Origin of the sequence: Mediterranea sp. An20 (assembly GCF_002160055.1) — a bacterium.
GTDB classification, from domain to species: domain Bacteria; phylum Bacteroidota; class Bacteroidia; order Bacteroidales; family Bacteroidaceae; genus Bacteroides; species Bacteroides avicola.
The window spans coordinates 1-56,510 of the sequence record NZ_NFJV01000022.1 but is presented as its reverse complement, the minus strand read 5'-3'; the positions used below and the strand labels follow the sequence as shown (position 1 = coordinate 56,510).

At 48.8% G+C, this 56,510-nt stretch carries 63 protein-coding genes and 5 pseudogenes (1 of these 68 running past the window's edge); 47 read left to right on the top strand and 21 right to left on the bottom strand.

Features of this window, described 5'->3' with window-relative positions; translation table 11 throughout:
• From B5F34_RS12455 to B5F34_RS12415, 9 genes are all read right to left on the bottom strand, one after another.
• Positions 1-1,207, bottom strand: the beginning of a protein-coding gene (locus tag B5F34_RS12455) for a type ISP restriction/modification enzyme (RefSeq protein ID WP_087339538.1). Its footprint begins 3,809 nt before the window's first position; the window shows 1,207 of its 5,016 coding nt (coding positions 1-1,207); its start codon is at positions 1,205-1,207; its stop codon lies beyond the left edge, outside the window.
• Between the two features lie 229 nt (positions 1,208-1,436).
• Positions 1,437-2,648 (bottom strand): site-specific integrase, encoded by a 1,212-nt coding sequence (locus B5F34_RS12450; RefSeq protein WP_087339501.1) that lies wholly within the window; start codon positions 2,646-2,648, stop codon positions 1,437-1,439.
• A gap of 10 nt (positions 2,649-2,658) precedes the next feature.
• Positions 2,659-3,441 (bottom strand): hypothetical protein, encoded by a 783-nt coding sequence (locus B5F34_RS12445; RefSeq protein ID WP_087339499.1) that lies wholly within the window; start codon positions 3,439-3,441, stop codon positions 2,659-2,661.
• A complete protein-coding gene (locus B5F34_RS12440; protein ID WP_087339496.1) occupies positions 3,438-4,514 on the bottom strand; it encodes a relaxase/mobilization nuclease domain-containing protein in 1,077 nt (358 codons plus the stop codon). The genes B5F34_RS12445 and B5F34_RS12440 overlap by 4 nt, the downstream gene beginning before the upstream one ends.
• On the bottom strand, positions 4,511-4,861 hold the full coding sequence (gene mobC, locus B5F34_RS12435) for a plasmid mobilization relaxosome protein MobC (RefSeq protein WP_087339494.1): 351 nt from the start codon (positions 4,859-4,861) through the stop codon (positions 4,511-4,513). Before mobC ends, B5F34_RS12440 begins: the two co-directional genes overlap by 4 nt.
• 176 nt (positions 4,862-5,037) lie before the next feature.
• Positions 5,038-5,685 (bottom strand): hypothetical protein, encoded by a 648-nt coding sequence (locus B5F34_RS12430; RefSeq protein WP_239448946.1) that lies wholly within the window; start codon positions 5,683-5,685, stop codon positions 5,038-5,040.
• A 34-nt stretch (positions 5,686-5,719) separates the two neighbouring features.
• Positions 5,720-6,031 (bottom strand): helix-turn-helix domain-containing protein, encoded by a 312-nt coding sequence (locus B5F34_RS12425; protein WP_087339492.1) that lies wholly within the window; start codon positions 6,029-6,031, stop codon positions 5,720-5,722.
• 173 nt (positions 6,032-6,204) lie between these two features.
• Positions 6,205-7,371, bottom strand: coding sequence for a hypothetical protein (locus B5F34_RS12420; protein WP_087339489.1), 1,167 nt, complete (start codon positions 7,369-7,371; stop codon positions 6,205-6,207).
• 12 nt (positions 7,372-7,383) lie between these two features.
• Positions 7,384-8,754: a site-specific integrase gene (locus B5F34_RS12415; protein ID WP_087339486.1), complete on the bottom strand. Its 1,371-nt coding sequence runs from the start codon at positions 8,752-8,754 to the stop codon at positions 7,384-7,386.
• 191 nt (positions 8,755-8,945) lie between these two features.
• Here B5F34_RS12415 and B5F34_RS12410 point away from each other — a divergent pair.
• The 12 genes and pseudogenes from B5F34_RS12410 to B5F34_RS12355 form a co-directional block, all read left to right on the top strand.
• Positions 8,946-9,404: pseudogene (locus B5F34_RS12410) on the top strand (hypothetical protein); the annotation flags it as partial.
• 50 nt (positions 9,405-9,454) lie between these two features.
• Positions 9,455-9,865, top strand: coding sequence for a hypothetical protein (locus B5F34_RS12405; protein WP_087339483.1), 411 nt, complete (start codon positions 9,455-9,457; stop codon positions 9,863-9,865).
• Positions 9,856-10,177: pseudogene (locus tag B5F34_RS12400) on the top strand (conjugative transposon protein TraK); the annotation flags it as partial. The gene B5F34_RS12405 and the pseudogene B5F34_RS12400, both read left to right, overlap by 10 nt.
• A gap of 137 nt (positions 10,178-10,314) precedes the next feature.
• The gene (locus tag B5F34_RS12395) at positions 10,315-11,427 is read left to right on the top strand and encodes a site-specific integrase (protein WP_087339477.1); all 1,113 of its coding nucleotides are present in this window, start codon (positions 10,315-10,317) and stop codon (positions 11,425-11,427) included.
• A 19-nt stretch (positions 11,428-11,446) separates the two neighbouring features.
• Entirely contained in the window at positions 11,447-12,598 is a 1,152-nt protein-coding gene (locus tag B5F34_RS12390; RefSeq protein ID WP_087339472.1) for a site-specific integrase, read from the top strand.
• Between the two features lie 15 nt (positions 12,599-12,613).
• On the top strand, positions 12,614-13,546 hold the full coding sequence (locus tag B5F34_RS12385) for a hypothetical protein (RefSeq protein WP_140393009.1): 933 nt from the start codon (positions 12,614-12,616) through the stop codon (positions 13,544-13,546).
• Between the two features lie 309 nt (positions 13,547-13,855).
• Positions 13,856-14,089, top strand: a complete 234-nt coding sequence (locus B5F34_RS12380) for an excisionase family DNA-binding protein (RefSeq protein ID WP_087339466.1) — start codon at positions 13,856-13,858, stop codon at positions 14,087-14,089.
• Positions 14,090-14,125: 36 nt separating this feature from the next.
• Positions 14,126-14,617, top strand: a complete 492-nt coding sequence (locus B5F34_RS12375) for a hypothetical protein (protein WP_087339463.1) — start codon at positions 14,126-14,128, stop codon at positions 14,615-14,617.
• A gap of 251 nt (positions 14,618-14,868) precedes the next feature.
• Positions 14,869-15,243 carry a hypothetical protein gene (locus tag B5F34_RS12370; RefSeq protein WP_239448945.1) on the top strand — a complete coding sequence of 125 codons (375 nt, stop codon included), beginning with the start codon at positions 14,869-14,871 and terminating at the stop codon, positions 15,241-15,243.
• A 353-nt stretch (positions 15,244-15,596) separates the two neighbouring features.
• Entirely contained in the window at positions 15,597-16,043 is a 447-nt protein-coding gene (locus tag B5F34_RS12365; RefSeq protein WP_204245605.1) for a hypothetical protein, read from the top strand.
• On the top strand, positions 16,040-17,299 hold the full coding sequence (locus B5F34_RS12360) for a relaxase (RefSeq protein WP_087339460.1): 1,260 nt from the start codon (positions 16,040-16,042) through the stop codon (positions 17,297-17,299). Before B5F34_RS12365 ends, B5F34_RS12360 begins: the two co-directional genes overlap by 4 nt.
• 24 nt (positions 17,300-17,323) lie before the next feature.
• A complete protein-coding gene (locus B5F34_RS12355) occupies positions 17,324-17,758 on the top strand; it encodes a hypothetical protein (protein WP_087339458.1) in 435 nt (144 codons plus the stop codon).
• On the opposite strand, the gene B5F34_RS12350 is transcribed toward B5F34_RS12355, so the two are convergent.
• From B5F34_RS12350 to B5F34_RS12310, 9 genes and pseudogenes are all read right to left on the bottom strand, one after another.
• Positions 17,739-18,431 carry a hypothetical protein gene (locus tag B5F34_RS12350; protein WP_087339455.1) on the bottom strand — a complete coding sequence of 231 codons (693 nt, stop codon included), beginning with the start codon at positions 18,429-18,431 and terminating at the stop codon, positions 17,739-17,741. The two genes, B5F34_RS12355 and B5F34_RS12350, sit on opposite strands and share 20 nt — an antisense overlap.
• 193 nt (positions 18,432-18,624) lie before the next feature.
• A complete protein-coding gene (locus B5F34_RS12345) occupies positions 18,625-20,259 on the bottom strand; it encodes a fimbrillin family protein (RefSeq protein WP_087339452.1) in 1,635 nt (544 codons plus the stop codon).
• Between the two features lie 22 nt (positions 20,260-20,281).
• Positions 20,282-21,862, bottom strand: coding sequence for a fimbrillin family protein (locus B5F34_RS12340; protein WP_087339535.1), 1,581 nt, complete (start codon positions 21,860-21,862; stop codon positions 20,282-20,284).
• Between the two features lie 36 nt (positions 21,863-21,898).
• Positions 21,899-22,792, bottom strand: a pseudogene (locus B5F34_RS12335) (fimbrillin family protein).
• A gap of 234 nt (positions 22,793-23,026) precedes the next feature.
• Positions 23,027-23,899 carry a FimB/Mfa2 family fimbrial subunit gene (locus B5F34_RS12330; protein WP_087339449.1) on the bottom strand — a complete coding sequence of 291 codons (873 nt, stop codon included), beginning with the start codon at positions 23,897-23,899 and terminating at the stop codon, positions 23,027-23,029.
• Between the two features lie 15 nt (positions 23,900-23,914).
• Positions 23,915-25,021 carry a DUF3575 domain-containing protein gene (locus tag B5F34_RS12325; RefSeq protein ID WP_087339446.1) on the bottom strand — a complete coding sequence of 369 codons (1,107 nt, stop codon included), beginning with the start codon at positions 25,019-25,021 and terminating at the stop codon, positions 23,915-23,917.
• A gap of 224 nt (positions 25,022-25,245) precedes the next feature.
• Positions 25,246-26,298 carry a helix-turn-helix domain-containing protein gene (locus B5F34_RS12320; protein WP_087339533.1) on the bottom strand — a complete coding sequence of 351 codons (1,053 nt, stop codon included), beginning with the start codon at positions 26,296-26,298 and terminating at the stop codon, positions 25,246-25,248.
• A 279-nt stretch (positions 26,299-26,577) separates the two neighbouring features.
• Entirely contained in the window at positions 26,578-27,516 is a 939-nt protein-coding gene (locus B5F34_RS12315) for an ORF6N domain-containing protein (RefSeq protein WP_087339530.1), read from the bottom strand.
• A 10-nt stretch (positions 27,517-27,526) separates the two neighbouring features.
• Entirely contained in the window at positions 27,527-27,820 is a 294-nt protein-coding gene (locus tag B5F34_RS12310; protein ID WP_087339443.1) for a helix-turn-helix transcriptional regulator, read from the bottom strand.
• Positions 27,821-28,099: 279 nt separating this feature from the next.
• Here B5F34_RS12310 and traK point away from each other — a divergent pair.
• The 10 genes and pseudogenes from traK to B5F34_RS12260 all read left to right on the top strand — a co-directional run.
• Positions 28,100-28,498, top strand: a pseudogene (traK, locus tag B5F34_RS12305) (conjugative transposon protein TraK); the annotation flags it as partial.
• 13 nt (positions 28,499-28,511) lie between these two features.
• On the top strand, positions 28,512-28,868 hold the full coding sequence (locus tag B5F34_RS12300) for a hypothetical protein (RefSeq protein WP_072545037.1): 357 nt from the start codon (positions 28,512-28,514) through the stop codon (positions 28,866-28,868).
• 2 nt (positions 28,869-28,870) lie between these two features.
• A complete protein-coding gene (gene traM / locus B5F34_RS12295; protein WP_087339440.1) occupies positions 28,871-30,016 on the top strand; it encodes a conjugative transposon protein TraM in 1,146 nt (381 codons plus the stop codon).
• Positions 30,017-30,027: 11 nt separating this feature from the next.
• Complete coding sequence (locus B5F34_RS12290; protein ID WP_072545033.1) at positions 30,028-30,816, top strand: site-specific DNA-methyltransferase; 789 nt, start codon at positions 30,028-30,030, stop codon at positions 30,814-30,816.
• A gap of 12 nt (positions 30,817-30,828) precedes the next feature.
• Positions 30,829-31,679 (top strand): annotated as a pseudogene (gene traN / locus B5F34_RS12285) (conjugative transposon protein TraN).
• A 43-nt stretch (positions 31,680-31,722) separates the two neighbouring features.
• A complete protein-coding gene (locus B5F34_RS12280; RefSeq protein WP_239448947.1) occupies positions 31,723-32,262 on the top strand; it encodes a hypothetical protein in 540 nt (179 codons plus the stop codon).
• Positions 32,263-32,296: 34 nt separating this feature from the next.
• A complete protein-coding gene (locus B5F34_RS12275; RefSeq protein WP_013616544.1) occupies positions 32,297-32,959 on the top strand; it encodes a DUF1566 domain-containing protein in 663 nt (220 codons plus the stop codon).
• A gap of 13 nt (positions 32,960-32,972) precedes the next feature.
• Entirely contained in the window at positions 32,973-33,704 is a 732-nt protein-coding gene (locus B5F34_RS12270) for a DNA-directed RNA polymerase subunit alpha C-terminal domain-containing protein (RefSeq protein ID WP_087339437.1), read from the top strand.
• Between the two features lie 15 nt (positions 33,705-33,719).
• Positions 33,720-35,906, top strand: coding sequence for a type IV secretory system conjugative DNA transfer family protein (locus B5F34_RS12265; RefSeq protein ID WP_013616542.1), 2,187 nt, complete (start codon positions 33,720-33,722; stop codon positions 35,904-35,906).
• Complete coding sequence (locus B5F34_RS12260; protein ID WP_087339434.1) at positions 35,903-36,439, top strand: glycoside hydrolase; 537 nt, start codon at positions 35,903-35,905, stop codon at positions 36,437-36,439. The genes B5F34_RS12265 and B5F34_RS12260 overlap by 4 nt, the downstream gene beginning before the upstream one ends.
• 59 nt (positions 36,440-36,498) lie before the next feature.
• Here the strand turns inward: B5F34_RS12260 and B5F34_RS12255 are convergent, their stop codons facing one another.
• Together B5F34_RS12255 and B5F34_RS17755 are read right to left on the bottom strand one after the other, a co-directional pair.
• Positions 36,499-37,098 (bottom strand): GNAT family N-acetyltransferase, encoded by a 600-nt coding sequence (locus tag B5F34_RS12255; protein WP_087339431.1) that lies wholly within the window; start codon positions 37,096-37,098, stop codon positions 36,499-36,501.
• Positions 37,099-37,100: 2 nt separating this feature from the next.
• Positions 37,101-37,268, bottom strand: coding sequence for a hypothetical protein (locus B5F34_RS17755; protein WP_013616539.1), 168 nt, complete (start codon positions 37,266-37,268; stop codon positions 37,101-37,103).
• A gap of 545 nt (positions 37,269-37,813) precedes the next feature.
• Between B5F34_RS17755 and B5F34_RS12250 the strand changes: the two genes are divergently transcribed.
• From B5F34_RS12250 to B5F34_RS17385, 18 genes are all read left to right on the top strand, one after another.
• Positions 37,814-38,425: a TetR/AcrR family transcriptional regulator gene (locus B5F34_RS12250; protein ID WP_013616538.1), complete on the top strand. Its 612-nt coding sequence runs from the start codon at positions 37,814-37,816 to the stop codon at positions 38,423-38,425.
• 131 nt (positions 38,426-38,556) lie between these two features.
• A complete protein-coding gene (locus tag B5F34_RS12245) occupies positions 38,557-39,663 on the top strand; it encodes a site-specific integrase (protein WP_162609333.1) in 1,107 nt (368 codons plus the stop codon).
• A gap of 118 nt (positions 39,664-39,781) precedes the next feature.
• Positions 39,782-40,420 carry an ankyrin repeat domain-containing protein gene (locus B5F34_RS12240; protein ID WP_004329683.1) on the top strand — a complete coding sequence of 213 codons (639 nt, stop codon included), beginning with the start codon at positions 39,782-39,784 and terminating at the stop codon, positions 40,418-40,420.
• A 489-nt stretch (positions 40,421-40,909) separates the two neighbouring features.
• Positions 40,910-41,431, top strand: a complete 522-nt coding sequence (locus B5F34_RS12230; RefSeq protein WP_013619062.1) for a hypothetical protein — start codon at positions 40,910-40,912, stop codon at positions 41,429-41,431.
• A gap of 284 nt (positions 41,432-41,715) precedes the next feature.
• A complete protein-coding gene (locus tag B5F34_RS12220) occupies positions 41,716-42,501 on the top strand; it encodes a DUF1963 domain-containing protein (protein ID WP_239448944.1) in 786 nt (261 codons plus the stop codon).
• Between the two features lie 79 nt (positions 42,502-42,580).
• Positions 42,581-43,171, top strand: a complete 591-nt coding sequence (locus tag B5F34_RS12215; protein ID WP_004309992.1) for a T6SS immunity protein Tdi1 domain-containing protein — start codon at positions 42,581-42,583, stop codon at positions 43,169-43,171.
• A 78-nt stretch (positions 43,172-43,249) separates the two neighbouring features.
• Complete coding sequence (locus B5F34_RS12210; protein ID WP_087339517.1) at positions 43,250-43,999, top strand: hypothetical protein; 750 nt, start codon at positions 43,250-43,252, stop codon at positions 43,997-43,999.
• A 65-nt stretch (positions 44,000-44,064) separates the two neighbouring features.
• Complete coding sequence (locus tag B5F34_RS12205; protein WP_087339426.1) at positions 44,065-44,742, top strand: hypothetical protein; 678 nt, start codon at positions 44,065-44,067, stop codon at positions 44,740-44,742.
• A 69-nt stretch (positions 44,743-44,811) separates the two neighbouring features.
• A complete protein-coding gene (locus tag B5F34_RS12200; RefSeq protein WP_041584185.1) occupies positions 44,812-45,204 on the top strand; it encodes a hypothetical protein in 393 nt (130 codons plus the stop codon).
• A gap of 134 nt (positions 45,205-45,338) precedes the next feature.
• Positions 45,339-45,833, top strand: coding sequence for a hypothetical protein (locus B5F34_RS12195; RefSeq protein WP_087339423.1), 495 nt, complete (start codon positions 45,339-45,341; stop codon positions 45,831-45,833).
• A gap of 143 nt (positions 45,834-45,976) precedes the next feature.
• Complete coding sequence (locus tag B5F34_RS12190) at positions 45,977-46,570, top strand: hypothetical protein (protein ID WP_087339420.1); 594 nt, start codon at positions 45,977-45,979, stop codon at positions 46,568-46,570.
• 30 nt (positions 46,571-46,600) lie between these two features.
• Positions 46,601-47,365: a hypothetical protein gene (locus B5F34_RS12185; protein WP_087339418.1), complete on the top strand. Its 765-nt coding sequence runs from the start codon at positions 46,601-46,603 to the stop codon at positions 47,363-47,365.
• 60 nt (positions 47,366-47,425) lie between these two features.
• A complete protein-coding gene (locus B5F34_RS12180) occupies positions 47,426-47,953 on the top strand; it encodes a hypothetical protein (protein ID WP_087339415.1) in 528 nt (175 codons plus the stop codon).
• A 94-nt stretch (positions 47,954-48,047) separates the two neighbouring features.
• Positions 48,048-48,467 carry a hypothetical protein gene (locus B5F34_RS12175; RefSeq protein ID WP_239448942.1) on the top strand — a complete coding sequence of 140 codons (420 nt, stop codon included), beginning with the start codon at positions 48,048-48,050 and terminating at the stop codon, positions 48,465-48,467.
• A 30-nt stretch (positions 48,468-48,497) separates the two neighbouring features.
• Positions 48,498-49,049: a hypothetical protein gene (locus B5F34_RS12170; protein WP_087339512.1), complete on the top strand. Its 552-nt coding sequence runs from the start codon at positions 48,498-48,500 to the stop codon at positions 49,047-49,049.
• Between the two features lie 97 nt (positions 49,050-49,146).
• A complete protein-coding gene (locus B5F34_RS12165; RefSeq protein ID WP_140393007.1) occupies positions 49,147-49,401 on the top strand; it encodes a hypothetical protein in 255 nt (84 codons plus the stop codon).
• 94 nt (positions 49,402-49,495) lie between these two features.
• Positions 49,496-49,969, top strand: a complete 474-nt coding sequence (locus tag B5F34_RS12160) for a hypothetical protein (protein WP_087339409.1) — start codon at positions 49,496-49,498, stop codon at positions 49,967-49,969.
• Between the two features lie 29 nt (positions 49,970-49,998).
• Positions 49,999-50,301: a hypothetical protein gene (locus B5F34_RS17385; protein ID WP_072544693.1), complete on the top strand. Its 303-nt coding sequence runs from the start codon at positions 49,999-50,001 to the stop codon at positions 50,299-50,301.
• A 219-nt stretch (positions 50,302-50,520) separates the two neighbouring features.
• Here B5F34_RS17385 and B5F34_RS17605 read toward each other — a convergent pair whose 3' ends face one another.
• Positions 50,521-50,700, bottom strand: a complete 180-nt coding sequence (locus B5F34_RS17605) for a hypothetical protein (RefSeq protein ID WP_162609332.1) — start codon at positions 50,698-50,700, stop codon at positions 50,521-50,523.
• A gap of 423 nt (positions 50,701-51,123) precedes the next feature.
• On the opposite strand from B5F34_RS17605, the gene B5F34_RS12150 reads away from it, so the two are divergent.
• From B5F34_RS12150 to B5F34_RS12120, 7 genes are all read left to right on the top strand, one after another.
• Complete coding sequence (locus B5F34_RS12150; protein ID WP_087339407.1) at positions 51,124-51,348, top strand: hypothetical protein; 225 nt, start codon at positions 51,124-51,126, stop codon at positions 51,346-51,348.
• Positions 51,349-51,445: 97 nt separating this feature from the next.
• Positions 51,446-51,868: a hypothetical protein gene (locus B5F34_RS12145; RefSeq protein WP_013616505.1), complete on the top strand. Its 423-nt coding sequence runs from the start codon at positions 51,446-51,448 to the stop codon at positions 51,866-51,868.
• A 64-nt stretch (positions 51,869-51,932) separates the two neighbouring features.
• A complete protein-coding gene (locus tag B5F34_RS12140; protein ID WP_013616504.1) occupies positions 51,933-52,400 on the top strand; it encodes a hypothetical protein in 468 nt (155 codons plus the stop codon).
• A 71-nt stretch (positions 52,401-52,471) separates the two neighbouring features.
• On the top strand, positions 52,472-52,960 hold the full coding sequence (locus B5F34_RS12135; RefSeq protein WP_013616503.1) for a hypothetical protein: 489 nt from the start codon (positions 52,472-52,474) through the stop codon (positions 52,958-52,960).
• Positions 52,947-54,521, top strand: coding sequence for an ankyrin repeat domain-containing protein (locus B5F34_RS12130; protein ID WP_083535624.1), 1,575 nt, complete (start codon positions 52,947-52,949; stop codon positions 54,519-54,521). Before B5F34_RS12135 ends, B5F34_RS12130 begins: the two co-directional genes overlap by 14 nt.
• Before the next feature lie 7 nt (positions 54,522-54,528).
• Complete coding sequence (locus tag B5F34_RS12125; protein WP_072544695.1) at positions 54,529-55,503, top strand: ankyrin repeat domain-containing protein; 975 nt, start codon at positions 54,529-54,531, stop codon at positions 55,501-55,503.
• Between the two features lie 29 nt (positions 55,504-55,532).
• Positions 55,533-56,510, top strand: a 978-nt coding sequence (locus B5F34_RS12120; protein WP_087339509.1) for a DUF1266 domain-containing protein, incomplete at its 3' end; no start/stop codon positions are given.

Below are 56,510 nucleotides of genomic sequence, written 5' to 3'. Positions count from 1 at the left end.
CCATCGAACAGAGGATGCAGTCCTTTTCCGATGCCTTTATCTTGGCCGATTCCCCGTACAGCCGTGGCGTAGCGGTCATGTAAAGCCGTTTACGGCCTTGCACATTGTCGTCGGAGTGTATCTTGGTAAAATTGCTCTCGTCCTCGTCCGACAGCTTCACGCCTGTAGTGCGGTGGGCTTCGTCGCAGATGATGAAATCGAACACGCCATACTCGCCGTCTGTTTCGGAAAGAATCTCCTGTTGTGCCGCTGAAACGGCATCAATGGACTGGTAGGTGGAGAACACGACTACCAACCCGTCATGGCTTCGGTATTTCTTCAGTTGCGATGCGATGGACTGCGGACTGGTGGACGCTGGCACGGCAAGGTCAACCACGCTGTCATCCATATCATCGTATTTATTCTGTATCTTCCGTGAGGCTTTGGAATCCGAACAGATGCAGACGGCCTTGATAGGCTTCTTCGCGTCCGCCGACCATGCGTTGAGCGACTGCCCCAACAAGGCGATGGACGGAACCATGAACAAAACCAGTCCTTTGTTGCCCAACAACTGTTCGGTGATGAGCAGCGAGGTGTAGGTCTTGCCCGTTCCGCAGGCCATGATGAGCTTACCCCGGTCGTTGCCGTCTGTAATGTAGTGCGTGTATGCCTTGGATATGGCATTCAACTGGTGCTTGCGCGGTTTCTTGCCCTCTACAAGTGCGGAAGTTCCCGTAAGTCCGTCCATCAGTTTTTGCCAGTCCACACAGGAAGAATTCAGGTCAATCAGCCCAACCCGTGAAAAAGGCGGGTCCTGGTGCCGGATGGCTTCCTCGGCGTTGCTTCCCCAATGGTTGGTGGTGGAAATCCATATCCGTTTGGCAAACCGGGTGGTCTGGAAAGTCACTTCGTTGGTGAACGTGCGGCTGGAGGTGGCGAGGAATGAATCCACGGCAGGCTTGTCTATCACGGCATCCTCCGCATAGCACTTGCACTGGATAGCCCAATAGTCGCCCATCTCGGTCTTGGCCACAAGGTCGATGCCCGTGTCCGTGCCTCCGAAGTCCTTACGACCCGGAAAGTCCTCCCACAGCCACACCTTTTCAAGCTCGTTGTAGCGAGGGTCTGTCAACAACCATGAGCGCATCAGACGCTCGAACTTTATACCCTTTTCCCTTTCGGTGAATGATTCGGTACGGAATTTATGCAGTATATCCTTGAAATTCATCTCTTGGTAAGAGATATATTTCAAGAAAACAAATACTGGGAATCAATGTATTATTGGAAAATGCAAGTGGATTTACTAAACAATTCCGCATAAATTGTCTTTCATATCCCATTATAAATTAGATTCGGACACGGATTTTGCAATATTATGAGTACCTTTGCAATATCAACTATAACTCTTACCAAGAGATTCTGATTTTCGCTAAACAAATTTTATCCAAAATATCCGTTCACAAGTCTTTCAGGATAAGGCTATTCGCCTTGTCCACCACATTTGTGTCAAGCGATGCAAGATAGATGCGTGTGGTTTCCTCCGAATCGTGCCCCATACCCTCGCTGATGACCGAAAGCGGTATGTTCTTGCTCTTGGCAATGCTTGCCCAGCAATGCCGAGCGCAGTGCATGGTAAGCGGCATATTCAATCCGGCTAAACGGGCAACCTCTTTCAGTGCCACGTTAATACGGCTGATGGCATTGCGGTACTGTGTCCGCCCGTCAGTGCATGGGTTGGTGATTATCGGCAGTAGGTACTGGGCGGTGGAACAGCCGTCGTATTTGGCGATGATTTTTTCCATGCACTTCTCCCATTTGATACTCAGTTGCTGCCCCGTCTTTCTCCTGCGGTATATGATGACGCTGTTTTTCAAGTCCGATTTCTTCAAATAAGCCATGTCGATGAACGACATTCCACGGGTGTAAAACGAAAAGAGGAACATATCCCGTGCATAGTCCAGATGCGGTTTCAAGGTCAGGTCGAGTTCCTTGATGCGCTTTATCGACTTCAACGGGAGAGCGCGTTTCACCGTCTTGCCGATACCCGTGTAAACATGCTTGAACGGATATTTCTGTTCCGTCAGTTCCTTTTCTACAGCACGGTTATAGACGGCACGGAGTATGCGCATATAGAACGAAGTCGTATTGGGGCAGTTGCCGTTGGATTTCAGCCATGCTTCATAAAGCATCATGGTGTCGCTGCCTATCTCACACAAAAGAATGTCCTGCCCCTCGCGGAACTTCATAAAACTGGCTAAGGCTGCGGTATAAGTTTCCGATGTGCGTACCTTGCCGAGCTGCTTCAACTGACTTATGGTGTCTTGCATGAAACCGAACAGCGACAGCCCGTTTGCGTGGCTGTTGAACTTATCTACGATATTGTAAGCGGAGTAACTTCCGCCTTGCCTGTCGCATTGCGCGATGATGGCCTGCAACCGTCGGATGTCCCAACCGATGCGCTCTGAAACGCTATAAAGGTACTGTTTTCTGTTCTCGTTGGTTTCAGGCATGATTCGGACGGACGATGATTCCTTGTCCCATTCCGTATCAAACACACGGAAGTCCGTTCCGATCTGGCGGACTGTTCGCCCGTGGATTACCTGATAGTAGATGCTGCCCTCCTTGCCGCTGGCGGTGGAAGGACGATATTTTACCTTGATGGATGCCATTCACTTTATTTTATTGTTTGGATTCGTTTTCTTCATTTCTTACTTTTTCAAGCTGCCTGTTGAACACGTTCAGGGTGGAATCCACTCCGACCGTTTCCACCAGTTTTTCGTATGCCCCGACGGTCACGGCCAGTTCAGGGTAAAGTTCATTGAGCATGAGCGTGGTCACTTGGTACTTGTCTGCAACCGTTCTCAACCGCCTGTTTTCCTCCCGGTACTCATGCCATCGCACCCAACTGGCGGCAAACAGGGCAAAGAACACAAGCGTGCAGACGATACCAGCCCATGCGTAAGGGTTCTTGTACCAGCCGTCGGGTATTTTGCCCCATAGCCGCCTGATACCGCTTATCGCCCTGCCCGGACGGATTGCCTGCCAAAGTTTCCGTGCGAAGCCTTGCTTTTGCTGTGCCTTTTGTGGAATCTGCTTATCTTTCTCTACATGGTCAGTAAGCACTTCCAATATCTTATAGAGCAAATCCTTGGTGGTGGGGATGCCACGCTCGCGCATATTCTTGTCGTTGGCATTGGTATATTCCTGCAAGCTAACAATCATTTCACCGCCCAATGACTTCTTGTATGCCTCGATGGTTTCCTTGCTCCTGAAAATGTCACTGATGTTCTCCGGCGTGCTGCCACCAAAGAAACGTATGACTGGCTCCAGTTTCACCGCAAGCCTTTTCAGTGCCTCGTCCTTGTCCGAAGCGTCCTTTGCTGCCAGCATCTTCTTGATTTCTTCGATGTCCTCTGCCAATGCCCCGATAAGGTCGGATATGTTCTGTAAGTTGTCCTTCATCTTCTCATCTTTCTTGGTTTATACTTGTTCTTTTCCTTGTCGTTTTCGCCCCAGCCGCTTTCGTTTCCGCCACCGCCACCGCCGGATGAAACCTTGGCTTGGTGAGGTTGGACGCACAACTCGATGAGTGCGTTGATACCCACTTGAACTATGCCTGTATTCGTATCGGCATCGGCGAAAGTTCCGCTGCCGGATGCTTCCGCATGGCCATCGGTAGAATAGGCCTTATCCGTCTGTTCAAATGAATTGTCCGGTTTATATATAGTTCCCGTTTGGCTTGTTCCGCTTTCAGCCGTTGGTCGGGTATGGTACAGATTGTTTCTCCATTCCATGCCCTCGGCGATACGACCTCCAAACTGCTTATCCAGCTTATAAAAGCCCATGCCGCGGTCAATCCGTGAGCCACTGAACGAAACACCGTCTTTAGTGAATGACACGCCGACGATATTGCCGTTACGCCTGTCGAACTTGAAGCTCACTCCGATGCCCTGCTTGGCCAGCCTGTCGCACAATTCCGACCAACTGTTACAATGGGGCAAGGTTGCTTTGACGGCATCATGGATTTGGTATTTCACCTTGTCCTTGCCGCGCAGACGGTCACGCTTCACGTTCACCTTACCTTTGGAAAAGTGCAGTCCGTATTCCCTCGTGAGAGCCTTGCATACCGCCACGTTGCGCATGGCATCGTTCCGGTCGCTGATGGTGTTCCCGTCGTTGTCCACCCTGTTGGCCACGATGTGCAAGTGCTGGTGTTCCTTGTCGGTGTGGCGGCATACAATATATTGGGTGTTCACAATGCCCATGCGCTTCATGTACTCACGTGCTATTTCAGCCATCAGGCCGTCCGTCAGCTTGGGCGTGTCCTCGTGGGCGAAGTCCAGCGAGATGTGGTACACCGGATTTTTCAGCTTACGCCCCGGCTTGTCATCTGCCTGTCCCTGCATACTCCTTGCAATGGCTGTGTTGTCATCAAGCCTCACGTCCTTGCTGTCGATGAGCCTTGCCTTTTTCGGGTTGTTCACGTAGTTCACCAGCTTGGCGAAGCTCGCCCGTTTTTTCAAGTCGCCCATCATATATCCGCGATGATTTTGTTGAACTCGTCCAACAAGGCGGTGATTCTTCCTTTAGTTCTCGGAAAGCCCTGTTGATGTGCCATCTTCGCCAACTGGTTCAGGTTGTTGCAACCTCCCTCCAGCATCCTTATCTGCTGTCTGTCCTCCTGTGTCCGTGCCGCCACAACCTTGCCTTGAAGCAACAGTTCACGCAGGAAATGCGACGGCTTTTTGCCCGCATCGGCAATCCGTTTCATGACCGTTTTCCACTCGGCCAGCGTAAGCCTTGTGGATATGGTCTTTGTCCGCGCCTTGCCCTTTACAGCTTTGGGGCGGCCTCCTTTATGATTGTTATCTTGTTCTGTCATTCGCTTGTTATTTTCTGTTACAAATGGGTCGGCGTTTTTAGGGCTGCAATCCAGTCTTGCCGTTTTCTGCGTGGCCGGGTCGCCGTTGGTGGCGTAGTTTTCGTGGACGAAAACATTAACTTGCCAGCCCTAAAAAACGCCCCTATAAATACTTCATTCTTTTCCATAGTTACCGCCTATTTATAAGAGGTATTGTCATCGGATAAAGTATCTCCTTTCTGCATGATTAGCGGATTGTTCTCTGATTGCTTGGAATGCTCCTCATCCTCCGATGTGGACAGCCCCAGTTGCGATGCTTGTGCGGACTTCTCCTTGTCTTTGCCCATGTCCTTGTCCTTAGACTTCTTCATCCTTGCCGAACTTTTTCGCAGGGTTTCCAGCCTTTGGCCGTTAAAAAGGTAGATACGTACTCCCTCGTATGCCTTGACCGTCTGTTGGTATGTTGGATTTTCCGTGAGCCGTCCGTCCATCATCCATGACTTTACACACACCATATCCATGATGGTGGTTATGGGATTGGAAACAACACGGATTAGCCCCCGCTGCGAAAAATCCTCCAACAGACGGCTGACGGACTTACGCCCGATATTCCACTCCTTTGCCAGTGACAGCATGGAGCCGTCCACCTGTCCGGGATGGAGCACATAACCCAATCCACGTTTGGTTTTATTTACTTCCGTGACCGCCATCCCCGACAAAAGGGAAAGAAAATAGGTCAGGTTGCACACACCGTTGGTAGTGCCGTGCAGGAAATACCATGCTTCCACATTCATTGCCACCTCCATTTTATAGCACGGCAGAACAAGCTGCTTCAAATTCTTCATAAGCCATGATGTTTTTTGCTGTTCGTTATGCGGATTATCCCTTGGTGTTTTTGTCCGCATCCCTGTTGGTGGCTTTCAGGTTCTTGATGCGGTCAATCTGCTCTTTCGGGAACAGGACACGCCGCCCAATCCGCTGCCCCTTGATATGCCCCAACTTCTCGTGCCGCCAGATGGTCGCGATGCTCACGCCCCATTTCTCGGCCACTTGCCGGATGGTGTAATATTCCGATGTCTCCTGCGGTGCCTGCGCCTGTCCGTATTCCTCCAGCGCACATCTCACGCTTGCGCCGATGAGTTGCTGAAGCTCGTCGCGCGATACCAGTACCATTTCCATATTTTCTGCCATAAGTCATTGATTTTGAAATTACGGCGGCAAAGTTAGATGGTGAATGAAACGGGTGAACTTGTGGGGATTTGTGAAATAAACGGGCATAAGAAAAGCCGCCAAACATCTGATGTCTAACGGCTTGTGCAAAGCTGTGGGCTGTGGTGAGTTGTAACCACGTGTGGACTGCCGCATTATTTTATCATCGGGAGCAGTTCTTTGAGCCTGCTTACGAAAGGCTTTTCCACATTGTACTTGGCAAGGCTTTCCGCTGTAAGTCCTATGGAACGGGCTGCGGCTGTGCGGTACTCCTTCCAGTCCTTGAAATAGGCTTTTGACAACAGGGTGATGACGCACCGCATCTTTCCTTTCACGCAATTCTGATAGGCCGTGGAATAGTCAGCTCGCATGACGGCACGTATGAAGTCCTTGTCGGAAACGGCGTTGCCGTCCAGTACGGGCTTGCCCTTGTCGGGGCCGCTCTGTACGGTAAAGGTGGTGAGGAACTGGTACAGTCTTAAAACAGGCACCTGCGCCGTCGTGCTGAACGCTCCGCCCTGCACGGTATCTGTGGCAGTAAAGCCTGCCATTGGGGTAGATATTGTTTTTACTTCGGATTCGGTTGCGTCCTCATGGAGTATGTTCCTTTTGACATACCCCATTGACAAGGCGATATGGAACATCTTAATCCCGGCTAACTGTGTTTTTGTATTGCCGTCTTGGAACACCATCGAAAGGTGGACGGCTTTTGCGAAATCCTCCGTGAACAGTCGTGCCAAATCCTTGTCGTTGGCGTTTGTGATATATTCCTTGACGGCTTCGATTTTTTCCTTGTCCATGTCGGCAAGCAGGGCATACGCTTCTTTGCCTATGTATTCTTTCCCTTTGTTCACACCGGTTTCAGCCGTGCATTTTCGGATGGCGGTTCGTATGGTGTCGATGCAGTCCGTGGCTTCGATGCGTGTCATGGAACGGACTTCTCTCTGTTCGTTTCCGTCAGGAAAGAAGTATTGGCCGATTACTTCTATGGAAGTATAGACGATGCCCGCATAAAGGGCTTCCTTGCCCAAGTCCTGCAGATATGCCGAACAAAGGTCATGCAGCCGTTTCGCATCCCCGTGCAGCCGGACAAACTGGTGTGCCAATTCCTTGTCGTCGTGTTCGGCGATGTATTCCCGCACCTCGTTCAACAGGGCAGGAACGGTTTTCATTTCACGCCGGATGTTCTTGCCGATGTCCTTGTTCCCGGCTTCATCTTCAACTTTACCGCTGGCAAGGCTTTCCGCCAGTTTCAGGCTTCTGCCGATAATCTTCGACAGCCTGAACAGGGCACTGATAATTGCAAATCTCGTCTTTTCCATAGGCGGCTTATTTTACATTTCAATAATACCCTCAAAGTCCTTCAACGCAATCACGGCCTTTTCCTCCGCATCCAGTTTGAGGTAGCGGCGCAGTTGCGCCTCGCTGCTGTGCCCTGTTATGGCTTGGATGGACGACAACGGTACTCCGGCCTTGTATGCGTTGGTAGCAAAACTTCTTCGTGCCGTGTGCGAGAGGAGCATATCACAGAACCTCCGCCCTCGTTTCGGGTTGAGCCGCTTCCCGTCAAATCCGCAGTCATGCGTCCAGCCCAGCAACAAACCAATGGTTTTTATCAGCTTGTTCATTTCATTAGGGCATACATGGGGCAGCTTGCCGTCGTATTTGTCAAGTATCTGCCTTACTCGCCTGTCCACCGGGATATAGACTTTTTTTTCCGTTTTCTGTTGGGTAAGCAAAATGAACTCCACCCCGTTTATCTCGGTTATCATGTCATCGCATATCCTCGAATAGTCGGACACGCGCTGCCCGGTCAGACAGCCGACAATGAAAATATCCCTCACGTGTTCCAAGGTGCGTATGTGGGTGATGCGGCATTTGGAAAGCTGCGTTAGTTTCTCGTCCTCGCTGATGTCGAGTGCCTCCAGCCGTTCCCTGACGGTCTCTTTGGTGGAAAGGTCGAGTTCAAGCATTTCCTGTATCTGTTCCGGCGTAAGATAGATGTTGTCCACTTCCTCTTTTTTCGGAACAAAGTCTGAATGGCGGAAATCGTCGCATTTGGTCAGCTTGTCCTCGTATGCCGCCTTTGCCACGGTACGGACATCCGTCATATAAGAGTTGATGGCGTTGGGCATCAGGCCGCGCCCTTTCCAGTAACCGACAAGACTGTTGCGCGTTTCCATCGTCATGTCATCCAACCCGATTTTGCGGTGCATCTCCTTTTGATAGTTGCGGATTTGGGTCTGGATGATGCGAAGCCCCTTGATGTAGGCAGGGGTTACTTTGACGGTACGGCCTTTCTTGGTGCGCCGTCCTGTTTCCAAATCTTCTATATAAGTGGTAAGGAAATCCTCGAACAACATCTTGCCTTTAGGTTTGACCTCCACAACCTGCATCATGCCGTTCAGCACATCGTGCTTTACGCTCTCGATGACGGACTTCGCCTTTTTCGGGTCGAAATCGTCCGCCTCAAACGCCGCCTTTATCCTTGCGAGGACTTGGGCGAACTGTCCGTACTTTATCCCAATGCTCGACATGAGGGCGGACGAGGTGTATTGCAGGGAGCGGTATTTCTCCCATTCAAGCTGTCTGATGGTGAAGCCTGTTACGGTTTTCACATTGGCCTTGCCTGTGCGCACCCGGGCATAGACCGAACCGAAGTCCTCCTTACCTGCCTTTGACGATTTTATGAAGATGAAATCCATACGCGAAATGTCTTTTAATTGCTGGTACAAAGGTACGAAATCTATTCTGAAATATAGTACCAAATAGTACCAATATTTTCTAAAACCGTGAAATTCCGTGCGTATTTCAATTAAATGAAAATATCTGCAAATAACTGATATACAAGAATAATTAATAAAACAAGGTTCTACTGAATATAATTATTGAATAGTGGGCGACGATATACTGCCAGCAGATCCTGCTGGGGATGCTGACGATATTCGGGCCAATACAGTGGGCTTTCAGCCTGCTGCCCAAATGGGAAGGCGCCTGGGCGAAGTGGCTCACGAGGTATCTGACGGTACACTTCTACGGGGCGATGCTCTACTTCGTGGGCTTCTACGTATTGCTCCTGTTCGACATCGTGCTGTGCATCCAGGTGGAGAACCTGACGGCGATAACGGCAAGCGAGCAGACGATGGCCGCCTACCTGCAGAACTCGTTCTTCTCCGCCGGCTACCTGATGGCGGCGAGCATCGTGGCATTGAAATGCCTGAACCTTGTGCCGGATTTGGCCGCATGGATGATACCGGAGGGAGACACCGCCTTCTCGACCCGTAACTTCGGTGAGGGCGTGGCACAGCAGGCGAAGATGACAGCCACGGGCGCCATCGGAACCATGACGCGATAAGGAAACTCTGACCCATTAAGAACTATCATCAATCATAAAACAAAAAGGATATGAAAACCAAGAAAAGAATCGAGAAATGGCTGGCGGACGAGAATTTCCGCCGGTATGCCGAGAAACGGATGCAGGAAGAGATTACGGAAGTGCCGGAGAACCATACGCTTGACCGGAAGTACGAGGAACTCGACGAAGGTTTCGAGTGTGACGACCGGTACATCTCGCCCCTTGTGGAATACCTCGCCTACCGCCTGCATCTGGCAAGGCTTTGCAGGAACCCGCACAAGCGCAGACGCGACATCTGGTGGGTGTTCGTGCATGTGTTCATGCAGGGGCATTACACCCATGTCTTCTCCGAACATTTCGACCCTCTGCTGGACGAGCTGCAGGACTGCATCATCCCCATGCTGCATGACGAATATGTACGTAGGTTGAACAGCGAAAAAAGAGGCAGGCAATGGTCATAAAGAATCTGGAGAACAAAATCAGGCTGACAGGCATCGTCTGCACGGCTTTCCTTGTAGGATGCGTCATAATCAGCGTGTCGAGCATCTGGACGGCCCGGACGATGGTCGCGGACGCGCACAAGAAAGTCTATGTGCTGGACGGCAACGTGCCGATATTAGTCAGCCAGACCACGATGGACGAAACGCTCGATGTCGAGGCCAAGAGCCATGTCGAAATGTTCCACCACTATCTTTATATATGTTTCCGATTGGAATAAATTAGAAACAAAAGGAATGTATAATTGCTATATATCAATGTTTTACACAATTTTCAAAACAGATAATGAGTTCCTATCTTCACTAAATTGGGTTAATTTTGTTACTTTATTTGCTACCATTTTGTTACTTTGAAAAATAGTTTATAGTTTTGTATCGGAAAAATGACCATATAGTAACAAAATAGAGTTTATATGACCGCTAAAAAATCGCATATCGCACTTAAATACAAAGAGATAGATAATGGGGAAAAGTCCATCTACCTTGACTATTACAAGGGCGGCAAACGCATCCGCGAAGCCCTCCATCTCTATTTGTTACCAGAAACATCCAAAAAGAACATCAGCGCAAACAAGCGGACGATGAAAGAAGCCGAGGCCATCCGTATCGAAAAAGAGAACGGATTGCTTGCTGTGCGTTTCGGCATAGAGACCAAAGAACCATCACCCATGCGCATAGGCGAAGCCATTGACGAATATGAGAAAATCATCTTTGATAAGGGAGATATATCTTCAGCCAATAATATAAGGTGCATGAAAAAGGCGGTGATGGCTTATCGTGGATTAGACACAAAAGTGGTTGACATTGATGAAAGCTACTGTGACGGACTGGTTGACTTTCTGCATAAGGACTATACTGCACAGTTCGGTAAAATCAGCATGACAACGGCAAGGGCGTTCATCTATCTTTTCAGCAGCACGCTCAACAACGCCGTTGCCAATGGTATAATAGGTGTGAGCCCTCTCCGCTTCGTGAACATCCACGGGCGAATTACAAGAGAGCGTCCGTTGAAAAAGTTTCTGACCATTGACGAAATAAAGGCTTTGATGGACACACCCTGCCCTGTGATGTCAAGACCACAAGTCAAACAGGCTTTCATGTTGAGCATCTTCACTTATCTATCTTTTGCCGATGTCCTCTCACTAAAATGGAAAGACATAAAGACGAATGAAGGCAGGACAACCATTGAAGTGCATTCAAGGAAGTCATCCGTGCCGTTGACTGCGATATCAATGCGATGGTTGCCTGAAACGGCAAACCACCGCGGACTTGTATTCAAAGGATTGCCGAAAGGCACTGAAATCAGAAACATCCTGTCGCAATGGGGCAAGAACGCAGGACTGCACCAGCCGTTGAGTTTCCGGCTTGCGCAGAACACCTTTATATATTTATTGCTTACTACTGGCACCGACATAGGCACTATCAGTTGTATGCTTGGAATGACACCCAAGACGATGAAAGGATATATGAAAATGGTGGCCGCAGGCCATATCAGAGATAAGCAACAAATAACTCACAACGAATAATCAATAAAAACATATCACCATGCCCAGACCCAAGAAAGTTATCAAGGCGAAAGAGCCTGTCCGTATCCGCTTCAAGGAGTTGCAGAACGGAAACAAGTCTATCTATCTGGATATTTACCGCAATGGGAAACGTACTTATGAGTTTCTCAAACTTTATCTCGTTCCGGAGATTGACCCGGCAAGCCGTGCCATGAACCAGCACAACATGGCTTTGGCGAACAAGATTAAGGCTGACCGCATCGTCGAACTTACCAATAATGAAAAAGGCGTTTCCAACGCGACATTGCGTGGCCGCATTAAGTTGTCTGAGTTGCTTGACCGCTATGCAAGATGGCTGGAGGACAACGGTAAGCACTCTATGATACGGGGCGTCAATTCCATACGGAAAGCTACATTCCAATTCCGTGGCGATGTTCCCATCAGGATGCTTGACAAGGACTATTGCATGGCTTTCATGAATTTCCTGCGGAACGATTACAAGGCACGGACAAACCGACCTATTTCCATGACCACCGCCACAGGGTATGTCACGGTGCTTAGTGCCATGCTGAACTGGGCTGTGCGCAACGACTATCTTTCCGAAAACCCGTTCACGCATATTGCAGCAGCCGACCGCATCCACCGTCCGGAAAGCAAGCGTGAGTTCTTGCAGATTGACGAACTGAAAAAGCTGATTGCAACGGAATGTCCTACCCGTCCTGCCGTGAAGCAGGCTTTCCTGTTCTCGTGCTATTGCGCCTTGCGCATCAGCGATGTTGTCGGGCTGACTTGGGGTGACATCCACAAGGACGGCGACCAGTGGCGTGTGTTCACCGTCATGGAAAAGACCAACGACCCGATTTATCTGCCATTGTCTAAACAGGCAATGAAATGGTTGCCGGAGCGTGGCGACGCCAAAGACGAGGACAAGGTTTTCGACCTCCCGTCAGAAAGCCGTATCTGCATCATCCTTGACAAATGGGCTAAAGCAGCAGGGATAAACAAGCACGTGACCTATCATGTCAGCCGTCATACCTTCGCCACCATGATGCTTACACTCGATGTTGACATTTTTACCACAAGCAAGCTGCTCGGCCACAAGAACATTTCCACAACGCAGATTTACGCAAAGATTATTGACCAGAAGAAAGACGAGGCGGTCAACCGTGTCAATGAAATTTTCAAGGACTAAAACCTGATGTATGCGATGAAACGATTGTCTGATAACTTTCTTACGATGCTGTTGCCGCTTACGGTGGTAGCCGCAACCGCATTCGGGTTGGTAGCTGTCGTTGCTTTCCGTATGGAAGCAACTACGGCTGCATTTGTTTTTACCGCCTTGTCAATAGTCGGTTGGATTGGACTGGTTATAGAATTTTTCCTTTTGTATGACATCATCATAGACAAGTGGCTTTCCAAAGACCGTTCTGTTTTAACGGCCTCTTGGTTTGTGGTTTCGTTGTTGCTTGCATTTATCCTCACGCCTGACAAACATCTGGACTGGAGCACGGTCATTGTCATGGCTTCACTTTTTGCTGTGCTTTTCCTGCTGCCCTACATCATCGGGATGGCTTACGGGAAGCGGATTAAGTCGTGGCTGTTCCAATGGTGGAACAGGATTGTTCCCGACAAGCGACAGGTTTCTGACAGGCAAGCGGAGAAACAAATCGAAGCGGCGCTTTCGACCCCTACGCCGCCAGTTTCAATGAAGCAGGAGGATGAAATCAGGCACTACGACAATCTAATTTCACAGGTTCAGCCGGAACTGATTAAGAAATTGCCCGAAGCGTTGCAGACCAACGATGCGCTGTTCTTACTCGTGCTGTTCCGGGAGGACGGTTATCTGGATGCGGACTTCCAACCACTGATGAAAAAGGAGGATGACGAAATCAACCGGACGCTTTATGCCTATATCGCCAACGCGATGTGCGCAGCCCTCAAAATTAGGAAAGGGAAATGGGTAATCTTCGGGAAGTTCTGGCCGCTCAACAACGGCGCACAGTTGGCGAGCAACCTCAAGGCCGCCTCCAAAGACAATCCGTCCGACCACCAGCGGCATATCTCCAAACTGTTGCGCAAGGCTACACGTCTGCGACCAAGGCTTGACACCTACGACCTTGAAGAGTTCAAAAAACTCTGACTGAATATTTTATAAAATCATTTTCCTTGTTCCCGTCACTGCGAGCCAGCGGCGGGATTTTTCATGCTTGTTCGCGAGCATCCGTACTTCTTTCCGCACTGATGGATTGCCATGTAAGGACTATCCGGGATTATGGAGGGTTTAGAGTTCCTTTATACTTCGTTATGCACCGTTTATACTTCCATTTATAGTTTGCAAAACACTCTGTTTGTATCATTTACAAATGAGGTTTCCCAAAACATCAGCCATATCTTTGCATTGTCGCCGAGACAAGGAAGCGACCTGAATATCCACTAAAAATATACGCACATGACAGAGCAACGAAAACTTTTAAGCACCAAGGAAGCCGCCGAGTATTGCGGTTTCAAATTGTCCTACTTCCGAAAGCTGATGATGCGCAGGGCAATCCCGATGTACAAACCATGCGGCAAGCTGTGTTTCTTCAAGAGGGAGGATTTGGATGCTTTCCTCACAGGAGTACGCATCTCATCGCAAGGGGAAATCAATGAAGAAGCCGACCGCTACCTTGCCGGACGGAAATAAGCAACTTATTTTTTCACATCAAAAACAAATTGTATTATGGAACAGAGTAAGAACATGGAACAGGCCGGAGCAGCTTCGGCTGTTTCGACTGAAAAGAAAAACGAGAGCCGCAAACGTGAGATAAGCGGCAAGGACGTACAAGCTATCCGCACATTCTTGGAGAGTGTGGGCATCTACGAGGCGGACGCACTGCGTGTGGGCATAGCCATCGCCGACGGCAAGGCTACGGCAGAGAGCATTTCAGCGGACGACCGTCTTGCGCTCAACCGCTATCTCAACAGCGGCACGGACAACGAGCGGCTGACAGCGGACAATGCACAGGGACATCGGTTGAACCGGGCGTTCGGATTGCTGGAGCGTGTGACGGAGTTTTGCGACAAGCGGCAGTTGGTGACGGTCAACAAGGCGTTGCTTTCCATTGCGGTGAACGCAACGGACATCAGCCGTGCCGTATCGAGCCTTGACAAGCGACCCGCACCCGGACAACCGTTTTCGGGCAACACTAACGGCAACGGGGCAAACAAATGACCGTATGCAAAAGGTGGAAAGGCGTATGCACCGTGGTAACGCAGCCTATTTTTCTTCCCTTATTTCGGAGATGATACGCATTGGCTGACTGGTGCAAATAATTAGCGAGCCTATCACCTTTCATGAGCCGTTCAAAACAGAGAAACCGTGCAGGGTACAACAAAAAACAAGGAGGTGTTTCCATGCCGATACCTGCACGGCTTCATTCCATTCAAACAAAAGTAATATCACATTTATAAAGTCAAAGATTTATGGACAAGGAAACTTACAGGTTCATGTACCCGACAGGGATTGCTTCGTTCTCGTTCAGATTTTCCGACCGTGCGGTGCAATGGCTGTGCGGAACAACGACCGACGACAACGGCAGGGAAATAGGCAACTTCACATTGTTTGGCGACCTGTTGGCGAGAATGGCATTAACGGACGGTGTAGCCAAAGGCTTTCACAGACCGCTCATGCTTTCCGCAGGTCAGGCGCAGTATTCCGAGGAACAGCTTTCTTCACAATGGAACATGGGCAGGAAGCGCATACGCAACCTGCTTGCCACGCTTACGGAGATGGGACTTATCTACACCTGCCGTTCAAGGGTAGCGTCCGTGATGACCTTTCCGTGCCTACTTGGGTAGAAAACAGCGGACGGCGGTATTACATCAAACCCTTTTACCCACGAACAGAGGGAAGAATAAGAACCGTCAGAAGCCGAGCAGAAAGCGACACCGCGCGAAATACCGCATCCCGTTGTTCCATTATCCGGCACTCCACTGGCACCAGTCTGTTTTGGCTGTGGCAAGCGGACAGGTGGATTAGCATGGAGCGGTAGCGTTCAGTTGCGAGGTATGCCGAGGTATTACCGCCTGCGGACGGCAACACCCCGACGCCCTCGCAACGGCTTGACAGACCGTTGTCCTTGCCGCTCGCAGGCTCGCAGCTTCCCTCTTTTAGAAACCGTTTCACGACTTTTCAAAGACATCTGTTATATATGGAATACGAAGATACCTCCAATCAGGAGCAGGAGCAAAAGAAGCCCGTTATAAGGCGTGACAAGGTGGTTGTCACCAAGGTCACGGAACAAGAGCTTTCGCAAATCAAAAGCACCGCCGACCAGTGCGGCATGACACGCAGCGACTTCATCCGGGCAAGGGCACTCGGCTACAAGCCACGGCAAAGGCTTTCCGACAGGGAACTGGACGGTTTGCGTCAGCTTGCAGCCTGCCGCACGGACATGGTGAACTTCGCCAACGCCCTGCACGGACTGAGCGACAACGAGAAAATACGCCTGTTCCGGCACGAAGAGACCATGCTCGAATGGTACGAGAAAGTGGCCCATGTTACAAACCGTGTCGCCGACTTCTTGCAGTCCGCGCAGACGGCGAACAGCTATCCGGCAGGAACAACAAACCAAGAAGCTAAGGAGGACGGCGCATGATAGCCAACGCAAAAGCGGTAGCCCACGGCATAAGGGCGATGCTCTATGTGTCGGGCGAATCGAGGAACAAGAAGCATCCCGAAAAGATAACGCGCATCTGCGACAACTTCATGCCGCAGGGCATGGACGCTACGGGTATCTGGACGGAAATGAAGTTCGCCACCATGAACCACCCCAACATCAAGAACAATGTCATCCGCATGGAGATAAGCCCGGCGATGGAGCATACCGAAAATTTCACAGTGGACGACTGGCGGCAACTGTGGAATGACTTTGCGGCGGCTTTCGACAGCCAAGAGATACGTGGCAAGGACGGCAAGGTCGTTTCCCCACACACCAATGTATCGGGCAGCAAGTCCAGCGTCTGGCTGCACGAGGAATCCAAGAGCGGCATACCGCACCTACATGCCATCGTCTGCCGGGTGGACGAGGACGGGAACATCAACAACGACCACGCCATCCACCTGCGGGCACAACGGGCGGCTGAAAAGGTTGCCCGGCAAAGGGGCTGGGCTACGGCACAGCACATCCATGAAACCAACATTCCGAAAGTAAGTGCGGACTGCATGGAAGCCTTGCGCGAACTGGATGAATGGTCATGGGAGGGCTACCAAGAACGGCTCGCAGCCAAAGGCTTCGACTTGTATCTGCGCAAGGATAAGAAAGATGTCATTCGTGGTTATGTGCTTCTCAAAGGCAACACAAGGTTCAAGGCTTCGGAACTCGGAAAGGGGCGCAACCTGACCGCATCCCGTATCAGGCAGACATGGGAAAAACTGCATTCCGAACAGGCGAAGCAATCCCGTCCGACATCCAAACCGACCGCCACACCGACCCCGAAACCTACCGTACCCAATACCGCAAAACAGAAGTCACAGCCCGTTATACGGCAGAGCAATCCGGTTTACGAGGACTACACGGACTATAAGCCGAACCGCCTGCCCACGGAGTTTGAGCATGACGGCAAGACCTACAAACGCTATCTGCCCGACAAGGTGATTGACTTCTTCAACAACGAGTTCGATTATCAAGAACTTGCCAACTGGCAGGACTTGCAGAACTTGGCGATGGCTTACTTCACTCTTATAGCGTCACCCTACGAGGTGACATCCGGCGGCGGTGGAGGCGGCTCGCAGTCCGACCTCAAATGGGGACGCGACCCGGAGGAAGACGAGATGGAATTTGCCCGCCGTTGTGCGCGTGAGGCTTCGCACAGGCTCGGCATACAGAAGAAATCAGGAATGAAACGCAAATGACAAACCCAATAAACAGCAACGGATATGAAACAACCCGATACTGCCGCCTTGCGTGAGCGGCTTGCCAATTATACGCCTGAAGAGGAAACAGACCGCCGGATAGCAGAACTGCGCGACTTGCTGAAAGAAATCAGTGCCGTCAAGGACAGCATGGCGGACATCATTACAGGCTTTACCCATGCCGTGGCGGATTTGCAGAAGAAGGACATCGGCGCACGGGTGCATCCCGACACCCTGAAAGCCCTGAATGAGATTTGTACAAATTTTGTCGTGGAAGTTGGAAAACAGCTCATGGCTCACCGTGACAGGCAACTCGAACTGCAAAAGAAACATGAAGAACGGATTGCCCGTATGCTGAAAAGAAACAAAGGCGTGTGGGTGTCAGATGGGTGGATGAAAATCCTGATAGTATGCATCCTTCTATATACTGGCATTTCCTTTATTCATAGCTTTTTGTAAAACTTGCATCTGTCCTTGCACCCAAATGGGGTCGTACTGCCGATGAACGACAATTAAGATAACTTGATTCAATTTTTACCAGTAGAGATATTCCGGTTTGTTTCTCCATATACCTTTGAAAAAAACGAAAGGTTGTGGTCGTAACAGTCGGTTTCGCTTCTTCCTTTTTTCCGAACAGTCCTAAGAAACCTGTCCGTTTTCTTTTTGGGGGCTCTTCCTGCGAACTCTTGCGGGCTATTACTGGAACCCGTCGGGCTATTTTGTCTTTTATTTCTTCCTGTTCGTTGAGTACCAGCATGATTTTATTCAGCAGATTTTCCTTTTCAGCCAGCAGCCGGCAGACGCTGTCTATACGTTCGCTGCGATAGCTGGACTTGAACAGGCTGAGCAGACTGTCCACCTCCAGACGCTTCTTATGGTATATATTCATATCTTCCTCATTCCAATCCAGCACGGTCTCACCAATAAGGGATAAATCCACCATTTTAACATATACCTCGTGTATGTCCTTGCGTAAACATCTTATCTTTTGGCTTGTAATCTCTAATTCCTGTCGTCTGTGCTGTTCGTTGAGCCAAATATAGACGATGCCGAAAATGACGAATAGTATCAGCACATATCCTGCCGCTATCTTGGTGCGCAGGTGTCTGGTTGCTATTGTTTTCTGTTTCATGCGGGTTACCTCATTTTTTATATTATTCTTTTCTCCTTATTAAAATGCAGCCCACTGACCTTACGGTAGCGGGCTGCGGTGTCTGTATGATGTTACCGGGCACAATACTCCCGCCCGGAATGGGAGTTCTTTTCTTTTTGGGTTATACTTCAGTTATCTTCCGTTTCGGGCGGAACTTTTCCCGCCCGACGGTTCACTGTTTCTTCAAGGTAGGCAATGCTCCGGTGAGTTCGTAACGCCACTCTGAGCCTGCGTTCTGCAGGGCGGCGTTCATGGCATCAACAGCCGTCTGCCAGGTGACGTTCGTGCCGTCCACTTTCGTGGCTCCGCCGTTGTCATTGTCGGGGAGGCCGCTCCAGTAGCAGGCGGTCACGATGCCGTAGTTGTATCCCACCACGCCGCCTACATTGAGGCTGCCGGAGACGCTGCCCGAGGAGGTGCAGCCGGTCACGGTGCCGTAGTAGTTGCGTCCCGCCACACCGCCGACATCGCTGTATCCAGAGACATCGCTCGTGGCGTAGCAGGCGGTCACGGTACCGCCGTTCCATCCCACCACGCCGCCGACAGAGGAGTCACCGGAGACACTGCCCGAGACGGTGCAGCCGGTCATGGTGCCGCCGTTGTATCCCACCACGCCGCCGACACGGGAGGAGCCGGAGATGCTGCCCGAGGCGGTGCAGGCGGTTACGGTGCCCTTGTCGTTGGCTCCCACCACGCCGCCGACATACCAGTAGCCAGTCACGCTCACATCTGTTAGCGTCACGTTCTGCACCTTGCCGCCGGAGCCGAGGTAGCCAATCAGCCCTACATAGTTTGTCCCTTCTTGGTTGACGGTCAGCCCCGTGATGGTCTTATCTTTACCGTCGAAGGTGCCGGTGTATGGTTGGCTTTCAGTGCCTATCGGCGTCCACTCTCCCGTCAGGGTGAGGTCTGTGTCAAGGGTGATGTTGATGTCGGTCTTGCCCTCTTCGTTCACCAGCTTGGCTACATTTTTCAGCCCATCGGCGGTGGTGACGGTGTAGCTGCCGTCGCCCTCTATGGTGTATCCCGGGTCTTCTGCCGCGGCGAGGGAGACGGTGTAGGTATATTCCTCGCCCGCCTGCCAGTCGGTAGCCTCCTTCATCTTATAGACGAAGACCTTGCCGTTGGTGAATTTGCAGGTGATGAAGGCCGTGCCCGCCGCCACCGTCTGCGGGGCGACGAGGGCGGTGTAGGTGTCACCGCCCTTGTTATACGGGGTGATTTGGGCGGGGTTGCCGTTCTCGGTGGAGAGGCCTGTCAGCCGCACGAACATCCGCTCCTCGGTGTAGTCCGTCAGGATGACGGTGACCCGCGCCGTGCCGTGGGTGAAGCGGAGTGTGGGGTTGCCGTAGCTCACCGTCTGTTCCTCGGCTACGATGAGGTCGCTGCCCTCGAAGTCTTTCCGGGCACTTTGGTCGGCAGCTACCTTCACGGCAGGCGGGGTTGTCTCGCCCTCGGTGTAGGGCCACCAGGCGGTGACGAGGCGGTCGGTGTGGTTGGTCCAGTAGTGCGGGTCATCGGAGGTCAGCATGGCGCCGGTGCGGTCGGCGGTGGTGGGCGTCACGTCGTATGCCTTCACCGTGCCGTCAATCATAACTGCCACGCTCTGCACGCCCTCCCAGTCGCCGTCCACCGGGGCACGGGTACCGGCGGTGGCTGTCGCCGCGGGGTTCAGTCCCGTGGCGGTGAAGACGATGGGTGTGCCTTCCGCCCCTTCCGGCAGGAAGCCCGCTTCGTCCTGCGTGCAGGCGGCAAGGCCGAGCAGCAGGGCGAGGGCTGCGGATATATGGATGGTTGTTCGTTTCATGATGCGTGTTGTTTAGGGGTTGTTATTGTTTCTTTTGCAGTACGGGCAGACCGTCGGTACCGAGTGCCCATTGGTAGTCGTTGCCGGTGAGGGCGGCGTTCATGCCATAGACGGCTGGCTGCCAGGAGTCGCCGGAGTCTATTCGATGCGTATCATCGGTGCCATCGTTAATTGCTACTCCGGGATACCCATTCTGACCATAATAGCAGGCGGTGATGGTGCTATAGTTGAGAGCAGCGATTCCGCCATTACCAATGCCTGACGTTAAATTTCCATCGAACCAACAGCCAATAATGCTACCGAAGTTGGAAGACGCAATGCCGCCGACATATCCTCCTGTTGCAGAAATATCTCCCGTTACGGAGCAGGCGGTGAGGGTGCCGAAGTTGCTCCACGCTATGCCACCGGCCACACCGTTTTGCCGCACATCGTAGTCCACATCCACCAGTTGCAGGTTCTTCACCTCGCCGTTGCCGCCGATACCGCCGAACAACGCAGCACTCTCACCCTGCGGATTGTCCGTAGTGATGGCCAGCCCCGTGATGCGGTGTCCCTGTCCGTCGAAGGTGCCTTGGTAACCGGATTCAGAAGTGGTGCCTTTACCTATCGGTGTCCACTTCTTGCCCGTCAGGTCGATGTCGGCAGTCAGGGTGCAGTTGAAGCTGAGATCACTCTTTGCGGCTTCCGCCCATGCCAGCAGGCCGTCTGCGTTATAGACCGTGTAGGTCTTGGTGGTGGTGTCGTAGTTGTAGCCCAAATCCTCGGCTGCGCCGCTCTCGCCGCCGCCGTCGTCCCATTTGCCGATTTCACAGCCTGCCAGCGTCAGCCCCGTGGCATTGACGTTGACGGTATATTTATAGCGGTTGCCCGCCTCCAGCACGACGTCGTTCTGCGGGCGGAAGTAGAAGTTGCCGCCGCCAAGTTCCACGCGGATGAACGGCTCGCCTTTCGCAACGGTCTGCGGGGCGGTCAGTGCCTCGTAGCTGTTGCCGCTTGCGTGGTAGGTCTGGATGGCGGTCGGGTTGCCGTTATCGGCGGACAGGCTCACGAGGCTCACCGTGGCACCGTCCACGCTCGTGAATCCCGTACCGGGTTTCAGTTCGATTGCCACGCGTGCCGTGCGGTGGGTAAATTCAAGAGTCGGGTCGTCAAATTTTACCGTCTGGTTTTCAGCAGAGATAAAGTCGCTGTTCTGGAAGTCTGCCAACTTGCTTTGGTCGGCCTTTACTACCACATCGGGCATCGTGGTGCCGTATGGCCACCATGCCGAAACGGTGATGTCCTCGCGGCTTGTCCACCAGAAGGGGTCGGTGTCGCTGCTCAGGATGGCTGTCTTGTAGCCGTCGGTATCGGATGCCGTCACATCGTATTCCTTCACCGTGCCGCCCACGCTGAGGGCTACGGTCTGTACACCCTGCCAGTCGCCATCCACAGTGGCGCGGGTGGAGGCAGGGGTTGCCACGGCTTGCAGGCCGGTGGCGCGGATTACCAATGGATACTCGCCCTCGGGCAACGTGCTGCCGCCGAGGTCGTCCTGCGTGCAGGCAGTCGCCGCGAGAAGCAGCACCGCCGCTGCCGGTATCAGGTATAATGCATGTCTGATGTTCATATTCCTTATCGTTTATCGGTTCGTATCTGACTACAGGTCAGCACCCACTTCTCCGAGGTCTATTTCGTTCCACGCCGCAATCGTGGCTTGGCTGACTTCAATGCCTCTATTGCGTACCTTGACGGTATAGGTATAGTTGTTGCCTGCCTTCAGTGCGCCTTCGGGCACGGTGAGCGTGGCACGATAATTCTGACTTCTGTAATTCACAGTCAACGGCAGGGATGCAGCTGCCTGCGGGAAGAGGATGACCGATGACGTGAGGTTGCCGTCTGCCAGCTCCATGGTCAGTTCTCTGGTCTGTGCCCCGTCGTCTGCGGTGGCAATACCGTCGGCTGTATTGAACGTACCGGTGAGTATCAATCCGTCCAGCGTGTAACGTTCAGGCTTGATCATACTGAAATCCACGCCGTCGCCCGCCTCGATGGTAAGGGTTATCTGGCTCATGCGGTGGTGGAAGGAGTTGTCTGCACCGCCATCCTTCGTTTTGTCGGTGAAGCTCACTACCGGGCTGTTTTTGTCTCCCGTGGCTCCTGAAGCAAAGAGGAAGTCGATGGCAGGCTGGTTCTGCTACGCCGTGGCATCGGTCGTGGCTGCGAGGGTGCCTCCCGCTGCGTTGTACGGATAGTAGGCGCGGAAAGTATGGGTCTTTACATCTTCGATATAGATGACCTTTTCTTCTGCCTCAAATTTCCCGTTCTTCAGGATGAAAGGCACGTTGCCGTACCGGGTATCGTTGCCGATGTCGGTGACGCCGATGCGGTCTCCGCCAGTCCAGGCGGTACCGCTGGCGCGGGTGGCTACGGCATCTGAGATTTCGGCGTTAATCACTGCGGCCACGGGGCCGTCGTTCAGGTTCTCGTTGTCGTTGGTGCAGGCGGCAAGCGCGAGTGCCAGTGCCGCAAAGGTGAATAATCTTGTCTTCATCGTCATATTAATTTAGTTTATCGTTTATTCTTCATTCTATCATTCTTAATTATCGTGAGTTCGACGAATTCCACTTTATGTGCGCAGCCCTGTTATTGCCAAACTGTAGAGACGCATTCTTGCGTCTCAGCCAGCTGCCAAGTCTTCGCGACAGGCGATTTTATTCGGCAATCTTGCTTGCCGAGACGCAAGAATGCGTCTCTACAAGTTTTCTTCGAACTCACGATAATTAAACTACATTTCGGCATCCACTCCGCCGCCGTCCACTGTTTCCCAGTCTGTGATTTCACCGGTGAAGCCCGCCTCGCCCGGGGTCTCGGCTATTGTGCCGCCGAGGGTCAAAGGCGCGGTCTTGCCGTCGTTGAAGCCGTTGAGAGCAGACGTGAGGTCGCTATTGAGAGATGTAGGCTGCGGGTTGCCGTCAGTGTAGGTCAGCGTGGCGGTGAGCCGCTGCGCGTCGCCCGCAATGCCGAGCAACCGGACGGTTGCCATCCACTTGCCCGCATCGTCGCCCTCAGTTATCTTCGTAAAATGCAGTTCCACCTCCGAGGGCGTACCGTGGGTACCCGTGGCGAAGTCCAGCGTCCCTGCCGCTCCGCTCAGCGTGCCCCCGATGCTCTCTATCCTGTCTGCAGCGTCGCCCGCAGGTTCAATCATGAGGGTAAGCTCACGCACCTGCTGCTGCATGACGGCGGTCAGCGAGTAGTCGGTGTCGGCTTCTATCTCTACCTCCTGCACGGAAGTGAAGAGCCAGCCGGGAGTATTCACGATGCAGCCGCCGTCCGCTGCGGCCACAGCAGCCGTCATGCCGCTTACCGTGATGCCGTCGGCAGGGTTATACACCGCAAGGGTATAACTGCCCGGATTGAAAAGATAGTCCGGCGAGTGGGTCGCACCGGTCTCCGTGCCTGTATAGCCGCCCATCGTCACTGTCCACTCCGCAGGGATGTCCACGCCCTCGCCGCGGTCGCTCCAGTCGGCGGTGACGGTGACCTTCCCTGTGTCGGGATGTGGCGTGTCATGCAGTTCGTCCTTGACGCAGCCGCCCAGCGTGAGCAGCAGCGCAAGGGAAAGAATCGTTGTCGTATATCTTGTTGTTGTCTTCATATTTTCCTCCTTTCGCTAAAACAGCTTCCACACTAAGGTAACACCCGCATTGACCGGGCCCCACCAGTTCTTCGTCTCCTTGCCGGCACGCACACGCACGCCGTCAATGACCTCATATTTCTCATAGTCCGCGTGCAGGCAGCCCACGGCTACATTGAAGTCCAGCGACAGGGCATCGCTGAGCCGTAGCTGGTAGCCGCCGGTGATGCCGCCGCCCATCAGGTCGCCCTGCCTACCGGTGCCGGAGAGCTTGTAGTTGAACTGCCCGGCCTTGAACATTGCGCCCAGATAGCCGCGCTTCTCCTTGCCCATATAGTAACGTACTTCCGGAGCCACCTCCCACAAGGCATAGCGGCGGTTATTGTCCTGCCATGTCCATGAAGTCCACGAGCCGTTCACGGCGATGCCCCATGACGGACTGATACGCCACTCCAGACCCAGGTCGGGGGTGAGTGTCGCCCAACGCAGCAGATTCGCCCGCAGGGCAAAATGGTAATGAGTGGATGATTGGGATTCCAACGGAGTGGCAGTTATTTCTTGTGGCTGTTCAGTTTGTTTTGCCACCTGTTCTTTGGTAAGTCTGTCCGCTTCCGCTTTCTCGGCAGCGCGGCGTGCTTCTTCAGCCTTGCGCCGTTCTTCAGCAGCTTTGCGTTCCTGTTCGGCTCGTTCGGCGGCAAGGCGTTCTTCCTCTGCCTTGCTTTCAACGATGGATGCTTCCGGTGCAGGTACTGTCAGACGAACGATGACGAAATCACCGTCGGAAGCATGGTTCCTGGTGATGAAACATTCCTCTTTGATCCCGCCGCGCACAATGAGTTCCGATTTCACCCGGTTGGAACGGATGGCGGCCATCCGCAGGTTTTCCTTTTCGCTGTCAAGGGAATTGCTGTAGCCGTCCACGTAGAGCGGAAGACTGCCGCCGAGTATGATGTCCTTGTTCCGATGCACGCATTCCAGCAGCCGGGCAAGCTCCCGGTCGTTGCCGTCAAGAGGCACATAGAACATATCCTTCTGTGGCACGAAACGGAAGGTGTAGGTGGTGTCCGCTTTCTCTTGCGCAAAGACAGGAATTACTGCCGCCAGCCACAGGAATAGGGTAAAAAAATAGAATTTTTTGCTCATATAAACTTGATTTATTATCAGTTGCCATCCACAAAATTATGGAAAAACACCTGTCGCGCAAAATGCTTCGCCGATTATTTTCGTCTAACAATCAGTATTTTACTGAATTTGTTGTATGAGCACTTGCAAATTGTTATATGAGCACTTATTTTTGTTGATTGAGCACTTTTGCTGATTGAGCACTTTTTGCTGATTGAGCACAAATCTGCAACTCGTGTATCCGGCTATGGTTTTCTCCATTTGGCGGGTGTGCATCCTTCCTTTTCAGTGAACGACTTGATAAAATAACTGCGGGACAAAAAGCCTGACGACTCCGCGATTTTTTGTATGCTCATTTCCGGATGCTCCTTCAGCATGGTCTTCGCGTATTCCAACCGAAGGCCGGTTATCCATTCGCAGAATGTCGCATGATATTTGTCCTTTATGTAAGCATTCAGATAAGTCCTGTTGGTGCCGAGCGTTTTCGCCATGTCCTGTATGGTGAATCCGGATTGCGTATAGCTCTTGTTTTCCAGCCAAGGCGTCAGGCTGCTTTCTATGCCGTCGAAATATTTGGGTGATTCCTTTTCCGTTTCTGTCTTTTTCTTCTCATCATCCGCCGCGTTCTCTATCTCCAGCGTACGCTCCACCTGCTCATAGAATATCATGTAGTTCTGGTAGGAATAAAACAGATAGCCGTAGAACGGGATGGATGACAGAATCCAGATATAAACGTATTTGTCAGGCAGGAATGTGAGCAGTCCGCATCCCACACCGAATATGACAGCCCACCATGTGAAAATGGAAAGCCACTTGATATACGCGCCAATGTCATCCGAATACGTTTCGTTGAAAATCCTGATGGCACGTTTATATGCCAGAATAAGCCTGCGGGCCAGGACGAATCCATAAGTGACCAGCCACGCAGCCAGAGCAAATAGCGCAATTGTCTGCAAAATCCCTTCGGGCAACAACATCAGCACGATGCAGGAAAGTATGGAAAAAATGACCCAAAGGCTGATATGCGTCCGCAACCGGCGCTTTGTGATGTAAAAGCGGTCCAGCAATGTCGTGAGTGCCGAACTGAAAAGCCAGTAACACAGGAAGTAGGTCGAAAGGTTCATCAGAATGGCCGCATTGGCGTTCTTGAACCGGATTCCGAAAAAGAAATGCACCGAATAATTGGCGGCAAGCAGCAGCAACGCTATCCCTATGATCCGACGGGAGCGCAGATAATTTCCGAAAATGACTTTTTCCGGTATTTTGGCCAACAAAAAATAAAAGCCGAAGAACAGCATCAACGGCAACGCAATGAAAAGCGAAAATTCGTATATTGTATAATCCATTATTACCTTGTTTTTTGTTAATATCTCAGGCTTGCAGAAAGATTATCGGTTACTTTCCCACTTGCCGGGTACAAAATTACAAGGTTTTTCCGTTATTCTGAATATTGAGGAATATGTATTTCAAAAAAGAATTCAAAAATAATAATTAATATGGCTAATAGTCAATAAAATAGGGTCGGCAAAACCTGCCCCATGATGAGAATAACGCATCAAAAACAATTCGTGCATTGGCTAATCCTTGATTCTATTGATGATTTCTGAGGCCGGAATGTCACGCATAAGCGTGAACCCGAACCACTTTTTGCCTAAATCCTTAATCGATGCCCCGATGTGGTACACTTCGTCGTCTATAAGCAGAAAACGGTCATGCGCTTTGTTGAACCGCTCTATCCTGACTGGCAGATATTGAGCGTTGTGACGGTCAACATCCAGTTGGAACCGGTCGCTTACACGTTGTGTGTAGATAGTGGCAGTCACTCCTTTTTCCCTTTTGTCGAGCAGGGTCAGTACCGTATCATCCACATAGTTATCAATCAGCGCAATGGTGCGTTTTGCCTTTCGTATCAAGTCAGATACAAAACGGTAAGCGTCAAACACCTGCCCGTCGTAGAATATACCCTGCATGGGAGGGATATTGGCTTCCAGTCGTTTGAACACCTCGTCGATGCGCTTGTCCGTCACCTCCTGATGCTGCTTCATTTCAAGCTGATGATATTCTATCGTTTCAAGCCGTTGGAACAGTTGGGCATTGGTAACTATAAAACGGCGCATGGACACAAAGGCTCTCATGATGCGGATGTTCACTTCCTCCGCTGTCTGTGATTTCAAGACGGAACTAAGCATGGCGATACCTTGTTCGGTGAAAGCATAAGGCAACCTTCTGTCGCCACCCCAACTTGAAGTCACATTTTGTGATTTCAAGATTTCAACATCTTCTTTGTCCAGTTGAAACATGAAGTCGTCAGGAAACCGCTCGATATTACGTTTTACTGCCTGATTCAATGCTCTGGTTTCCACACCATACAACAAAGCCAAATCCCTGTCAATAATAACTTGCTGACCTCTGATTACTCGAATCATCGGCTGTATATCGGCAGCCATAGGTAACTGGTCGCAATTTGCGACCGGTTCATTAGCCTTGTCCTCTATCTTTTCCCTGTCTTTAGCCATACCTCTTTTACTACTTAATTTCATTCAGGTTTTTGATAATCTCAAAGCCCAATGCATTTTCAATCTTGCAGATGGTTTCCAACGACATATTCTTTTTCCCTTTCAACACCTTGGATATGTACTGCTGGGTGCAGCCCATCTTTCCGGCAAGCATTTTCTGTGTCAAGCCAAGTTCCGACATCCGTTTGGACATGGCAGCGGCAATCCATTGAGAATACTGCGCCCAATCCTTTATATCCTGTTCCATCCCTTGCACTTCCGGCACCGAAGCAACGGAAAGCGTTTTATCTGCCGTTGTGTCCATTGAAATACATCCTTTTCCTGTCTTGATTGCAAAGGTACAATAATTATCCAGAACCGAACAACCATAGGGTTGTGTTTTTACAGAATAGTTAAATGCTGCATTGCACCTGAATCAAAGATTCAGGAAGTCGATGCATTAGACACCCCCTCTTTAGCATCCATCAGGCAAGTCTGGCAAACATTCCTTTGAGTTCTCATAAATCACCTATGTTGTTTCTGTCTTGTTACTTCAAGAAATAGTAATAAGTGCTATTTGCTGTAATACAGTTGATTATATCATTATATAAAGAAAGTCCACCATTACTTTTTCACCCTTGCTCCGGATGACAAGTACATCCGTTACACGATGGAGAAGGCCATGTATCTGGTGGACGAGACCGGACTGGCACAATATAATACGCTCAAAGAGAAAGGTTTCTACAGCAACATTCTCGGAACGAGCGCGGTGTTCTCCATCTTCTGCGACAGCATCCGATTCGATGCAGCCAAAATGGAGTTCACCTACTACGGACGGCAGCGCATCGAACGCCGGAGCAACATCCTGATGCGCGAACTGGTCACAGCCGGACAGCTCAAACGGGTGCCGCGCACGGAGAACAACCCGCACGGGCTGCTCATCGTGAACTGGCGCACGCTGCTGAACAAGGACATCGAGCAGAAGACAAAGAACAACTATTAAAGGAGGAACGACCATGAACATCAAAGGATTCAGACGCATGCTGCTCGGCGAGAAGATGCCGGACAGGAACGACCCGAAATACAAGGAACGCTACGAGCGGGAGGTGAATGCCGGGCGCAGGTTCGCCAAGGCGACCCGGATAGACAAGGCGGCCGCCAAGGTGCAGGGCTTTGCCAACGTGCACCGCACCCTGTTCCTTGTCATCGTATTTGCCTTCGTCGCCGCAGGGCTGGCATGGAACATCTACCGGCTGACCGTCGTGTACCACCGTCAACCCGTAAAGCGGACAGCCACCGAGATGCAGGACAGCATCCTGCGGGAAAGGCACCGGTCCTCCGAGCTGTATGTACAACCACCAAAAGAACAATGACGATGAGCATATTGGAGAAAATCAATTTCAGGCAACCGAAGTACATGCTTCCGGCCATCCTCTACCTGCCGCTGCTCGGCGCGTCGTACTTCATCTTCGACCTGTTCCGCACCGAAAAGGCCGAAGTGCAGGACACCACGCTGCAGACCACCGAGTTCCTGAACCCGGAACTTCCGGAAGCCACCCTTAAGAACGGGGACGGCATAGGCAGCAAGTACGAGAACATGACAAAATCATGGGGCCGGATACAGGACTATACCGCCGTGGACAACATTGAAAGGGACGAACCCGATGAAAACAAGGAAGAATATGAATCGAAATACACCGATGACGACATCGCCCTGCTCGGTGAAGTCGAACAGGAAAAGAGTATGGCGGCGGAAGCTGCCGACGCCAAGAAACGGGAAGAAGAAGCCCTCGCGGAACTGGAGAAAGCCCTTGCCGAAGCCAGGCTGCGCGGACAGCAGGAAGTGACCCCGCCTGCAAAAGAGGACACGGCCCAAACAGAGGTACCACCAGTGGAACCGCAGGCAGAGGGCCGCATCGACGAGGACAGCCGTGCCGTGAAAACTCCCGGTGAGAATGACAAGACCAGCGAGGTGGTGAAGAAAGCCAAGGCATCCTCGGACTACTTCCACACGCTCGACCGCAGCAGCGATGAGCCGAAGCTCATCCAGGCCATCATCGACGAGGACATCAAGGCCGTGGACGGCTCGCGTGTGCGGCTGCGCCTGCTGGACGATGTGGAGATAGACGGAAGCACCCTCCGAAAGGGCACCTACCTGTATGCCACGGTCAGCGGCTTTTCCTCCGAAAGGGTGAAAGGAAGCATCAGCAGCATCCTCGTGGGTGACAAGCTGGTCAAGGTCAGCCTCTCGCTGTACGACACCGACGGGCTGGAAGGACTGTATGTGCCGGAAAGCCAGTTCCGGGAGACGAGCAAGGACGTGGCCAGCAGCGCCATGTCGGGCAACCTGAGCATGAACACCGGCGGCTATGGCAACAACCTCGCCCAATGGGGAATGCAGGCCGTGCAGAACGCCTACCAGAAAACGAGCAACGCCATCAGCAAGGCCATCAAGAAGAACAAGGTCAAACTGAAGTACGGCACCTTCGTGTATTTAGTAAACGGAAACCAGAAACAATAGACAAGACGAAAATGGAGCAAGACAAGATATACCACATGGACTGCCTGGAAGGGATGAAGCAGATAGCCGACCGAAGCGTCGATGCCGTGATTGCGGATCTGCCTTACGGCGTGCTGAACCGGCAGAACGGGGCTGCCCGGTGGGACCAAAAAATCCCGCTTGCACCCTTATGGGAGCAGTACCTGAGAATCACCAAGCCGGACAGCCCCATCATCCTGTTCGCACAAGGCATGTTCACGGCGGAACTGGTATTGTCACAGCCCAAGCTGTGGAGATACAACCTCGTCTGGCACAAGGACAGGGTGAGCGGCCACCTGAACGCCAACCGGATGCCCATGCGCCAGCATGAGGACATCGTGGTGTTCTACCGGAAACTGCCGGTGTACCACCCACAGATGACCCCGTGCCCGCCCGAAAAACGGAACCATGACCGCCGCAAGACGGAAGGTTTCACCAACCGCTGCTACGGTGGCATGAAGCTCGCCCCAGTGCGCATAGCCGATGACAAATACCCGACATCGGTAGTATCCGTACCCAAGGAACACTGCAAGGGAGCCTTCTACCATCCCACACAGAAGCCAGTAGCCCTGATAGAATACCTGATACGGACCTACACAGACGAGGGCGACCTCGTGTTGGACAACTGCATCGGCTCCGGGACGACCGCCATCGCCGCCCTGCGGACAGGCCGGCACTACATCGGCTTCGAAATCGACAAGAGTTATTGCGAAATTGCCGAGCAGCGAATACGGGAGGAAGGCGAACAGAGGGAAAGAATGAACAACGGGAATAAACAATAAAAAAGCATAGACATGAACAGACATCGAATGACGGGCCTGTTTCTCCTTGCGGCCGGACTGTGCGCCGCATACGAGGCAAAAGCCCAGAAAACCTACGAGGAAATGGAGCTGCTCACCGTGAACGAGCAGGTGACGACCGTCATCACGGCATCGGAACCCGTCCGACTGGTGGACATCTCCACCGACAAGGTGGCGGGTGACCAGCCATTGGACAACATTATCCGCCTGAAGCCCAAGGAGGCCGGACACGAGGACGGCGAAGTGCTCGCCATCGTCACCATCGTGACGGAACGCTACCGCACGCAGTACGCGCTACTCTATACTACCCGGCTGAAGGAAGCCGTGACCGACAAGGAGATACTGCCTGCGGAACGGGAAGCCTACCACAATCCCACCGTCTCCATGTCCACAGCGGAGATGACCGGACTGGCCAGACGCATCTGGAACTCCCCGGCCAAGATACGGAACTGGCGAGCAAGGCACACCGCCTGACCATGCGGCTGAACAACATCTATGCGGCCGGCGACTACTTCTTCATCGACTTCTCGATAGAGAACAAGACCCATATCCGGTTTGACATCGATGAAATCCGTGTGAAGCTCGCTGACAAGAAGGTGTCGAAAGCAACCAATTCGCAGGTCATTGAGCTGACTCCGGCAATGGTGCTGGAACCGGGAAAATCATTCAAGCGGGGCTACCGCAATGTGATAGTCGTCAAGAAGATGACCTTCCCCAACGACAAGGTGCTGACCATCGAGATGACGGAGAAACAGATCAGCGGGCGCAACATCAGCCTGCACATCGACTACGAGGACGTGCTTGCCGCCGATTCGTTTGACCAATCGCTATTGGAGGAGGAATGATGTCAATGAAGAATTAAGAGTGACGAATTAAGAATTGGAAATGATGAGTGAAGCATTGAAAAATAAGGGAAGGACAAGAAACAGACAGCTTGCCTTGGCGGTGGCCGTGTTCACCTTGTCTGTAACAGCTTCGGCACAGCGGAACACCGGACGGCTCTCGCTCGGAGCCGGGCTGCTGTACCGGAACGGCATGGATCTGACCCTTGCCTACGAACATGAGACGAACTACAACAATGCCTGGGAGTTCTTCGCTAACGGCTACCTGCAATGGAAAGACTGTGAGACGTGCGGGCATATCTGCCCGGAATCGTTCTGGCGGAACTACCGCACCTACGGCTTCGGCGTGGCCTACAAGCCCTGCGTGGTACGCGGCAGGAACCACTACGGCAACCTGCGCATCGGGGCATCGGGCGGCAGTGACACGAAGAGATTCCTCGGCGGCATCCACCTCGGCTACGAACACAACTATGTGCTGCGGTCGGGATGGGTGTTCTTCTGGCAGGCGAAGGGCGACGTGATGATAAAGGGAGCCGACCTGCTGCGGGCAGGTGTCGTGCTCGGCGTGAAACTGCCGGTAAAATAACTGATGAAATGAGGGAAAATAAAAATATGAACAGATGACAATAAACAAGATACATATCATCATTGCGGTGGCGGCAGTCTTAACTCTGGCCGCCTGCGACGCACACATCGAGACTCCGGACATGACGGTACGGCCCGGACATGTCCTCTGCGACGACGGCACGGTCCTTTCCTACGAGTTGTACCAAACTTCCGGCAAGCGGGCCGTGGCCATCGTATTCGACACCGGCAAGCACGGCGACACAGAAGAGAACGGTCGTGCCGTCTATCTGTGGGACATCGCTCCCAAAGCCTTTGCGGACACTCTGGGCGTGGAGCAAGGAACATCCGCCGACACGGAAGCGTTCGACGGGAACACGAACACCTTTGCCCTATATGACACCCGGGAGACCGCCTCGCCGATGGCGGAAGCGGTATTCGACCTGTGGTGCTACGGACAGAGCGCATACATCCCCTCAGTGGCGGAGATGCGCCTGCTGTATGCGGCACGGGAGGTCGTCAATCCCGTACTGGAAAAATGCGGCGGAGACATCTTGCCCACAGACAGCACAGGCGACTGCTGGTACTGGACCTCGACGGAAGTAGAGGGGCAACAGACCGCCAAAGCGTGGCTCTACTCGATAGGCAGCGGAGCCATGCAGGAGACCCCGAAGACACAGGCACACCGGATAAGGCCCATCATTACCTTGAACAACTAAAAATAACAACAATATGGAAACATTGGATATTACTATGCTTATCGGACTGGTGCTGATGGTATCGGCACTGGTCATCCTTTACCGATGCGCACGGGGAAAATCCCGCCGCCAGCGGATGAACGAACTTGCGGATACACTTCTTTCTATCCACGACAGCCTTGAGCTTCAGGTCAGGAGATTGGAAACCCTGTCGGGTGAAATAGCCTCCGACAATGAAAAATGTTCCGCCCTGCAATACCGTGCAGGGCAACTGCAGGATACCGTCGATTCGCTGGAATACAGACGGGACGAGCTTGACCGGGAGAACCTGTCCCTGGCGAGAACCCACGACGAACTGATGCGGAGCAATGCCGACCTGACGGAGAAGGCAGCCCGCCTGCGGAATGCCATAGTGCAGGACGGACAGGCCGTCGTCGAGCTGGAGCAGCGCATCGACACCCTGAGAAGAATCAAGGAAGGCTTGGAGATTGCCGTGGAGAACAAACCGGCGGAAGAAATACCTTACCTCTCGCAGCCGCTATTCAGCTTGGGCATCCAGCCATCGGCGCAGAACCACCTCACCGCATACGGGTTAAGATATGTAGGCGACCTGGTGCGTCGTGACGAGCAGTACCTCATGGAAATATGGGGAATCGGCCCGGCAACCGTCGAGCGGATAAAGACCAAACTGGACGAGAACGGCGCATGTCTTGACATGGACGTTATCCGGGTGGATAACCGCTGGTATCGCAGAAAAACGGACTAAAAGACAGACAGGCTTATGGAAGAAAGCAAGGAGTTACAGGGATTTTACCGGATATTCCGCGCGGCGGTCTATGTGTCCGTGCTGCTGGAGTTTTTCGAGTATGCCTTCGACCCCTCCGTATTCGGGGACTGGGGCGGCATCCTCGCCGACCTGCACGGACGTATCAAGCGGTGGGCGATATACAGCGACGGGCATCTCGTGTACAGCAAGCTGGCGACCGTCCTGCTGATCTGCATCACCTGTATCGGCACGCGGAACAAGAAACATCTGGAGTTCAACGCCAAGCGTCAGGTCGTCCTGCCCCTGACGGCGGGCCTTGCGCTGCTCGTCCTCTCCGTATGGCTGTTCGGCCACCCGATGGGGATGCAGCTGTACACGCTGCCCGTACACATCATCCTCTATATGGCAGCCTCCCTTGCAGGCGTGATACTGGTTCATGTGGCACTTGACAATATCTCGAAATACATCAAGGACGGGCTGATGAAAGACCGCTTCAACTTCGAGAACGAGAGCTTCGAACAATGTGAGGAAAAAGTGGAGAACAACTACAGCGTGAACATTCCGATGCGCTATTACTACAAGGGCAAGTTCCGTAAGGGTTGGGTGAACATCAGCAACCCTTTCAGAGGTACATGGGTGGTCGGCACGCCGGGAAGCGGAAAGACCTTCTCCATCATCGAGCCGTTCATCAGGCAACATTCCGCCAAGGGCTTCGTGATGGTCGTGTATGACTATAAGTTCCCCACTTTGGCGACCAAGCTGTACTATCATTACAGGAAGAACCAGAAGCTGGGCAAGCTGCCACAAGGCTGCAAGTTCAACATCATCAACTTCGTGGATGTGGAATACAGCCGGAGGGTGAACCCCATCCAGTCGAAGTACATCAACAACCTTGCAGCGGCGAGCGAGACGGCGGAAACCCTGCTGGAATCCCTGCAGAAAGGCAAGAAAGAGGGAGGCGGCGGCAGCGACCAGTTCTTCCAGACTTCGGCGGTGAACTTCCTCGCCGCGTGTATCTACTTCTTCGTGAACTACGAGAAAGAGCCTTACGACAAGGACGGAAACAAGCTGTATGCGGAGAAGCGGCAGGACCCGGAGACGAAGTTCTGGAAGCCGACGGGCGTAGTGCGCGACCGCAAGGACGGGAACATTGTGGAACCCGCCTACTGGTTGGGCAAGTACAGCGACATGCCGCACATCCTGTCGTTCCTGAATGAGAGCTACCAGACCATCTTCGAAGTATTGGAGACCGACAACGAGGTGGCACCGCTGCTCGGTCCGTTCCAGACCGCCTTCAAGAACAAAGCGATGGAACAGTTGGAAGGTATGATTGGAACGTTGCGTGTCTATACCTCGCGCCTGGCGACCAAGGAATCGTACTGGATATTCCACAAGGACGGTGACGACTTCGACCTGAAAGTGAGCGACCCGAAGAATCCGAGCTACCTGCTCATCGCCAACGACCCGGAAATGGAGAGCATCATCGGCGCCCTGAACGCCCTTATCCTGAACCGCCTTGTAACCCGTGTGAACACCGGACAAGGCAAGAACATCCCCGTGAGCATCATCGTGGACGAGCTTCCGACCCTGTACTTCCACAAGATAGACCGCCTGATAGGAACGGCCCGAAGCAACAAGGTGAGCGTGGCATTGGGCTTTCAGGAACTGCCGCAGCTGGAAGCCGACTACGGCAAGGTGGGCATGGAGAAAATCATCACCACCGTAGGCAACGTGGTGAGCGGTTCTGCCCGAAGCAAGGAGACCCTGGAATGGCTGAGCAACGACATCTTCGGCAAGGTGGTACAGATAAAGAAGGGCGTAACCATAGACCGCGACAAGACCTCCATCAATCTCAACGAGAACATGGACAGCCTAGTGCCCGCCTCGAAAATCTCCGACATGGCAACCGGCTGGATCTGCGGCCAGACGGCGAGGGACTTCACCAAGACCAAGACCGGTGCAGGCGGCTCGATGAACATACAGGAAGCGGAGGAGTTCAAGACCACGAAATTCTTCTGCAAGACCGACTTCGACATGAGGGAGATAAAGAAAGAGGAAGCCGGGTATGTGCCCCTGCCGAAGTTCTACACCTTCCCGTCGAGGGAGGAACGGGAGCGCATCCTGTACAAGAACTTCGTGCAGGTAGGCCAGGACGTAAAGGAGATGATAAAGGACGTGTTGAACAAACGGGGGGCGAAATGAGACATGCAAGAACGACAACGGCCGTCGTGCTGCTCCTGTGCGCAGCGGCGGCCCTGTACGGGCAGGGAAAGCACGGAAGAGGAACACCATCCGCCGCTCTGTCCCTGTACCGGCTTCCTCCGCTGGAGAGGGCCATCCTATGCACGAAATACCATGAAGGCTGGCATGGCGAGAAGAAGCACTGGCCCTATGTGGGCTGGGGACACCATGTGCTCCCCGGCGAGCGGCTTACCAACAACATCACCCGGGCGCAGGGCGATTCCATCCTGCGGGCCGACCTGATGAAGCTGTGCCGCCTGTTCCGCCGGTTCGGGCGTGATTCGACCCTGCTTTCCTGCCTCGCCTACCAAGTGGGAGCCTACCGTCTGTTAGGCAGCAAAGACCTGCCCAAAAGCAGGCTCATACAAAAGCTGGAGGCTGGGAACAGGGACATTTACAAGGAGTACATTTCTTTCCGGTGTTACAAAGGCCGGGTAATTCCGAGCATAGAGAAAAGAAGGAAGGTGGAATATATGCTGCTTTTTGAGAAATAGGCGTGTCGCTGAAACCTTTTTCCAGTAAGGACATCGGAAACCATATCCGCCAAGGTGCTCTATTTCTTTTTCAAATCAAAATACAGCAAGCGGGTTTTCAGATGCTCGTCCTGCGGAATATCATAGTATTGCTTTTCTATTTCCTCTGTCTTGTACAGGGGGACAAAGCCATTTTTTTCATAATAGCGAAGCACCTTGTCCTCATTGTAGGCATCCACCACGATAAAGCGGCATCCGGTCTTGTTGTCCTCATGTCGGAACCAGTCCTTGATAAAAGACATCAACTGTCGACCGACATGGCTCGGTGAGTTTTGAAAATCACGATTAACCCCCAATCTGCCAATCAACACGGCCGGGTAGCTGCGTCCTCTCTTGGGATTGACGATGTTGCGTTGGAAGCGTTTTTTGTCATTGGAGGGCATCAGCTTGGTCTTGATACTGTCATTCGACAATGTGAACAACGCCACAATACGGTGCGGGGCTTCCGTCGTCACCCAACAATAAGTCTTCCCCAACAATTCTTCCGCATACAAATCGGCATCATTGATGAAAAAATCATCAAGGTCGTCCACGCCACAACTGAAAGGGAGACAATTATCACGCACCTCTTTATTGCAGGCAAGCATGACGCAATCATCATACAAGGAAATCTCGTCCATGCTTAATTGAAACGGAATGAACGGGATTTCTCTAATACTTTCTGTAACCGTTTCTTGGCTGTAGCCGACAAACGGGGCGTTGCCTTTACAGCATTCTTGTCAGCACTACGCACAAAATCCTCTGCCGTAGCACCTTCCAAAACCGGGATGTTCTTAATCGTTATGGCCATAATCGTATATTTTATGCAAAGGTACTACTTTATTATTATTCCACAAAAAAGTATGCTGACTTTAACCGTTTAAACGTTTGATTCAATACAAAATGCGCCATATCTGTTTAATTCATTACTATACAAAAGAATGTGAACATGAAGAATATGTTTGCCTATCCATCAATGGATGGACAGCATGATGGGATTACCATCTTTTTCTTCCTGTGGAGGTGCAAATATTCTGTTCCCTCTTTTCTTATCATACCCGCAGCCTCCATATCTTTGAACCGGAAGGAAATCGGGGGAAACAATATCCGTCCACATCCAGTTTGTTTCTATTTTCCAGAATCATGGGAAAACTGTCATGAGCGGGCCAACTATCATTACTCCGCATATCGAAAGGCAGATTCGAGTTTTGCAAATAGAAAGATGTGTGCCGAGACTTTTTTTTAATCATACTCCAAAAAAAACGATAATCAGCCATACAAAAAAAAGATTAAAACCATTGTGAGATGGTTTCAAATACATATCTTTGTTACAGAAAGCAAAATAACAGAAGAAGTATGTTTACCAACAAGGAAGAAGTATTGGAAAATGCATTACGGGTATTCGCCAAAATGAATTACGAAAAAGCAAGCCAAATGGAAATAGCCAAAGCCTGTGGGTTGTCAAAAGCCGGACTGATTTATTATTTCCCTCTCAAACTTGACCTGTTTGTTGCAGTAGTGGACAAATACGTATTCAACACCCAGCAGTTGGAAAACAAGTTCAAATTCACGGGAGGTTCGTTTTCGGAGTTTATCGACCAATATGTAGAGGGTGTGGAAAATACCATGAACCGCCTTGTGCACATGCTTAACGACGGCAACAATCCCAACGGGTGCTGCTTCAATTTCTACTACTACCATCTGCTGATGCAAGTGCGATTATATTATCCGAATGTAGAGAAAAAGCTGGCCAACATATTCGAGCAGAATCTCCAGCTGTGGGAGACCGCCATCCAAAAGGCAAAAGAAAACGGGGAAATGCGTCAGGACCTGGATGTGGAAGAAACGGCCTCAATGTTCTGGCAAGTCTTTTTCGGCTCCTCTTTTGAACAATCATTTTTTCAAGGTCTGAATATCAAGCAACTGAGGAAGAAACTGCATTTTATTTACTCCTTGTTGAAAGCCTGAAACCGATTTTCCGCCCGCTCACACTCGCATATCATCTAAAATTAGTTGTTTTAACACAATAAAACAGACCAGTTGGTTTGTTTTTGCAATCCTTTTCCTATATTTGCGCTTATGATTCATCTTTCGACGACATGGACAAGGCTCAGAGGCAAAGAGGGAGCATCATCCTGCACAAGGAAAAAAAGGATGGTGTGGATTATGTCCGGATAGAGTATGCAGGAAACGGGGCAATCCCCCTGCTGCTCGCCCAGGATACAGGCGTGGAAATGACCGGCAAGGATTCCGCTTGCATGGCGGCTGCTGTTTTCAAGCTGTCGGATTTCTACGACCGCTATTCTCCCCATGCCTATATTGATTACAGCCGGGTATATGTGCGGCATCCCAGACCCAAGAGGGAATACACGCTGCCGGAAGGCTATCTGGAACTGCTGGAACAGAAACGCTACAGCCCATCCACCATAAAGACCTACCGGGCTTATTTCAGCGACTTCGTGGAGTACCACAAAGGGCGCAACATCGACCGCCTGAAAGTGGCGGACATCAACAGGTACATTCTTTATCTTGTAAACGAAAAGAAGATTTCTGTTTCACAGCAGAATATGCGCATCAACGCCATCAAGTTCTACTACGAGCAGGTGAAAGGCGGGAAACGGCAGTATTACGGCGGCATCACACGAGCCAAAGAATACAAGACCGTCCCGGAAGTATTGAGCAAGAACGAGATAAAACGCATCCTCGACCAACTGTCCAACATCAAGCATCACTGCATGATTTCCTTGGTTTATTCAGCCGGATTGCGGCGTAGTGAATTGCTGAACCTCACACCAAAAGACATCAACAGCGAAATGATGTCCGTGCGTATCATGGGTAAGGGCAAGAAATGCCGCTACTCGCTGCTTTCGCCCAAACTGCTGGAAGAGCTGCGGCGGTACTTCCGTGAATACCGACCGAAGAAATGGCTGTTTGAGGGCGAAACGCCCGGACAACCGTACTCGGCAAGCGCATTGGTGAAAGTGCTGAAAGAAGCCGCACAACGTGCGGGCATCAAGCACCGAGTGCATGTACACATGCTCCGCCACTCGTTTGCCACACACCTTTTGGAACAAGGGACAGACTTGCACACGATACAGGAACTGTTGGGACACAACGACATAAAGACTACAGCCATATATCTTCATACATCGAATGCACACAAAGCTAAAATCCCAAATCCGCTTGATTCGCTGGATGATTCGTAGGGTGCGGCTATTAGAGATCAGGAAACACACCTGCCGGGTGTCGGTTATCGAAATATCCTATACCTACAGGTGTATTTATAAACAAATTAGCATTAATGTTCGACTTAAAAAAGTAAATATGAAGATAATAAATTGGACATTACTTTTTATTGCAGCGTTTTTTTGTTGCTTTGATAGCGTGAAAGCAAATCCATTGCGGCAAGATACGATACGGGATGTAACCTATCAACTTTATCCGTTGGGGGTTGCCTGCCGTGACAATGATATGGCAACCATAAAACGGTTGCTGGCTGGAAAAGATGAACCTATGGCAATGGGTAACGATTTTTATGAGTTTGACATATTCTATACGGCGATTTACTTTGATAAAGAGGATGTATTGAAATATGCCCTTACCAGGTATAAGGACATTAATAACAGATTATATAGTGACGAATACGGGCTGACGCTCCTGACATACGCCTGTAAATTGTCTAATGTGAAGTTAGCCCGTATATTGCTGGAGCATGGCATTGACGTAAACGGTTACCAAAGTCCATACGATACATATAAAGTATATCCGATTATGGAAGCCATTGCCAATAATAACATTGAACTGGTTAAATTGCTTTTAGAATATCATGCAGATCTTAATATAAAAGATAGTAACGGCAACACCCCTCTTGCTTTAGCAAAGGAAATAGGTGCAAAAGAAGTAGAAGATTTGCTTTTGCAATGGAAGGAACAACAAAAAAATAATGCTAACAACGCAGGATAACGGATAAGCAGTTCCCTGCTGAACCATTATGAACAGTAGCAATATATGATACATAGAATATTAGGATATTTATGGTATAAGACAGAATACTTAATCCGACATTCAGATTCTTGGCATGTCCCAGATGTGTTAAGTATTATAATTATGTTTTACGGAGTAGATATAGCTTTGATATATTGGGCAGCTACAAGTGTTAATCCGGGACCACTTTTTCTGCTTGCCTTTCCTCTTATATGGATTATTCTGTATATCTATTATCATTATAAACGACGGTATTTGAAAATTCGAGAGGACGAATCGTATAAGAAATATTCCAATATATGGGCTATTCTATTTTTAATATTACCGTTTATTATTCTAATTGTATTGCTGTTTATGGCAGATAAATTTTATATGCCATATTAATCTTTTATAATAAAATAAGTTCATAACAAGGTTGAGATAACAGCTAACGCTGTTTCTCACCAAACCATTAATAGTAATATGAGTATGACAAAAATAGAATTGAACCCCTTAAAGGGAATACATATCGCAGAAGTTGGAACAATAGAATTTGGAATGACAGCTAACGAAGTAAAAGAGGTTTTAGGACAACCAGAACAAGAAGATGATTTCCAATTATTCTATTATTCTGAAGAACTTCGTTTGGATTTCAATTCTCAAAAATGTTTAGAGTTTATTGAAATTATATCAGGTCCATATCCCAAAGCTATTAAGCCAATATTATATGCTGTCAATCCTTTTGAGTTATTGGCAAATGAATTAGTGGATTTGCTGATACAAAAGAACGGCTCTGATATTGACTATTCAGAAGCTCCCGAATGTTATGCTTTCAGAAATATTTCTGTTGGCATATTCCGAGAGGTTTCAGAAGAAACGATACGACAAAGCATAAAGGAAGCTAAGGAAAATGGAACATATGAAGATGAAAAGATATGGCTTTTAGATGATTTGGAGAAAAGTAAACATTTTTGGACTATCGGCATAGGTCTGAAAGACTACTATAAGTAATTTACTATTAACAAGCCGGGATAACGGACTAACGCCGTTCCCCGCCAAGCCATTAGTGATAACAGCATAATTTACAAATTCAAAATATATAGGTATATGATTGTATGTGCAATAACTATTATACTCATAGCGATTTTACTCTCGCTATTCTTGTTTAGGAAAAAAAAGTACAGTATCGGAAAGAAAATAATATTGATAGTATGCTTTTCGATAGGCATGTATATTTTGTTCAGTATCATTATGCTGCTATATTTCTTCTTAGGTGATTTCTCCGCAGAAGAATTATGGTAAAAATATCACTAACAACGCAGGGTAACGGCAAGCCGTTCCCTGCTGAACCATTATCTGCAATAATTAAATCAATTAAAGTTATGAAAAGAATAAACGAAATTAAAAAGATGCTTGCTAAGAAGGCAACAATCTTTACATCTGGAGGTTTCAAACCAACTTACTCTGATACTGAAAGCTGGATTGGTAGAGTATATCTCTATGAGGAAGATGAAACCATACCTGTTGATAGTAATGGAAAAATGATGTTTCCATTATTACAGATCTGTCTTGACGGACTTCCTTATATTCCTGATTCACTTAAAGGAATTAAAGTGCTGACAGTTTTTGTGTCAGATAATATTCCGGTAGAATTAGTCGGTAATGGAAACAACTGGGTTTTGCGTGAATATAAGGAAGGAGACATATTGGTAAATAAAGATCTGTCTAATAATTCGTCACCCATAAAACCGTTTCCATTGAAAAGTAGATTAATAGAGGAAGATTATCCAATATTTGATGGTGGTGACATTCCCGAAGATATAATGGAAGAGTTGGAGGAAATGGAAGATTCGGAGGAAATAACCGACTATTATGATTATACAGAATGCCACTCAGAACATAAAATAGGCGGTTATCCTTGCTACATTCAGTCTGGTATAAATTGGGGCGAAGGATATGAATTTGTACTTCAGATAGCTTCTGATGAGAAAGCCAATTTGAATATCATTGATTCTGGCAATATATATTTGGCTAAAAACAGGTTAACAGGTGATTGGAAGTTATATTGTGATTTTTATTAAAATATGCAGATAACAAGCAGCTGTGCCGCTTTTAACGGCGGCAAGCTGCATCCCATTATCAACCATAAAACGTAGAAATATGTACGAAGAATTTTTAGAAAAAAGCCTCAATAGCAAGAGGCAAGCAGTAGATGATACTTTTATTGCTAAATATGCTGATTTGTCTTATCCCGAACTGAATACTTTATGGCAGGAGGTCGGGTTAGGAAGTTTTTGTAATGGGCTGTTTAAGCTCATCAATCCATCCGATTATCAGGATGTGATAAACTCCTGTTTTGAAAAGGAGGATGACCAATCATTTCTACCATTCATGTGTACGGCTTTCGGCGATCTCTTTGCCTATGTAAAGAATCCGAGACTGAATAATTACGTCGTTTATCTGAATGTCAGATACGGGACATATTTAATACTTCCTGCCAATCTTCGTGCGATTTTTAATAAGGTCATGGTAAATGAAAGTTTCTTGAAAGGCTGGTTTGATTTAGAAAATTATCCTATAATACAAGAAAAACTCGGAACTCCAGATTATGACGAGTGTTTCGGATATTCTCTACTTTTGGCTTTGGGAGGAAGTGAAGACATTGAAAACATCAAGATAGTCAAGACTATTCCGTACATTGACATTTGTACCCAAACAATCGGCGAATTTGAAATTGCAGATAAATGGTGAATATAGAATAGGTTGATAACAACGCAGGATAACGGCAAGCCGTTCCCCGCTGAACCATTATAAACAGTAATGCAAAATATGAAACAGAAAATATACCATATCAGTATTTTTTTACTCTTTTGGTTTTGTGGAGTAGCCTATCCACAAAATCACAAAGCGGATATTTTGCAGCAAGACCTTACTGGCTTATTTGACAATTCAAGCATGATTGGCATATTAGGAGAAGATTGTAGCCGAATTGACATTCATATTACCGATGCTCGGAAAATAGATAGTAGAGAATATGAGATAATTGGTATCAGTCGTACCCGATTGTCCGTAATATGTCCGTTTAAGGGAAAGGTTTGTATAGATAGCATTTCTTCCTGTTCTCAAATAATAAAAAGTGAATATACGGAAGTGGACGGTTTCATATACGGGCATTACTCGTTTGAGGAATACGGAGATAAACGATATAGCGGTACATTCTCCGGTTCTTTCAAGCAAGGGTATCGGATGAGAGGACAACAAATAGAGAAAGGACTAAATGAAATATCAGAACTGAAATTGAACTTATCTGAATATCGGGGTAAGTGGAAATCCGCAAAGGGGCTGACAAAAGTCTGTTCCTGGGCAGATGAAATCATACCAGATACTCCAGCAAACTTCTGCCTGTTTAATGATGCAGGAGAATGGGTTGTATCACCGAAATATCGTAAGAATGGTTGGGAAAATCTATATAATGCCTATCACAATGAGAATCTGACAACGGACGAGATACAAAAGGCTCGTGAAGTGGAAGAACAGGAATGGTGGGTAAATAAAAGCCAATCATGCAAAGTAAATTGAGTTTATAACAAAGCGTGATAACGCTTACAGCGTTTCCCGCTTAGCCATTATAAACAATAAAGCCAATGGATATAAAGAATGATATATATATCATGAAAATGAATGACAAACTGTATCAACGGTTAATACAGTCGGAACATATCATTCATGCCAAAGTTGAAAGTGTTTTAGGGCAAATCTCTTCATGGAAGTATGCCACCAATGAATTGTATGTTCCTGCTCCCTACCAAAATGAGTTAGCGGGTTTACCAAGCGGAAGAATACGAAAAAATGTTGAAGAAAAAGACCGTCTAAAAATAGCCGGTCTGTATTCTTTTGGCTTTGATGCAGAAGGAAAAATACTTTGTTCGCAAGAAGCTCCTGAGAATATAGAAAATGGCATCATAACTGATATATATGAGTATGATGATGCCTTTTCATATCATGTATATCATGTTAAATATATACCCAATCAATATACAATCATAATCTCAATAAGCTATTTTTATTCATACCATGAAATGAGTATCTTTCAGGGTATAAATGCGTATAAAGATTGGTCTGTGTATTTGTATGAATACGATAAAGGAAGAATTAGCAAAGTACATAGTTATGCTTCTCGCTGGGGAGACAGAGCTGCAGAAGAATATAATTTTGTCTATGATAACAACATTTTATGTGCAATAGTTGGAGAGAAAAGACTAAAGAATGGAGAATTAGATATCCATTGGAAAAACAAAAAAGTTTATAACAAGGAAAGCTAACCTCTAAACGAAGTTCCTTTCCAAACCATTACTAACAACAATGTGATTTATATTTTAGAACAATCGCCGATGAAAACGATTATTGACTACTTGTTTTTCAGGTATTACATGGTTTGCATAAAGAGAGAAGAATTTCCCCGTTTTGGGGCAACGTGCATATTGGCTGAAATTGTCACAATGGCTTATTTGTTTGCTGTGCTGATACTGTCGTTTTTCTTAACGGGAGATTTCTTTTTGCCAAATACTTCCGGAGAAGAAAGAATTGTAATAGGAGTAATAGGCTGTTTTCTCCCTTGGCCTGTAATATACCTATATTATAGCAAAAAAAGGATTAAGGCTTTGTTGGAAAAATACCAAGACAATGTTTATAACACCAAATATTCGGACAAGACCGTATTAAGTGTCAGATATGTTGTACCGACTATTGGGCTTCTTTTAATGCTCTTTCTTTATCAGTTTTAAATATCGAGCAAGTTATGAAGTATCAATAATTTATCGGATTGAAAAATATAAATAAGTTAGTAACAACGAAAGATAGCATCTAACGATGCTCCTTTCTAACCATTACCGATAATAACAAATAAATTAATTTCATCATGGGACTATTTTTACAAATTACGTTTCAATCACAAGGAGGAAGAACACCCGAAAAAGCATTTAAAAATCAAAAAATTTTAGACTATATTATAGATGGCCTAAACGATTTTGATTGGCAAGAATCAAATTCGACCAAACTAACTACTCTTGATCCCCAATACAGCCATATTACAATTGGCGCAATTCTTAGATTTTTCCTTTCAGAAAATATAGAAGGTGGCAATTTAAAATCATTTTACAGATACCTAAAAAAAGATGATAAACTTATAATAGATCAAATGCTTACAATAGATAAATACGATGATTTATCTGAAGATGAGACGAGAAAAGCACTTTGTGATGATATATTCCTATATTTCAAAGAGGTTATCTTAAAATATAAAGACCGCTTTCTTGATTTTAATGCCGTTGCTTTTATCCCATTGCTTGAAGAAAGGTTTGAGGACATAAAAAACGGTAAATTAGTAAGTAGAAGAAAATATGAACAATGGTAATTATAGGCTATCAAAGAAGGTGGGTAAATTGCTTTATCTCATTTCTTCATCGAAATTTTATAATATCAAAATAAGTAAAAAATATCGGTAACGAAGCGTGATAACGCTTACAGCGTTCCCCGCTAAACCATTAGTATAAAGACATGAGAATATTTGTATTATATAGTTTGCTCCTTTTCCCACTTTGCTGTGTTATAGCGAAAAACGGCTATGTGGAACAAAATCCAGCCAAGTATAGTTCTTTGACTGAACAAGATACCCTTTATATAGAAACAGAAGAAACAGAATTTGAAATTCTATATAGGCTGTGTTTTAATCAACAAGGTAAAAAGCGTGTTGTTTTTGAGTTAGAAGCGGTAGATGATAGCAGTATTGACTTTATGCAAAGCTATACAATCAATGGAGTAAGAAAGTTTGATTGCTTTGCCGTGTATGATAATGTGGCAGACGGAAATCGCTTCTTATTCTTTGATTATGAAAGTCAAATTGCTTACATAACGTCCACTTGTTTTTCCGGTTTCTATCCGATATACAGTTCTGTGGACTTTTCAAAAGCAGAAGTCTTGTTGCGAAATGAGCATTCCCATTTGAAGCAGCTAAGTGATACGTTAAGTATTGATAGCAAGGTGGATTATGTGCCATTTAACTGTAATAATCAAATTATAAAGGCAACTTTTGTTCCATGCTCCCAAGTGGGAAAGGACAATAAATATCTAACAACGAAAGATAGCATCTGACGATGCTCCTTTCTAACCATTAGTTGCAATATGAGAATGATAATAATACTTCATATTTTATTCTTGCTTTCACCTTATACTTTTGCACAAAACTATAAGGAAACTATTCAAGCAGAGATTGATGCAATAAACGAGATGTCTTTGTGGATTGCATACCTTGTTCCTTGGGATAGTCTGGGGAAAGTGATAGAGGATGAATATATGGATTTTAATCAAGTTCATTCATACAAAATCTTGGATGATGGTCAAATCAAGAATGCCAATATATTGTTCACTATGTATTTCGATAGCGATAACAAAATCAGGAAAGTATTTAAGCGATGGGCTGACGGGGGTGCATTGCATAGTATCGCATATTATGATTCCAATGGGCGATTGATATATGGAGTATATAGTAGAGGAGATGAAATTCACGGAAAGTTGTATGCTGACGATTCGGGTTTTCATATAGAGCATTTTCCTGAAGCGAATGAATGCAATGACTGTTTTGAAGCGTACCTATTCTTGTCTACGAAATGTATAGAAACTCAATATAGTATAATATTACAAAGCCCCCCGAATGCTAAAAGGACGAACTTTACGCCACAAGTTGGAGATAATGCCATACTATGCAGCACCCACGTTTATTCTTTACCTAATGGAGAAAAAACTACCAAAGGTGAAGATGGCGTAGCAGTCCGATTTGGAATGCCTGTTGTCATAAGTGCATTAACAAATGGTTGGTGCAGAGTAAATTCTATTTTCAATGCTCCTTTTGGTTATATACCTATTCAAGACATTGAAATCATTAAGTAAATTAAGTAACTTACAATAGTTGAATGCTATTCTTCACCAACCCGCTTAGCCATCAAAATCATGCTAAAGTTATTGGAGAAATATTACAATATAAATTATTACTGCACTTATAAGCTGCTGTTTTTCATTTTCGAGAGGATGCTAAACCCTTTCTATTGGCTAAGCCTCTCGAAATGGGACAACCGCTATATAAAACGGGGCATTTCGATGGCTCAGAAACAAGAAGCAGCCGAAATGCATAAAGGCATCAATGGTTCTATCATAATTTGGTCGACTAACACCCCATGCATCATCAGCTTTTGGATGCTCTGTCTTGTCTGCCTTGCCTGCATCAAGATTTTCAGGGTGGAATTATTGAGCGTTTTGAATATGATTGTTGGGAACATCTTCCTCTGTATTTTGTGTTTCGCAATCATCGTGCTGTTCTTGTATTATGCCAATCGTATATTCCTGTTCAAGCACGACAAGTATAGGAAGTATTTCGCCAAGTTCGAGAAGGAGAAAAAGTATCTGCTCTATTACGGCATCTATGTCGTTTCTCTGATAGTCCAGTTCGCGACTTTCTACCTGCTGCTAAGTAGCGCATGAGGCGATGGCGAGATAACGCTTATATCAGACTGAAACATAACCCATAACGCAGGATAAGGTCGAACTGTTTCCTGCTGAATCATTGGCAACCAAAATGGAGAATATGACTATCCGATTGAAACAACATAAAGGATTGGTAAAGACAATAGCCGTTATAGCTGCCCTTGTGCTGTCGGGGTGGCTATATCGTGAGCTTCATCCGACCATTATCTTCCATACCCCACAAGAAAGCAAGTATTTGGGAAAGATAGTTTGCACGGCAGATGGGGATTTGGAGAAACTGTATATCGAAAATCATACTGTCCGCTACAGGTTGCCCTACCTTTGGAGTTGGAAAGAGGAGGACGAGGTGGCTGTTTTCATAGATAACTACGGCGATGTCATCCGCAAAGAGGATTTGGACTTTTGGAAGTTGGATATTTATTTAGATGAAGATAATTGCTACCAGAGCCACAGCAAGACGGAATACCGTTGGGGCTTATGGCATATCTTACAATCAAAGACTGATAAATAAGTTGATATGTATGCTAAACCCAAGTTGCCCATGAAAAAGCGAACCATACTTATCCTGACCATCCTCGCAGCAGGGTTGCTGATGTGGAAATGGCTGGCTTGCGGGTACAATCCTGACAAACCGACGGAGTTTTATCCGATTCTCACAAGACTGAACGATGGCATGAAACACGAAGCCTTTGTAGTAAGCAATGCTCCGTGCGACACCTGCGAGTTGCGCAAGGTGGTGGAGAAATACGACATTGAGACATTGCCGCTGGACACTTTGGAGAAATACGAATCCATATCCCGCACCTATTATAAAGAAACAAAGTATATGACGAAGAATTTCAAGGAGGGCGAGGAATACGACCCGGTGTTCTCCACTTGGGACAACATCCAAGATTTCAGGAACCACATTGACGACATTTTAATGGAAACGCACCACTATTCGGTGGACACGAACCAGAAATACCACACGGTTTGGGTACATTGGGATTGGGACTACAAGAAAGGCAACAAATATGTGAACCGCATCAAAGAACTTTTCCAGGATTGGAATTCTTTTGTCTGCGCCAAAAAGAAGCTGTACGGTATTGAATGATATGAAAATACTTGTCCCTGTCATATTGAATATAATCTGCTGTGCGGCATATTGCTTATGCCTCAATCAAATCAATGTATGCAAACCGATTGCGCACATGGACATTTCGATAGGCATCCTCTTCCGGTTCAGCATTGTCATCCAGTTTTTGACTTTACTGGCGGGCATGTTCATCCTACGGCTTACCCGAAGAAAATTCCTGATTGCACTCCCGGTGATAATGCCTGTGCTGCTATGGAGCAATCATCTGGATATATTCCCTCATAGGGCATTCGTCTATATGGGATTGTCTATTGTAATTTATGGAATCTACCTATTCATTTGCGGGTATTTAACCAATCGGTATGGATAATTCATAAAAAAATCCGGCCGTATGGTCAGTCTCTCCATTATTTTCCGTAATTTTAGACGGTGGATTAGGATTGCCAACTTGAAATACCAATTCAATGAGAAAAGCCAATGCTATAAAGTTCACGATATACTTCTTGCTTTTCGCTGTCATTCTATACTTTGAATATTATGCGATAGAAATGCAAGGGGGAGAATGGATTGCCCATGACGACCGCAGACCTTTGGTAAGCATGATGGCACTAATTGGCATTTGTCCCATTTATATATTGTATGATATAGCGATACGCAATACGTTGTGTCGGTTGTCCGCTCTTCTGCTGCAAGCTGTTTTTAACCTTTGGAGCCTATTATGGTTTAGCGCACTGCCGACACTTGGCACCTACGAAGCGGAATATGAACGCACAGGGGTACTGCCGGAGAATATGATACCGTCTGATGAAAACAACTTCTACTTTTGTTGGATTGTTGGCGCAATCATCATGACTTATCTTACGGTGGTAATGATTATTTCTTATGCTATGAAACTGTATGCCGGTAGCAAACGACTTAATCACCCCAATAGTGATTAGTTGCCGCCGGATATTATAAATTGGAACGAATGATTCATTGGCAAAAGATAGCAAGGACGATATGGGCGTTATGCTGCCTGTTGATGCTATGGGCAGGCATCAGTGATTACTTGCAGTTCACGAGGCATCCGGAACTCTATCCCATAGGCGAAGGCTTCGGATGGATTTACGAATCCTCCTGCAATTACATCGTTTCCTGTTGGATAATCGTCTGTTGGGCAGTTGTCGGTATAGGCATATCTGCTTTATATCGGATGAGATATAATACGGTCTGCCTTTGGGCACACATCATCCTGACCGCCCTGACGATAATATATCGTTTTTTTCCATAATGTAAAGCAAGCATGAAAGCAATCAGACTGATAAAATTCTTCTTCGATGCAATGTATTATCAATTCTTCATATTCAACCGGGACAAATTTCGGTTGGAAAACCCGCATGAAAGAACTGTGATGCTATTTTGCGGACTATTATTTTTACCTGCAATAGTGTTGATTTATCCATTGGTCAAAGATAACTTCGATTATGATTTGCCGTTTATTTTCTTCATCCTAATCTATTGCATCATGTATCATTTCATGAGCAGGCATTACATCAAAAAGAAAAGGGGAATTGAAATAATGCGGGAAAAGCCATTGCTGTTTGGCAGTCAAAGGTTCTCCTGCATCATGTCCTGGGTGATTTATCCTCTTTGGGTCATATTGCTTTATTTCATCATAACGCATCGCCATTGGCTGAGAATTGTATAACAGAGAATTCAGTAGTTGGCAGCAGAAGGACAGCATCTTACAATGCTCCTTTCAAAGTATTGCAGGGAATCGGATTTCGGGAAATACGAAAGGAATTGTGCAGTTGAAAGATTTAAGCCGCATGTTGAGAAGGCATCAACGGTACGGAGGGTATCGGTAGATTTCAATGCTGAATATCAGGCGATTTACACAAAGAGGCTTCATTTCCTTTGCTCTTTACTGAAGGTCTGAAAGCAGATTTCCGGTAAAAACCATATCCGTAAATCATCCTTCTTATAAGTTTTAACACAATAAAACAGACCGGTCAGTTTGTTTTTGCAATCCTTTTGCTATATTTGCGCATATGAATTTAGTTTCGGCAACATGGATAAGATTCAGAAACAAAGAGGAAGCATCCTTCTGTACATGGAAGAAAAACATGATGCGTATTACATCCGGATAGAGCATCCGGGAATGGCCTGCTGTGTGTTCCGGGCAGGTCGGTCAGAATGTGTCGAATACCGGAAGACCCGAAAGCGAAGTACCGGCACTATTCCGATTGCAGGAGGAATCGTATGTGCGAACGGATATATCAAAATGCCTTTTATGATGGCTGCTGTCAAGAACAGCTACATCGAGGCTCTGGCATGAAAATCAAATTTTCGTAAAATCACGCCGGAAGATACAGAAATACTTCGTATGCGGAGGTGCTTCAACCCAATGGCGTTTCTACAAACAATATATATATATGAATAATACAACAAAAGTAAGAATAGTCTATGAATGCAGCATCATTGGCATTGTTCTGCTGACATTCTTAAAAAGCATGTTCCCATACATGGATGCATGGTGGTATGTAGCCCTTATCGCTTCACTTACAGGACTATGGTTCTCGTTGTCTTACCTGAAACGACATAATTACAGATGGGGGTTCAGCTACATAGAGAATCACTTGTACATTGACCTGTTATTGAAAGTACAGAAATGGTTTCAGAACGCTACAATCACGGCCCTGCTGATACCTATATTCTTGACAGACCTCCTGTATAATCATTTTTGTTTTGTAGCATATATATTGCTTGTTGGCATGTTCTTAGGCGTGAAACTGGCTGTTTATACGGTAGAGTATGCCATATACAAAAGCAAGTTCATCGGCTGCAAGGAAAGGTAGCCCCAACCGGTGTTCTTTTTCAAACCATAAAACTCATTCTCAAATAACACTTAAAACAAGAACAATGAATCATATCAAGAAGCTGGCAATTGCTTTATTGGGAAGAAAAAGAGAATATGCGATAAAAGGCTTGGGAGTTTTTCATTCCAAAGTTTGCGATTGGTGGCCGAACGAGCGATGCGGCTGGTGGTGTACATTACAGTTGCCATCATATTCGGCTGAAACAGTGATTTGGCTGGATGGAGACACTTCGGCTCCATTACCCCGGCAGATATTGGATTTACAGGTGTTGCTGGAAAACTGGAAATCAGTGAATGAGCGAGTGGGAAGCCGCTTGCCTGATGAAAGCCGGTTGGCACATAAGGAAGAAATATATGCCTCGTGGCAAAACAGATTCTATCCTGAAGAAATCAAATTATCCGAGAAATACAACAATAGCTGGGAAATCACCTTCACCACATATGATTTGGATTATAGCTTCAGCTTTATATGGAAAAATAATACAATACAGAATTTAATTTTAGATCATTAAATCAACAAAATGTGGCAGGCAGCATGGCTACTTAATAAAAGTCATTTATAAATTCCAATAAACTTTCTGATATGACACAGTTTGCAAATACCCCAGGCATACCTAAAGAAGATGCGGACAAGCTGTTCGCTGCTGGAGTTTCATTCCTAAGCAACAAGGCTTTTTCTTCCGCCTATGTGTGCTTTGACCGTATTCCGGCCAAGGATTTTAAGCTACTGTACAACAAAGCCCTCTGCTGTTTCATGGTGGAATGGTACGATGAGTGCCACAGGCTGCTTTGTGAAGCCGAACGCCTTGTGCCCATGAATGTCGGCCACGGCACGGAAAGACTTCCTGAAGCCTTCCTCCGTTACCTCCATGACGAGGAGTCACCGTTCTGCCCCATGCCGCAAGGCACTCCCGAGCCGCTGGCATACACACGGATCTTGCGCCTGAAGGCGGAAGCCGCTTGCAAACAGCATCTGTACGGAGAACTTAAGGCCATTTCCTTCCGGCTGGGCGGGAAATACAAACATATTGAAACGTTAATCAATACTTCATGCAACAATGATGACCAATAAAGAAATCTACAATCTGCACACTTCCCATGATTCGGAACCTTCCGAATTATACGAAGCATACCAGGATGTCCCGCTTGACAGCCTGGACGAAAGCCGCAAGAACAATACCCCTCTGCATACGGCCTGCCATTTTGCAGACATGACAGCCGTAGGTATCCTGCTGGACAGGGGCGCGGACCCCAATGTGAAAAACGATGACGGCGACACGCCGCTGTGCGTCATGGCGCGGCGCGGTCCCCGACCGGACGATGCCGACATTGCCGGCCTGCTCCTGTCCAAAGGGGCGAGAGTGCCCCGTTCCGGCAAAGACACGACCGCCCTCATCGAAGCCGTGCGCAACCGCAATTTCCAGATGGCCGATGCCCTTCTGACGACGGGGAACCGCATTGATTCTACAGACAGGAGCGGCAGAAACGTGCTGCACGTCATCTGCTTGTCTGCCGGACTTATTGCGGACGATATCAGGCGCACGGAAGGACGGATAGCAGATTTTTCCCAGCGGTGGTACTCGGACAAATCCAAGCAGGAAGCGTATGCCGAACTGGAAAACCTGCGGGAATCGGACAGACAGTGCTGCCACACCGCAAAGCTCATTCTGGAAAGCGGACAGATAGACCCTGAAGAAAAGGACAGCATCGGGAAAACCGCCTTTGACATAGCCGTGGAAAGCGGTGCGCGTAAAATCGGGGCATTGCTGTCGGGACAGGACCCCGAAACGGACGGTCTGGCCGCCCTCGCCGGAGGGCTGGACATCTTCCAGGCATTATGGCACAATGACATGACAGCCCTGGATGCCCTGTTGCGTTCCGGAGTAGATACCCAAAGCATCTGCGAGGATAAAAACATGACCGACTTCAAGGGCAAATCCCCGTTGGGTTGCGCCCTTGCATGGGAGAACTTCACCGCAGCGGAAATGCTGCTCAGAGGTGGTGCCGACCCGAATTTCGGGGATGCTGAAGAACGGACGGCCTTTGCCGTATGGATGAGCAACAGAGGACACGAGCACGAGGACAAGGAAGAATGTCTGCATTTCCTTCAATGCCTGACGGAATGTGGATGGGACCCGGAAAGCCCTGCCGACAAAGAGGGGAACACGGCCCTGTCCGTCGCCTGCCGCGGGGCAGGATATGATACGGGTATCTGGGCTGTACGTTATCTTGTGGAGAACGGGGCGGATGTAAATGCCGCCAACATGCAGGGACAGACCCCTGCGATGAATCTCTACGGGGGACGGTACTGGGACGGCAACATACCGCGTTTCGCGGCCATGCCGAGGTCATATCCATACGACGGGCGTTCCTGCACGGAACAGGATGCAGAGACACTTGAAATACTGCTTGAAGCCGGAGCGGACATCAACGCCAGGGACAAATGGGGCAATACCCTGCTGCATTACATCGCAGCCAGCTCGATGAGAGGCTCGAAGGAAGCCGCCGCCCTCGTGATGGACTTCGGTACCCCGGACGTGAACGCCGTGAACAATGAGGGGCTGACAGCCCTGGACATTGCGGCGAAGAAGAACGACGAATCCCTTGTGAAATTTTTATTGAAATACAGCTGAGAATCGTATGGACAACAACATGACATTTCTGAATGCCTGCCGGAACGGACAGAAAGGCATCGTGCTGATATTCCTGAAGAAAGGCGGCATCGACGTGAACAAGCGGGACGCCGAGGGCAATACGCCGCTGCATTACGCTTGTCTGAAAGGTTACAGGGACATCGTGAACCTGCTGCTTGACAGCGAGGCGGATGCGACCATCGCCAACAACCTGTCGGAAACACCCTTGCACGCCGCTTCCCGGAGCGGGAACAAGGAGATAATCGGGAAACTGTTACAATACGGAGCGGACATTGATGCAACGGACAGCGATGGCCGTACCCCGTTGATCCGTCTGCTTGACAACAGGCGTACAGACGCCGCCCTGTTCCTGATAGAACAGGGAGCGGACACGGAAATAGCCGACAACACGGGGCACAAGGCGATAGACTACGCCACTGCACAAGGATTGCGTACAGTGGTGGAACGTCTGTCCGTAGAAAGCACGACCGATACACATGGCAACACACCGCTTCATCAGGCGGCTTTCAACGGCCAGTCGGAAATCGTCCGCTCGCTACTTTCTGCATACCCCGACATGATAGATACGGCGAACGACGTAGGGGAAACCCCGTTAATCATCGCCTGCATGAAAGGAAACCTTGCCGTTGCCAGGCTTCTGATCGGTGCCGGAGCTGATGTAAACAAGGCCCAATTGGACGGAAACAGCTCGCTACATTTTGCCGCATGGTCCGGGAACAAGTTTATCGGCAACGACCTGATAGCAGCCCACGCACAGGCAGATGCGCAGAACGGGAACGGGGAAACGCCCCTAATCCTTGCCGCCAGAGAAGGGAACAACGAATTTGTCTCACTCCTTGTGGAGCATGGGGCGAACGTGAACCTTGCGGACAATCTCCAGCATACGGCATTGTATTATGCCAGTGAGCGGGGTTACAACGAAATAACGGAAATCCTGCTGACGGCAGGAGCCGAAGGATAGAGTATCACATTTTTAATAATCAAGATGATATGACAAAAGAAAAAGCAAATCCTCAAAGTCCGGAGGAAATGGCAAAGGCGGCACAGGAAGCCGCAGTAAAGGCGGCAATGGAACAGGCACAGTCCATGTTCGGGAATATCCCGGGATTCCAGATGCCCGGCGGCATGGAGGAACAACTCATGGCACAGATGGGCGCGGGAATGCCCGACATAGCAGCAGCACAGGCACAGCAGGAAGCTATGCTGAAAGCGGCGGGCATAGACCCGGAGACGGTGGCGCAGGCAGGCCGTCAGAACATGGCATACGCCCAGCAGATGATGCAGGGAATGATGGACGGCACACTCGGAGAGGAACTGTCCTCATCCGATGCAATGGCACAGATGATGGACGCCTTCGGTAGTGATGGGTGGACCATTAACAAAGCCGACGACGGCAAACTGGATACGGCACAGCTCCGGCTGCTGGCTTTCGGTGCGCCCATGTTAGTGTATAATGACGAGAATGTGGATTCGATTGACTGTCCTGAGGAAGATGTCGAAAGCATCAGGAGCACGATTGAGAGCTGGTGGAATGTGACTGACCGCGAGAGTACACTGGAGATTGTGAAGTGGCTGCTTGAAGAAGGGCATCATGCCGAGGCCGACGAAGCCCTTGAAAAAGTCCGGAAACGGGGAATCGAAAACATATCACAGGAAGAGCGAGACGACGAGGAAAGCAAGATAGGAGATGTCTGCCTGATAGCGGAGAGCATGGAAGAAAACGGATGGTGTCCCGGAGGGAAGATGCCGGGCAGCGTCATCGCATGGGATCTGGTGCGTCTGGTAAACCTCGGACGCTGGGCATACCTTTGCGGCTATGTGAACGAGGGTGAAATGTGGCAAATCATGCAGGCGGCGGCAGATACGGCACTTGAGCATTTCTCTTCATGGGAGGAATACGGAATGAGTTTCGTCATGGGCAGGGGCGTATGGCACGGTGACCCGGATGACAGTGAAACGGCATACGAG

What these genes read in the sequence shown, in the direction of transcription:
- B5F34_RS12190 (WP_087339420.1), top strand. Translation starts at nt 45,977, where the DNA reads ATGAGAATATTTGTATTATATAGTTTGCTCCTTTTCCCACTTTGCTGT.
- B5F34_RS12255 (WP_087339431.1), bottom strand. Translation starts at nt 37,098, where the DNA reads ATGGACGAGATTTCCTTGTATGATGATTGCGTCATGCTTGCCTGCAAT.
- B5F34_RS12125 (WP_072544695.1), top strand. Translation starts at nt 54,529, where the DNA reads ATGGACAACAACATGACATTTCTGAATGCCTGCCGGAACGGACAGAAA.
- B5F34_RS12250 (WP_013616538.1), top strand. Translation starts at nt 37,814, where the DNA reads ATGTTTACCAACAAGGAAGAAGTATTGGAAAATGCATTACGGGTATTC.
- B5F34_RS12290 (WP_072545033.1), top strand. Translation starts at nt 30,028, where the DNA reads ATGGAGCAAGACAAGATATACCACATGGACTGCCTGGAAGGGATGAAG.
- B5F34_RS12445 (WP_087339499.1), bottom strand. Translation starts at nt 3,441, where the DNA reads ATGAAGGACAACTTACAGAACATATCCGACCTTATCGGGGCATTGGCA.
- B5F34_RS12130 (WP_083535624.1), top strand. Translation starts at nt 52,947, where the DNA reads ATGATGACCAATAAAGAAATCTACAATCTGCACACTTCCCATGATTCG.
- B5F34_RS12405 (WP_087339483.1), top strand. Translation starts at nt 9,455, where the DNA reads ATGAAAACCAAGAAAAGAATCGAGAAATGGCTGGCGGACGAGAATTTC.
- B5F34_RS12365 (WP_204245605.1), top strand. Translation starts at nt 15,597, where the DNA reads ATGGAATACGAAGATACCTCCAATCAGGAGCAGGAGCAAAAGAAGCCC.
- B5F34_RS12360 (WP_087339460.1), top strand. Translation starts at nt 16,040, where the DNA reads ATGATAGCCAACGCAAAAGCGGTAGCCCACGGCATAAGGGCGATGCTC.
- B5F34_RS12195 (WP_087339423.1), top strand. Translation starts at nt 45,339, where the DNA reads ATGGGACTATTTTTACAAATTACGTTTCAATCACAAGGAGGAAGAACA.
- B5F34_RS12300 (WP_072545037.1), top strand. Translation starts at nt 28,512, where the DNA reads ATGAACATCAAAGGATTCAGACGCATGCTGCTCGGCGAGAAGATGCCG.
- B5F34_RS12270 (WP_087339437.1), top strand. Translation starts at nt 32,973, where the DNA reads ATGGAAACATTGGATATTACTATGCTTATCGGACTGGTGCTGATGGTA.
- B5F34_RS12345 (WP_087339452.1), bottom strand. Translation starts at nt 20,259, where the DNA reads ATGAAACGAACAACCATCCATATATCCGCAGCCCTCGCCCTGCTGCTC.
- B5F34_RS12430 (WP_239448946.1), bottom strand. Translation starts at nt 5,685, where the DNA reads ATGAAGAATTTGAAGCAGCTTGTTCTGCCGTGCTATAAAATGGAGGTG.
- B5F34_RS12395 (WP_087339477.1), top strand. Translation starts at nt 10,315, where the DNA reads ATGACCGCTAAAAAATCGCATATCGCACTTAAATACAAAGAGATAGAT.
- B5F34_RS12355 (WP_087339458.1), top strand. Translation starts at nt 17,324, where the DNA reads ATGAAACAACCCGATACTGCCGCCTTGCGTGAGCGGCTTGCCAATTAT.
- B5F34_RS12145 (WP_013616505.1), top strand. Translation starts at nt 51,446, where the DNA reads ATGAATAATACAACAAAAGTAAGAATAGTCTATGAATGCAGCATCATT.
- B5F34_RS12275 (WP_013616544.1), top strand. Translation starts at nt 32,297, where the DNA reads ATGACAATAAACAAGATACATATCATCATTGCGGTGGCGGCAGTCTTA.
- B5F34_RS17385 (WP_072544693.1), top strand. Translation starts at nt 49,999, where the DNA reads ATGATTCATTGGCAAAAGATAGCAAGGACGATATGGGCGTTATGCTGC.
- B5F34_RS12310 (WP_087339443.1), bottom strand. Translation starts at nt 27,820, where the DNA reads ATGGACACAACGGCAGATAAAACGCTTTCCGTTGCTTCGGTGCCGGAA.
- B5F34_RS12325 (WP_087339446.1), bottom strand. Translation starts at nt 25,021, where the DNA reads ATGAGCAAAAAATTCTATTTTTTTACCCTATTCCTGTGGCTGGCGGCA.
- B5F34_RS12170 (WP_087339512.1), top strand. Translation starts at nt 48,498, where the DNA reads ATGAAAAAGCGAACCATACTTATCCTGACCATCCTCGCAGCAGGGTTG.
- B5F34_RS12185 (WP_087339418.1), top strand. Translation starts at nt 46,601, where the DNA reads ATGAGAATGATAATAATACTTCATATTTTATTCTTGCTTTCACCTTAT.
- B5F34_RS12175 (WP_239448942.1), top strand. Translation starts at nt 48,048, where the DNA reads ATGGAGAATATGACTATCCGATTGAAACAACATAAAGGATTGGTAAAG.
- B5F34_RS12440 (WP_087339496.1), bottom strand. Translation starts at nt 4,514, where the DNA reads ATGATGGGCGACTTGAAAAAACGGGCGAGCTTCGCCAAGCTGGTGAAC.
- B5F34_RS12140 (WP_013616504.1), top strand. Translation starts at nt 51,933, where the DNA reads ATGAATCATATCAAGAAGCTGGCAATTGCTTTATTGGGAAGAAAAAGA.
- B5F34_RS12205 (WP_087339426.1), top strand. Translation starts at nt 44,065, where the DNA reads ATGGATATAAAGAATGATATATATATCATGAAAATGAATGACAAACTG.
- B5F34_RS12390 (WP_087339472.1), top strand. Translation starts at nt 11,447, where the DNA reads ATGCCCAGACCCAAGAAAGTTATCAAGGCGAAAGAGCCTGTCCGTATC.
- B5F34_RS12220 (WP_239448944.1), top strand. Translation starts at nt 41,716, where the DNA reads ATGGTAAAAATATCACTAACAACGCAGGGTAACGGCAAGCCGTTCCCT.
- B5F34_RS12135 (WP_013616503.1), top strand. Translation starts at nt 52,472, where the DNA reads ATGACACAGTTTGCAAATACCCCAGGCATACCTAAAGAAGATGCGGAC.
- B5F34_RS12230 (WP_013619062.1), top strand. Translation starts at nt 40,910, where the DNA reads ATGACAAAAATAGAATTGAACCCCTTAAAGGGAATACATATCGCAGAA.
- B5F34_RS17755 (WP_013616539.1), bottom strand. Translation starts at nt 37,268, where the DNA reads ATGGCCATAACGATTAAGAACATCCCGGTTTTGGAAGGTGCTACGGCA.
- B5F34_RS12370 (WP_239448945.1), top strand. Translation starts at nt 14,869, where the DNA reads ATGGACAAGGAAACTTACAGGTTCATGTACCCGACAGGGATTGCTTCG.
- B5F34_RS12180 (WP_087339415.1), top strand. Translation starts at nt 47,426, where the DNA reads ATGCTAAAGTTATTGGAGAAATATTACAATATAAATTATTACTGCACT.
- B5F34_RS12215 (WP_004309992.1), top strand. Translation starts at nt 42,581, where the DNA reads ATGTACGAAGAATTTTTAGAAAAAAGCCTCAATAGCAAGAGGCAAGCA.
- B5F34_RS12260 (WP_087339434.1), top strand. Translation starts at nt 35,903, where the DNA reads ATGAGACATGCAAGAACGACAACGGCCGTCGTGCTGCTCCTGTGCGCA.
- B5F34_RS12380 (WP_087339466.1), top strand. Translation starts at nt 13,856, where the DNA reads ATGACAGAGCAACGAAAACTTTTAAGCACCAAGGAAGCCGCCGAGTAT.
- B5F34_RS12245 (WP_162609333.1), top strand. Translation starts at nt 38,557, where the DNA reads ATGGACAAGGCTCAGAGGCAAAGAGGGAGCATCATCCTGCACAAGGAA.
- B5F34_RS12450 (WP_087339501.1), bottom strand. Translation starts at nt 2,648, where the DNA reads ATGGCATCCATCAAGGTAAAATATCGTCCTTCCACCGCCAGCGGCAAG.
- B5F34_RS12320 (WP_087339533.1), bottom strand. Translation starts at nt 26,298, where the DNA reads ATGCTGTTCTTCGGCTTTTATTTTTTGTTGGCCAAAATACCGGAAAAA.
- traM (WP_087339440.1), top strand. Translation starts at nt 28,871, where the DNA reads ATGAGCATATTGGAGAAAATCAATTTCAGGCAACCGAAGTACATGCTT.
- B5F34_RS12420 (WP_087339489.1), bottom strand. Translation starts at nt 7,371, where the DNA reads ATGGAAAAGACGAGATTTGCAATTATCAGTGCCCTGTTCAGGCTGTCG.
- B5F34_RS12160 (WP_087339409.1), top strand. Translation starts at nt 49,496, where the DNA reads ATGAGAAAAGCCAATGCTATAAAGTTCACGATATACTTCTTGCTTTTC.
- B5F34_RS17605 (WP_162609332.1), bottom strand. Translation starts at nt 50,700, where the DNA reads ATGGCGATGCGTTATGATGAAATAAAGCAATATGACCCAAAGAGGATA.
- B5F34_RS12315 (WP_087339530.1), bottom strand. Translation starts at nt 27,516, where the DNA reads ATGGCTAAAGACAGGGAAAAGATAGAGGACAAGGCTAATGAACCGGTC.
- B5F34_RS12425 (WP_087339492.1), bottom strand. Translation starts at nt 6,031, where the DNA reads ATGGCAGAAAATATGGAAATGGTACTGGTATCGCGCGACGAGCTTCAG.
- B5F34_RS12240 (WP_004329683.1), top strand. Translation starts at nt 39,782, where the DNA reads ATGAAGATAATAAATTGGACATTACTTTTTATTGCAGCGTTTTTTTGT.
- B5F34_RS12280 (WP_239448947.1), top strand. Translation starts at nt 31,723, where the DNA reads ATGAGTGAAGCATTGAAAAATAAGGGAAGGACAAGAAACAGACAGCTT.
- B5F34_RS12150 (WP_087339407.1), top strand. Translation starts at nt 51,124, where the DNA reads ATGGAAGAAAAACATGATGCGTATTACATCCGGATAGAGCATCCGGGA.
- B5F34_RS12385 (WP_140393009.1), top strand. Translation starts at nt 12,614, where the DNA reads ATGAAACGATTGTCTGATAACTTTCTTACGATGCTGTTGCCGCTTACG.
- mobC (WP_087339494.1), bottom strand. Translation starts at nt 4,861, where the DNA reads ATGACAGAACAAGATAACAATCATAAAGGAGGCCGCCCCAAAGCTGTA.
- B5F34_RS12350 (WP_087339455.1), bottom strand. Translation starts at nt 18,431, where the DNA reads ATGAAACAGAAAACAATAGCAACCAGACACCTGCGCACCAAGATAGCG.
- B5F34_RS12210 (WP_087339517.1), top strand. Translation starts at nt 43,250, where the DNA reads ATGAAACAGAAAATATACCATATCAGTATTTTTTTACTCTTTTGGTTT.
- B5F34_RS12265 (WP_013616542.1), top strand. Translation starts at nt 33,720, where the DNA reads ATGGAAGAAAGCAAGGAGTTACAGGGATTTTACCGGATATTCCGCGCG.
- B5F34_RS12375 (WP_087339463.1), top strand. Translation starts at nt 14,126, where the DNA reads ATGGAACAGAGTAAGAACATGGAACAGGCCGGAGCAGCTTCGGCTGTT.
- B5F34_RS12200 (WP_041584185.1), top strand. Translation starts at nt 44,812, where the DNA reads ATGAAAACGATTATTGACTACTTGTTTTTCAGGTATTACATGGTTTGC.
- B5F34_RS12330 (WP_087339449.1), bottom strand. Translation starts at nt 23,899, where the DNA reads ATGAAGACAACAACAAGATATACGACAACGATTCTTTCCCTTGCGCTG.
- B5F34_RS12415 (WP_087339486.1), bottom strand. Translation starts at nt 8,754, where the DNA reads ATGGATTTCATCTTCATAAAATCGTCAAAGGCAGGTAAGGAGGACTTC.
- B5F34_RS12165 (WP_140393007.1), top strand. Translation starts at nt 49,147, where the DNA reads ATGGACATTTCGATAGGCATCCTCTTCCGGTTCAGCATTGTCATCCAG.